The 56,159-nt window shown below is 50.7% G+C and carries 62 protein-coding genes and 4 pseudogenes (1 of these 66 cut by a window edge); 56 read left to right on the forward strand and 10 right to left on the reverse strand.

Annotation, left to right across the window (positions count from 1 at the left end; translation table 11 throughout):
• Positions 1 to 81 precede the first annotated feature (81 nt).
• From HMPREF9166_RS00265 to HMPREF9166_RS00280, 6 genes and pseudogenes are all read left to right on the forward strand, one after another.
• Positions 82 to 591, forward strand: a pseudogene (locus HMPREF9166_RS00265) (hypothetical protein); the annotation flags it as partial.
• A gap of 165 nt (positions 592 to 756) precedes the next feature.
• Complete coding sequence (locus HMPREF9166_RS12800) at positions 757 to 1,005, forward strand: pyridoxamine 5'-phosphate oxidase family protein (RefSeq protein ID WP_371137018.1); 249 nt, start codon at positions 757 to 759, stop codon at positions 1,003 to 1,005.
• The gene (locus HMPREF9166_RS12805; RefSeq protein ID WP_254654992.1) at positions 939 to 1,265 is read left to right on the forward strand and encodes a hypothetical protein; all 327 of its coding nucleotides are present in this window, start codon (positions 939 to 941) and stop codon (positions 1,263 to 1,265) included. Before HMPREF9166_RS12800 ends, HMPREF9166_RS12805 begins: the two co-directional genes overlap by 67 nt.
• Positions 1,202 to 1,366 (forward strand): hypothetical protein, encoded by a 165-nt coding sequence (locus HMPREF9166_RS12810; protein ID WP_254655039.1) that lies wholly within the window; start codon positions 1,202 to 1,204, stop codon positions 1,364 to 1,366. The genes HMPREF9166_RS12805 and HMPREF9166_RS12810 overlap by 64 nt, the downstream gene beginning before the upstream one ends.
• An 89-nt stretch (positions 1,367 to 1,455) precedes the next feature.
• Positions 1,456 to 1,824, forward strand: a complete 369-nt coding sequence (locus tag HMPREF9166_RS00275) for a TIGR02328 family protein (protein WP_037366828.1) — start codon at positions 1,456 to 1,458, stop codon at positions 1,822 to 1,824.
• Positions 1,825 to 1,926: 102 nt separating this feature from the next.
• Positions 1,927 to 2,253 (forward strand): annotated as a pseudogene (locus HMPREF9166_RS00280) (recombinase); the annotation flags it as partial.
• 49 nt (positions 2,254 to 2,302) lie between these two features.
• Here the strand turns inward: HMPREF9166_RS00280 and HMPREF9166_RS00285 are convergent.
• Entirely contained in the window at positions 2,303 to 3,238 is a 936-nt protein-coding gene (locus HMPREF9166_RS00285) for a LysR family transcriptional regulator (RefSeq protein WP_009442026.1), read from the reverse strand.
• 122 nt (positions 3,239 to 3,360) lie between these two features.
• Here HMPREF9166_RS00285 and HMPREF9166_RS00290 point away from each other — a divergent pair, with 122 nt between their 5' ends.
• The 9 genes and pseudogenes from HMPREF9166_RS00290 to HMPREF9166_RS00325 all read left to right on the forward strand — a co-directional run bounded on the left by HMPREF9166_RS00290 (position 3,361) and on the right by HMPREF9166_RS00325 (position 12,394).
• Positions 3,361 to 4,173 carry an MBL fold metallo-hydrolase gene (locus HMPREF9166_RS00290; RefSeq protein ID WP_009442027.1) on the forward strand — a complete coding sequence of 271 codons (813 nt, stop codon included), beginning with the start codon at positions 3,361 to 3,363 and terminating at the stop codon, positions 4,171 to 4,173.
• 430 nt (positions 4,174 to 4,603) lie between these two features.
• Entirely contained in the window at positions 4,604 to 4,711 is a 108-nt protein-coding gene (locus tag HMPREF9166_RS12380; protein ID WP_254654993.1) for a 4Fe-4S binding protein, read from the forward strand.
• Positions 4,712 to 4,809: 98 nt separating this feature from the next.
• Positions 4,810 to 7,299, forward strand: coding sequence for an excinuclease ABC subunit A (locus HMPREF9166_RS12655; protein WP_009442029.1), 2,490 nt, complete (start codon positions 4,810 to 4,812; stop codon positions 7,297 to 7,299).
• A 49-nt stretch (positions 7,300 to 7,348) separates the two neighbouring features.
• Positions 7,349 to 7,786, forward strand: a complete 438-nt coding sequence (locus HMPREF9166_RS00305) for a glycoside hydrolase family 3 N-terminal domain-containing protein (protein ID WP_371137019.1) — start codon at positions 7,349 to 7,351, stop codon at positions 7,784 to 7,786.
• Positions 7,787 to 8,045: 259 nt separating this feature from the next.
• Positions 8,046 to 8,186, forward strand: a pseudogene (locus HMPREF9166_RS00310) (magnesium chelatase domain-containing protein); the annotation flags it as partial.
• A gap of 7 nt (positions 8,187 to 8,193) precedes the next feature.
• Positions 8,194 to 8,344 (forward strand): annotated as a pseudogene (locus tag HMPREF9166_RS13260) (secretion protein HlyD).
• Between the two features lie 19 nt (positions 8,345 to 8,363).
• Positions 8,364 to 9,791, forward strand: coding sequence for a DUF389 domain-containing protein (locus HMPREF9166_RS00315; RefSeq protein WP_009442033.1), 1,428 nt, complete (start codon positions 8,364 to 8,366; stop codon positions 9,789 to 9,791).
• A gap of 243 nt (positions 9,792 to 10,034) precedes the next feature.
• Positions 10,035 to 11,123 (forward strand): YifB family Mg chelatase-like AAA ATPase, encoded by a 1,089-nt coding sequence (locus tag HMPREF9166_RS00320; protein ID WP_083773701.1) that lies wholly within the window; start codon positions 10,035 to 10,037, stop codon positions 11,121 to 11,123.
• A 47-nt stretch (positions 11,124 to 11,170) separates the two neighbouring features.
• Positions 11,171 to 12,394 carry a YhcG family protein gene (locus HMPREF9166_RS00325; protein WP_009442035.1) on the forward strand — a complete coding sequence of 408 codons (1,224 nt, stop codon included), beginning with the start codon at positions 11,171 to 11,173 and terminating at the stop codon, positions 12,392 to 12,394.
• Between the two features lie 173 nt (positions 12,395 to 12,567).
• Here the strand turns inward: HMPREF9166_RS00325 and HMPREF9166_RS00330 are convergent, their stop codons facing one another.
• Genes HMPREF9166_RS00330 through HMPREF9166_RS00350 form a run of 5 tightly spaced genes read right to left on the reverse strand, consistent with a single transcriptional unit; the run spans position 12,568 to position 21,539 of the window.
• Positions 12,568 to 15,168 (reverse strand): DEAD/DEAH box helicase family protein, encoded by a 2,601-nt coding sequence (locus tag HMPREF9166_RS00330; protein WP_009442036.1) that lies wholly within the window; start codon positions 15,166 to 15,168, stop codon positions 12,568 to 12,570.
• Positions 15,169 to 15,171: 3 nt separating this feature from the next.
• Positions 15,172 to 17,145 (reverse strand): site-specific DNA-methyltransferase, encoded by a 1,974-nt coding sequence (locus HMPREF9166_RS00335; RefSeq protein WP_009442037.1) that lies wholly within the window; start codon positions 17,143 to 17,145, stop codon positions 15,172 to 15,174.
• Positions 17,138 to 19,780: a DEAD/DEAH box helicase gene (locus HMPREF9166_RS00340; RefSeq protein WP_009442038.1), complete on the reverse strand. Its 2,643-nt coding sequence runs from the start codon at positions 19,778 to 19,780 to the stop codon at positions 17,138 to 17,140. Before HMPREF9166_RS00340 ends, HMPREF9166_RS00335 begins: the two co-directional genes overlap by 8 nt.
• Positions 19,777 to 21,294 carry a DUF1837 domain-containing protein gene (locus HMPREF9166_RS00345; RefSeq protein WP_039980732.1) on the reverse strand — a complete coding sequence of 506 codons (1,518 nt, stop codon included), beginning with the start codon at positions 21,292 to 21,294 and terminating at the stop codon, positions 19,777 to 19,779. Before HMPREF9166_RS00345 ends, HMPREF9166_RS00340 begins: the two co-directional genes overlap by 4 nt.
• A gap of 38 nt (positions 21,295 to 21,332) precedes the next feature.
• Positions 21,333 to 21,539 (reverse strand): helix-turn-helix transcriptional regulator, encoded by a 207-nt coding sequence (locus HMPREF9166_RS00350; RefSeq protein ID WP_009442040.1) that lies wholly within the window; start codon positions 21,537 to 21,539, stop codon positions 21,333 to 21,335.
• A 548-nt stretch (positions 21,540 to 22,087) separates the two neighbouring features.
• Between HMPREF9166_RS00350 and HMPREF9166_RS00355 the strand changes: the two genes are divergently transcribed.
• The 15 genes from HMPREF9166_RS00355 (at position 22,088) to HMPREF9166_RS00420 (ending at position 33,509) form a co-directional block, all read left to right on the forward strand.
• On the forward strand, positions 22,088 to 22,744 hold the full coding sequence (locus HMPREF9166_RS00355) for an RNA polymerase sigma factor (RefSeq protein WP_009442042.1): 657 nt from the start codon (positions 22,088 to 22,090) through the stop codon (positions 22,742 to 22,744).
• 86 nt (positions 22,745 to 22,830) lie between these two features.
• Positions 22,831 to 23,127 carry a hypothetical protein gene (locus tag HMPREF9166_RS00360; protein WP_009442043.1) on the forward strand — a complete coding sequence of 99 codons (297 nt, stop codon included), beginning with the start codon at positions 22,831 to 22,833 and terminating at the stop codon, positions 23,125 to 23,127.
• The gene (locus HMPREF9166_RS00365) at positions 23,117 to 24,241 is read left to right on the forward strand and encodes a DUF2800 domain-containing protein (RefSeq protein ID WP_009442044.1); all 1,125 of its coding nucleotides are present in this window, start codon (positions 23,117 to 23,119) and stop codon (positions 24,239 to 24,241) included. Before HMPREF9166_RS00360 ends, HMPREF9166_RS00365 begins: the two co-directional genes overlap by 11 nt.
• Before the next feature lie 12 nt (positions 24,242 to 24,253).
• Positions 24,254 to 24,814 carry a DUF2815 family protein gene (locus tag HMPREF9166_RS00370; RefSeq protein ID WP_009442045.1) on the forward strand — a complete coding sequence of 187 codons (561 nt, stop codon included), beginning with the start codon at positions 24,254 to 24,256 and terminating at the stop codon, positions 24,812 to 24,814.
• 68 nt (positions 24,815 to 24,882) lie between these two features.
• Positions 24,883 to 26,808 carry a DNA polymerase gene (locus HMPREF9166_RS00375; RefSeq protein ID WP_009442046.1) on the forward strand — a complete coding sequence of 642 codons (1,926 nt, stop codon included), beginning with the start codon at positions 24,883 to 24,885 and terminating at the stop codon, positions 26,806 to 26,808.
• A gap of 106 nt (positions 26,809 to 26,914) precedes the next feature.
• Positions 26,915 to 27,118 carry a hypothetical protein gene (locus tag HMPREF9166_RS00380; RefSeq protein ID WP_009442047.1) on the forward strand — a complete coding sequence of 68 codons (204 nt, stop codon included), beginning with the start codon at positions 26,915 to 26,917 and terminating at the stop codon, positions 27,116 to 27,118.
• Positions 27,115 to 27,510, forward strand: coding sequence for a DUF4406 domain-containing protein (locus tag HMPREF9166_RS00385; protein ID WP_009442048.1), 396 nt, complete (start codon positions 27,115 to 27,117; stop codon positions 27,508 to 27,510). Before HMPREF9166_RS00380 ends, HMPREF9166_RS00385 begins: the two co-directional genes overlap by 4 nt.
• Entirely contained in the window at positions 27,507 to 28,328 is an 822-nt protein-coding gene (locus tag HMPREF9166_RS12815; RefSeq protein ID WP_009442049.1) for a hypothetical protein, read from the forward strand. The genes HMPREF9166_RS00385 and HMPREF9166_RS12815 overlap by 4 nt, the downstream gene beginning before the upstream one ends.
• Positions 28,306 to 29,835: a virulence-associated E family protein gene (locus tag HMPREF9166_RS00390; RefSeq protein WP_009442050.1), complete on the forward strand. Its 1,530-nt coding sequence runs from the start codon at positions 28,306 to 28,308 to the stop codon at positions 29,833 to 29,835. The genes HMPREF9166_RS12815 and HMPREF9166_RS00390 overlap by 23 nt, the downstream gene beginning before the upstream one ends.
• Positions 29,836 to 30,047: 212 nt before the next feature.
• The gene (locus HMPREF9166_RS00395) at positions 30,048 to 30,329 is read left to right on the forward strand and encodes a VRR-NUC domain-containing protein (RefSeq protein ID WP_009442051.1); all 282 of its coding nucleotides are present in this window, start codon (positions 30,048 to 30,050) and stop codon (positions 30,327 to 30,329) included.
• Complete coding sequence (locus HMPREF9166_RS00400; protein ID WP_009442052.1) at positions 30,322 to 30,999, forward strand: ORF6N domain-containing protein; 678 nt, start codon at positions 30,322 to 30,324, stop codon at positions 30,997 to 30,999. The genes HMPREF9166_RS00395 and HMPREF9166_RS00400 overlap by 8 nt, the downstream gene beginning before the upstream one ends.
• A gap of 31 nt (positions 31,000 to 31,030) precedes the next feature.
• A complete protein-coding gene (locus HMPREF9166_RS00405; RefSeq protein ID WP_009442053.1) occupies positions 31,031 to 32,374 on the forward strand; it encodes a DEAD/DEAH box helicase in 1,344 nt (447 codons plus the stop codon).
• Complete coding sequence (locus tag HMPREF9166_RS00410; RefSeq protein ID WP_009442054.1) at positions 32,371 to 32,583, forward strand: hypothetical protein; 213 nt, start codon at positions 32,371 to 32,373, stop codon at positions 32,581 to 32,583. The genes HMPREF9166_RS00405 and HMPREF9166_RS00410 overlap by 4 nt, the downstream gene beginning before the upstream one ends.
• Positions 32,580 to 33,020: a DUF1492 domain-containing protein gene (locus HMPREF9166_RS00415; RefSeq protein WP_009442055.1), complete on the forward strand. Its 441-nt coding sequence runs from the start codon at positions 32,580 to 32,582 to the stop codon at positions 33,018 to 33,020. The genes HMPREF9166_RS00410 and HMPREF9166_RS00415 overlap by 4 nt, the downstream gene beginning before the upstream one ends.
• A gap of 135 nt (positions 33,021 to 33,155) precedes the next feature.
• Positions 33,156 to 33,509 (forward strand): HNH endonuclease, encoded by a 354-nt coding sequence (locus tag HMPREF9166_RS00420; protein ID WP_009442056.1) that lies wholly within the window; start codon positions 33,156 to 33,158, stop codon positions 33,507 to 33,509.
• A gap of 22 nt (positions 33,510 to 33,531) precedes the next feature.
• On the opposite strand, the gene HMPREF9166_RS00425 is transcribed toward HMPREF9166_RS00420, so the two are convergent.
• The 3 genes from HMPREF9166_RS00425 to HMPREF9166_RS00435 all read right to left on the reverse strand — a co-directional run bounded on the left by HMPREF9166_RS00425 (position 33,532) and on the right by HMPREF9166_RS00435 (position 35,162).
• On the reverse strand, positions 33,532 to 33,804 hold the full coding sequence (locus HMPREF9166_RS00425) for a type II toxin-antitoxin system YafQ family toxin (protein ID WP_009439029.1): 273 nt from the start codon (positions 33,802 to 33,804) through the stop codon (positions 33,532 to 33,534).
• Positions 33,797 to 34,090: a type II toxin-antitoxin system RelB/DinJ family antitoxin gene (locus HMPREF9166_RS00430; protein WP_009442058.1), complete on the reverse strand. Its 294-nt coding sequence runs from the start codon at positions 34,088 to 34,090 to the stop codon at positions 33,797 to 33,799. Before HMPREF9166_RS00430 ends, HMPREF9166_RS00425 begins: the two co-directional genes overlap by 8 nt.
• A 220-nt stretch (positions 34,091 to 34,310) precedes the next feature.
• Complete coding sequence (locus HMPREF9166_RS00435) at positions 34,311 to 35,162, reverse strand: Abi family protein (protein WP_009442059.1); 852 nt, start codon at positions 35,160 to 35,162, stop codon at positions 34,311 to 34,313.
• 162 nt (positions 35,163 to 35,324) lie between these two features.
• Here HMPREF9166_RS00435 and HMPREF9166_RS00440 point away from each other — a divergent pair, with 162 nt between their 5' ends.
• Positions 35,325 to 35,885 carry a P27 family phage terminase small subunit gene (locus tag HMPREF9166_RS00440; protein ID WP_009442060.1) on the forward strand — a complete coding sequence of 187 codons (561 nt, stop codon included), beginning with the start codon at positions 35,325 to 35,327 and terminating at the stop codon, positions 35,883 to 35,885.
• A 42-nt stretch (positions 35,886 to 35,927) separates the two neighbouring features.
• Here HMPREF9166_RS00440 and HMPREF9166_RS00445 read toward each other — a convergent pair whose 3' ends face one another.
• Positions 35,928 to 36,452, reverse strand: coding sequence for a hypothetical protein (locus HMPREF9166_RS00445; RefSeq protein ID WP_009440569.1), 525 nt, complete (start codon positions 36,450 to 36,452; stop codon positions 35,928 to 35,930).
• Between the two features lie 91 nt (positions 36,453 to 36,543).
• Here HMPREF9166_RS00445 and HMPREF9166_RS00450 point away from each other — a divergent pair, with 91 nt between their 5' ends.
• The 25 genes from HMPREF9166_RS00450 to HMPREF9166_RS00565 form a co-directional block, all read left to right on the forward strand.
• A complete protein-coding gene (locus tag HMPREF9166_RS00450; RefSeq protein WP_009442061.1) occupies positions 36,544 to 37,809 on the forward strand; it encodes a site-specific DNA-methyltransferase in 1,266 nt (421 codons plus the stop codon).
• Positions 37,809 to 38,348, forward strand: a complete 540-nt coding sequence (locus HMPREF9166_RS00455; RefSeq protein ID WP_009442062.1) for an N-acetylmuramoyl-L-alanine amidase — start codon at positions 37,809 to 37,811, stop codon at positions 38,346 to 38,348. Before HMPREF9166_RS00450 ends, HMPREF9166_RS00455 begins: the two co-directional genes overlap by 1 nt.
• Positions 38,349 to 38,350: 2 nt before the next feature.
• Positions 38,351 to 38,632 (forward strand): hypothetical protein, encoded by a 282-nt coding sequence (locus HMPREF9166_RS00460; RefSeq protein ID WP_039980737.1) that lies wholly within the window; start codon positions 38,351 to 38,353, stop codon positions 38,630 to 38,632.
• 118 nt (positions 38,633 to 38,750) lie between these two features.
• Entirely contained in the window at positions 38,751 to 39,584 is an 834-nt protein-coding gene (locus tag HMPREF9166_RS00465; protein WP_009442064.1) for a virulence protein, read from the forward strand.
• On the forward strand, positions 39,568 to 39,804 hold the full coding sequence (locus HMPREF9166_RS00470) for a DUF4314 domain-containing protein (protein ID WP_009442065.1): 237 nt from the start codon (positions 39,568 to 39,570) through the stop codon (positions 39,802 to 39,804). Before HMPREF9166_RS00465 ends, HMPREF9166_RS00470 begins: the two co-directional genes overlap by 17 nt.
• Entirely contained in the window at positions 39,801 to 39,977 is a 177-nt protein-coding gene (locus tag HMPREF9166_RS00475) for a DUF5049 domain-containing protein (protein ID WP_009442066.1), read from the forward strand. Before HMPREF9166_RS00470 ends, HMPREF9166_RS00475 begins: the two co-directional genes overlap by 4 nt.
• Before the next feature lie 159 nt (positions 39,978 to 40,136).
• Positions 40,137 to 40,415 carry a hypothetical protein gene (locus HMPREF9166_RS00480; protein WP_009442067.1) on the forward strand — a complete coding sequence of 93 codons (279 nt, stop codon included), beginning with the start codon at positions 40,137 to 40,139 and terminating at the stop codon, positions 40,413 to 40,415.
• Positions 40,416 to 40,510: 95 nt separating this feature from the next.
• A complete protein-coding gene (locus HMPREF9166_RS00485; protein WP_050749683.1) occupies positions 40,511 to 43,132 on the forward strand; it encodes a terminase TerL endonuclease subunit in 2,622 nt (873 codons plus the stop codon).
• A gap of 115 nt (positions 43,133 to 43,247) precedes the next feature.
• A complete protein-coding gene (locus HMPREF9166_RS00490) occupies positions 43,248 to 43,574 on the forward strand; it encodes a hypothetical protein (RefSeq protein ID WP_039980740.1) in 327 nt (108 codons plus the stop codon).
• A 98-nt stretch (positions 43,575 to 43,672) separates the two neighbouring features.
• Complete coding sequence (locus HMPREF9166_RS00495; RefSeq protein ID WP_039980742.1) at positions 43,673 to 44,926, forward strand: phage portal protein; 1,254 nt, start codon at positions 43,673 to 43,675, stop codon at positions 44,924 to 44,926.
• Positions 44,916 to 45,605 (forward strand): head maturation protease, ClpP-related, encoded by a 690-nt coding sequence (locus HMPREF9166_RS00500; RefSeq protein WP_009442071.1) that lies wholly within the window; start codon positions 44,916 to 44,918, stop codon positions 45,603 to 45,605. The genes HMPREF9166_RS00495 and HMPREF9166_RS00500 overlap by 11 nt, the downstream gene beginning before the upstream one ends.
• A gap of 23 nt (positions 45,606 to 45,628) precedes the next feature.
• Positions 45,629 to 46,804 carry a phage major capsid protein gene (locus tag HMPREF9166_RS00505; RefSeq protein WP_009442072.1) on the forward strand — a complete coding sequence of 392 codons (1,176 nt, stop codon included), beginning with the start codon at positions 45,629 to 45,631 and terminating at the stop codon, positions 46,802 to 46,804.
• 74 nt (positions 46,805 to 46,878) lie between these two features.
• Positions 46,879 to 47,154 (forward strand): head-tail connector protein, encoded by a 276-nt coding sequence (locus tag HMPREF9166_RS00510; RefSeq protein WP_039980744.1) that lies wholly within the window; start codon positions 46,879 to 46,881, stop codon positions 47,152 to 47,154.
• Positions 47,155 to 47,493: a phage head closure protein gene (locus tag HMPREF9166_RS00515; RefSeq protein WP_175279218.1), complete on the forward strand. Its 339-nt coding sequence runs from the start codon at positions 47,155 to 47,157 to the stop codon at positions 47,491 to 47,493. It abuts the gene before it with no gap.
• Positions 47,486 to 47,884: an HK97 gp10 family phage protein gene (locus HMPREF9166_RS00520; RefSeq protein WP_009442075.1), complete on the forward strand. Its 399-nt coding sequence runs from the start codon at positions 47,486 to 47,488 to the stop codon at positions 47,882 to 47,884. The genes HMPREF9166_RS00515 and HMPREF9166_RS00520 overlap by 8 nt, the downstream gene beginning before the upstream one ends.
• Positions 47,881 to 48,243, forward strand: coding sequence for a DUF3168 domain-containing protein (locus HMPREF9166_RS00525; RefSeq protein WP_009442076.1), 363 nt, complete (start codon positions 47,881 to 47,883; stop codon positions 48,241 to 48,243). Before HMPREF9166_RS00520 ends, HMPREF9166_RS00525 begins: the two co-directional genes overlap by 4 nt.
• 1 nt (position 48,244) lies before the next feature.
• Entirely contained in the window at positions 48,245 to 48,844 is a 600-nt protein-coding gene (locus HMPREF9166_RS00530; RefSeq protein WP_009442077.1) for a major tail protein, read from the forward strand.
• Positions 48,845 to 48,855: 11 nt separating this feature from the next.
• Positions 48,856 to 49,170, forward strand: coding sequence for a hypothetical protein (locus tag HMPREF9166_RS00535; protein ID WP_009442078.1), 315 nt, complete (start codon positions 48,856 to 48,858; stop codon positions 49,168 to 49,170).
• A 186-nt stretch (positions 49,171 to 49,356) separates the two neighbouring features.
• A complete protein-coding gene (locus HMPREF9166_RS00540; protein ID WP_009442079.1) occupies positions 49,357 to 51,906 on the forward strand; it encodes a hypothetical protein in 2,550 nt (849 codons plus the stop codon).
• Positions 51,878 to 52,219 carry a hypothetical protein gene (locus HMPREF9166_RS00545; RefSeq protein WP_039980746.1) on the forward strand — a complete coding sequence of 114 codons (342 nt, stop codon included), beginning with the start codon at positions 51,878 to 51,880 and terminating at the stop codon, positions 52,217 to 52,219. Before HMPREF9166_RS00540 ends, HMPREF9166_RS00545 begins: the two co-directional genes overlap by 29 nt.
• Positions 52,220 to 52,221: 2 nt before the next feature.
• Positions 52,222 to 52,635 (forward strand): hypothetical protein, encoded by a 414-nt coding sequence (locus HMPREF9166_RS00550; protein ID WP_009442081.1) that lies wholly within the window; start codon positions 52,222 to 52,224, stop codon positions 52,633 to 52,635.
• A 10-nt stretch (positions 52,636 to 52,645) separates the two neighbouring features.
• Positions 52,646 to 53,554: a hypothetical protein gene (locus HMPREF9166_RS00555; protein ID WP_009442082.1), complete on the forward strand. Its 909-nt coding sequence runs from the start codon at positions 52,646 to 52,648 to the stop codon at positions 53,552 to 53,554.
• A complete protein-coding gene (locus HMPREF9166_RS00560; RefSeq protein ID WP_039980748.1) occupies positions 53,551 to 55,242 on the forward strand; it encodes a hypothetical protein in 1,692 nt (563 codons plus the stop codon). Before HMPREF9166_RS00555 ends, HMPREF9166_RS00560 begins: the two co-directional genes overlap by 4 nt.
• Positions 55,239 to 55,460, forward strand: coding sequence for a hypothetical protein (locus HMPREF9166_RS11765; RefSeq protein WP_071586062.1), 222 nt, complete (start codon positions 55,239 to 55,241; stop codon positions 55,458 to 55,460). The genes HMPREF9166_RS00560 and HMPREF9166_RS11765 overlap by 4 nt, the downstream gene beginning before the upstream one ends.
• Positions 55,461 to 55,464: 4 nt before the next feature.
• A protein-coding gene (locus tag HMPREF9166_RS00565; protein WP_039980750.1) for a hypothetical protein crosses the window boundary here: on the forward strand, positions 55,465 to 56,159 show its 5' portion. It continues 379 nt past the right edge of the window; only the first 695 of its 1,074 coding nucleotides appear in the window; its start codon is at positions 55,465 to 55,467; its stop codon lies beyond the right edge, outside the window.

The raw sequence follows: 56,159 nt of genomic DNA on the forward strand, positions 1-56,159 counted from the left end.
GGAGTATAACTAGGGAGAGGCGGTCAAAGGTTTCATTTTTACAAAAGCAGAGAGCTGTGTGGGGGGGAAGCAATAATCTCCAAGCCGTGCACCACACGGCATCTGACGGAGGACGAGATCAAACAGATTTTCGTCAAAGCACTGAACTCCTTGGTGGAAGTCAAAGAGAACGTGATTGCGGAACTATGATTTTTGATTGACAGTGTTTGCCAAACGGGGAAGTTGATGGAGGAACACGATAGAGTAGAGCAAAAACTCGGCGTTTTGGCAGAACGTCTTGAAACGCTGATTCGTGAGAATGCACGGGTGGCACGGGATCAGACGGCGTATCTGAAACAAGAAAATGAGATTCGTGCACGTTATCTGGAAAAGCAGGGGTATTTGGAGACGTTGGACGAGCAACTTGCCGAGAGGGAGAGCAAGAGAAATACCTTGGAGGGGATGATTCAAGTGATATGCGGTATCAACGGGGAACAAGTCGAGTTTGACGAGGAGCTATGGGGCGGGCTTCTTGACCACATTGTGGTCAAGAAGGACGGCGCGGTAGTTGTTGTTTTCAAGGGCGGGATTGAGATTAATGTTGGAGGATAATCTCCAAGGATGCAAAAAGAGATTCCATTCGTCATATTTGGCGCTTGGAATCTCTTTTTGCAAAGAATCATTAGGCAGCATCGCGTATTCTATGTTATGATTATTTTATATTTGATATGAAGGAGAGACCCGTATTATATCAAGAGCTAGGAATGTCTGAAACTGTTGCGCGGCATACGGGCCTGCGCTTTTGCAACGCTTGATAGAAATGGTTTGCCCGCAGTGCGGATCATTGATGTGATGTTGAAGGAGGAGGGGCGTCTCTTTTTTTGCACGGCACGTGGCAAGGATTTCTATAAGGAGCTTCTGGCGAATTCTACCGTTGCTGTAACAGGACTGAATGACAAGTGGCAGACGGTACACACCTTATGGGGCGTGCCGAGCGGCTTGCAGATGCGGAACAACACGCGATGATTGACCGTATTTTTGAAGAGAATCCGTCGATGAATGAGGTCTATCCGGGGGATACGCATTATATCCTCGAGGCCTTTGTTATTGCGGAGGGGAGCATTGAGTTCTTTGATCTTGGGCAAAGTCCCATCTGCTGCGAGAGTCTTGCGCTTGAAAAAGCTTCTGTTACGGAAAAGACTTTTTCATCACGGAGGTCTGTATTGGTTGCGGTACGTGTGCAAGTCTTTGCCCGCAGCAGTGCATCGAGGACGGAGGCTCCCTAAGTGCGCCCTTCTTCCAGAAAATTCCCGATAAAACGGGAAATTCGGGAAGAAACGAAAGAAATAGGGGCATGATTTTGCACTTTTTGCATGGGAAACTGTAGAATTGATGCCTGTGGATAACGCGAGCCTTATTATCCGTGGTTTATCAGAGTTTCCTTAGAAAAATCAACTTTGTTAACAGGAGAACAATATGAGACTATGGCATGAAAAACTTATCCACTTATTGCCCAAAAATCAGCTTCTTGGACAACATAGGGAATGTTGTGCTCTGAGGGGCAATGGATGGAAAAAGAAACATAAAACTGTGGACTATGTGTTTACATATTCCCCGTATCATCTTTTTATTTACCATGTATTGGTTATGGAGGAGATGGAAAAAAGAGGATATAATGTTTCTGCGGAATGGAAAGATAAAAATTATAGAGGAAGGACAGCAGAAAAGTACGATAATCTTAAAGAGGAAATTATAGGCAGTCCAATTTACAAAGAGCATAATATTGAATATCTGGCTGATTGCATAGAAAATTTAAGAGATAAAGGTATACATTTAAAAGTATAGAAGTTGTGGAGGAGTAAATTGATATAAAAATAAAAGAAGTTGAAGATAAACTGGAAAAGGAAGCTGTATCAAGAGAAATATTATATGACTCAAACTTCGCACATCGCAGAACGGCTCGAAATGCTGATTAGAAAGAATGCACGGGTGGCACAGGATCAGACGGCGTATCTGAAACAGGAGAATGAGATTCGCGCACGCTATCTGGAAAAGCAGGGGATTTTGGAGAAGCTAGACGAGCAAATTGCCGCGAGGGAGAGTAAGAGAAACACCTTGGAGGGCATGATTCAAGTGGTATGTGGGATCAATGGAGAGTTAGTTGAGTTCGACGAGGATTTGTGGAGCGGACTGCTTGATCATATCTGTGTAAAGGAGGACGGACAGATAGTTGTTGTTTTCAAAGGCGGGATTGAGATTGGTGTTGATGGATGAAGTATGTCTGCATGTTGCGTAGATTGCATAGAATGATTCTGTTCATCAGTTACCATATGATACGATCCTTTCTTGTTTTTTTCAGCCAATTCAAGAGGAATTGACGGAATGTACGCGCCGCTTCGGTGAGGATGACGGTCTTGTCCTGTATGAGGCATACCTCCTGCCCCACATCTTTTCCGTCGCCAAGTTCTCGCATGACAATGTCCGGCTGTCTGTTCATGACGGCTGCGTAGTCGTAGCCGAGATTGATCGCAGGATTATGACGCAGCAGATCAACAATGAGGGATTCATCGGCAGTTTCGGCTAGAATCTCGATTTTGAGACCTGGCAGGAGGATGTGTTTGTCTATATTATGACGGAAACAGTGATAGGCGCGTCCTTTACTGATGATCATTTGTCCGTCGAGATCTGTGTAGGTGATACGGCTCTTTTCTGCCAAGGGATGATGCGCAGAGAGACGAGCACAGTAGCGGGAGAAAAAGAGTACGTCCCCTTGAAAGCGTGTCTGATCAAAAGGCGCGGTGACAATGGAAAAATGAGATCGTTTTGTTAGAAGTCCCTCCATTGCATCGTCGTCTGTTGTATCGACAATGCTCAGAATAATACTCGGATGAGTAGTATGAAAATCCTGTAGAAATTGCGCTCCGAGATAAGAAAAGACGTGATCCAGTGCAAAAATGGTAACGACACTTTTTGAATGGGTGGCGAGGGATTTCATGCTTTCGATGGATTGATATTCATCCAGCATACGTTGAACGTGGGGCAGTAGCGCTGTTGCATAATCGGTCGGAATGATTCCGCGTGGGGTACGGGTGAAAAGCGGCTGCCCAAGCTCCTCCTCCAATGATCTCATCGCTCTGCTGAGACCTTGTCTTGCAACATAAAGATGATCTGCTGCCGTCTGGATATTGCCGCAGCGATAGATCTCAATAAAATACTCCATCTGTTTTCGATTCATCTTCATACCTCCCAGCTTTTTCATAGTTATCTATTTTACCGCAACAATATTGTTGCGGCAAGTACCGTTGTTTTTCTTGTTATCATTTGGGAAGTTCGATATACTGCTGAAACAGATCAACCAAATGATGAACAGGAGGAACACCTATGAAACTCACACAGATTCGCAATGCAACGAACCGTTTGGACTATGCAGGGAAAGTCTTTCTGATTGACCCGTGGCTTGCACCGAAACATCAGCTGGCGTTTGTTGATATTCCGGACATGCCGTTCCACATCCCCGATCCGATGAAGGAGCATCTTCCGATGCCGTTCTACAATTTGCCGATGGATATGGGGCAGATTTTGAGCGGTGTCGACTACTACATCGTTACGCATCTGCATCCCGATCATATTGATATGGCACCGGACGGGACGGTCGGTGCGCCGCTTGATAAGGCGGTTCCAGTCATCTGTCAGTCGGAGGAGGATGCCTCTGTTCTGCGGAGTTCCGGGTTTTCAGAGGTAATCGTCCTGCCGACAAGCGGTATGGAGTTCGGTGCGGCGAGACTGACCCGCGTCCCTGCCCTGCACGGCACCGTTGTTCCGTGTGGTGACGCGATGGGGATTGTGTTTGAGGCACCGGAGGAGAACACCTTCTATTTGGCAGGGGATACGGTCTGGTATTCCGGCGTAGCTGAGACACTGCGGAACTATCAGCCTGAGGTGATTGCCCTGAACTGTTGTGCCGCAGAGACCGTGGAAAACGGACGCCTCATCATGAACGATGAGGATGTTCACTGCGTTGCAATGACTGCGCCTAACGCCCGTCTTTATCTGACGCACTTGGACAATGTCGCACATGCTGCGCTTACGAGGCATACACTGCGAGGATGTTTGGCACGTCGCGGCGTGGTGAATTATGATATGCCGTCCGATGGTGCGTCGGTTGAATATAAAGCCGCAACAGTCGGAGCTTAATTCCTGTCATACGGTAAATTCCGCACACAACAGAGATTCCAATCGCTCCACTTAGCGGTTGGAATCTCTTTAATTACGTGATTCTATTTGATAGGAGCTTGTATGCCCAAAGTCGCCATGACACCAAAGGAGAATCCGCTTGGTGTCGCACCTGTCGGGGGACTGATTCAGAAAGCCTCTTTATGATCGGATTTGGGTGGGAGATTGAGGGTGCGGCACTCGCCACAGTCGTCATCCAAATTATATCGTTTCTCATCTTGCTTCCTTGTCTCTTTGGTTTGGATGGCGTGCTCTACGCGGGATCCATCGCGGAAATTCTTGCATTTATCCTTGCAATGTCGACAATGTATCGGCATTGGCAGGAGTTGATACATATGGAGCAAGATGTTCCTACTTAGGAGATTCACGGATAAAATAAAGTCTATTAGACTTGGATGTCATCGCCGCAGCGCATTGTCTGCACTGCGACCTGTGCCATGAGAGCTGTCCTGTGGAGGCAATCGAGCGTTTAGGCAACACAGCGTGTTCTGTGTTATGATTTTTTTATTTGAAATGCAGGTGGCTGCTGTTTGAATATGTGCGGCAAGGCGGTATGATGATTTCGGCAGCACAAAGAAAGCGAGGAGGCATGTGGTAATGGAAAAGCAGCCGATGGCGATTGAAGTCCGCGGGGCGCGCGTCCACAATTTGAAAAATATATCTGTCGATATTCCGCTGCATCGGATTGTAGGTATTGCGGGCATCTCCGGCTCGGGAAAGTCCTCGCTCGCACTTGGCGTGCTTTACGCCGAGGGTTCACGCCGCTACCTTGAGGCATTGTCAACGTATACGAGGCGGCGCATGACACAGGCAGAGAAGGCATATGTCGATGAGGTGCGCTATATCCCTGCGGCGCTTGCGCTGCATCAGCGCCCCGGCGTGCCCGGGATGCGCAGCACGTTTGGAACCTCCACGGAGCTGCTGAACATTGTGCGGCTGATGTTCTCTCGTTTGGCAAGCCATCGCTGCCCGAACGGTCACTATGCAGCGCCGACGCGCAAGGTGGCGGCGGAGCAGGAGATCGTCTGCCCGACGTGCGGCGCACATTTCTATGCGCCGGGTGCGGAGGAACTCGCGTTCAACAGCGGCGGTGCCTGTGAGACGTGCGGAGGGACAGGCATTGTGCGCGTCGTTGACGAATCGACGCTCGTGCCCGATGACTCCCTCTCGATCGACGAGGGGGCGGTGCTGCCGTGGCAGACGCTCATGTGGTCTTTGATGAAGGAAATTGCACAAAAACTGGGCGTACGGACGGATGTACCGTTTCGTGAGCTGACTGCACGGGAAAAGGATATTGTCTTTCACGGATCGCCCGACAAGGTGCATATGGTCTATCAGATCCAAAAGACCGGTGCGGCGGGGGAGATGGACTTCACCTACTTCAATGCGATTTATACCGTAGAAAATGCACTTGCGAAAGTCAAGGATGAAAAGGGCATGAAGCGTGTGGAAAAATTCCTGCGCCAAGAAATCTGTCCGTCCTGCCATGGCACGCGCCTCTCGGATGCCGCACGTGCGCCGCGCCTCGCAGAGCGCTCTCTGCCGGATGTCTGTCGCATGACACTGACGGAACTTGCGGCGTGGGTCGCAAATGTTCCAACAGCGATGCCGCAGGATATGGTTCCGATGGCGGAAAGCATCTGCGAAAGTTTCCGGCATACAGCGGCGCGGATCATGGAGCTTGGGCTCGGCTACCTCGCGCTCGACCGTGCGGCATCCACACTCTCGACGGGGGAACGGCAGCGCATGCAGCTCGCCCGTGCTGTGCGCAATCGGACAACAGGCGTGCTCTACGTTCTTGATGAGCCGTCCATCGGTCTTCATCCGTCGAACATCGAGGGGCTGCTGCACGTCATGCGGGAACTTATGTCTGACGGAAACTCCATCGTCCTTGTCGATCATGACGTGCAGATCCTGCGCAGTGCAGATCATTTCATTGAGCTCGGGCCGGAGGCGGGAGCGGGCGGCGGTATGATCATCGCACAGGGAACACTTGCAGAGATAAAAAAGAATACGAATTCACGCATCGGTGGTTTTCTGGCCGGCAGGAAAAAGGTGCAGGTTCATACGCCTGCAGCGGCCGAGGATATGTTCAAGCATGGCAGAATCGTGCTTGAGACGGAGCAGATTCATACGGTGAAGCCGCTCTCTGCCATGTTTCCGCAGAGGCGGCTGAGCGTTGTGACCGGTGTCTCGGGCTCGGGAAAGACGACGCTGATTCTGGAAAGTCTCATTCCGGCACTGGAAGCACAGATCGACAGGACATCGCTGCCCGCACATGTGAAGTCGATTACTGCCGATGGGGTGCTGCAGGTACGCTTGATCGACGCTGTTCCGATTGGTGCCAATGTACGCTCGACCGTTGCTACCTATGCAAACGTGCATGATGAGATGCGAAAGGTTTATGCGCGCACGCCGACGGCAAAGGAGCATGGATATAAGGCGGGAGATTTTTCCTATAATACGGGGAAACTTCGCTGCCCGACATGCGACGGTACAGGCTCAATCAGCCTCGATGTTCAATTCCTGCCCGACGTCACGATCGACTGCCCCGACTGCGGCGGCTCTCGATACCGCAAGGAAGCTGGCGAGATTCTTCGCGTGCCGCGCAAGGGGCAGAAGCCGTGTTCGCTCCCCGCGTTGATGTCCTTGAGCGTTGACGAGGCACTGGAGGTTTGCAGTGATTTGAAAACGGTGCAACGGCGGCTTCAGATCCTGCACGATCTCGGGCTCGGATATCTGACGCTCGGTGAGGCGACGCCCGGTCTCTCAGGCGGCGAGGCCCAGCGTCTGAAGCTCGCGAGCGATATGGGCAGGGGACAGGAGGGCTCTGTATTCGTCTTCGATGAGCCGACAATCGGGCTGCATCCGCTCGATGTAGAGACGCTGCTCGGCGTATTTCAGACCCTCATGGCGAGTGGCGCGACCGTCATTGTCATTGAACATGATCTTGACATCATACGAAATGCCGACTACATTCTCGACATGGGACCCGGCGGCGGTGAAGAAGGCGGCGAGATCGTTGCCTGCGGGAGACATGAGGATATCCGGAAGGAGCCGAAAAGCGTCACAGGGCGCTATCTTTGAATACTATTCGGAGGATCCGCTGCTCAGTGGGCGCATGGGATCGGCACCCGTGTGCGGTGTTCAGAGTCGATCGAACTGCGCCGCAACAATCAAGCATTTTGCCTGCAACAATCAGGAAACGAATCGCTATACCTCGAATAGTGTTTTGAGTCTGCGTGAGATCTATCTGAAACCGTTTGAGATCTGCGTGCGGGAGGCAAAGCCGCGCACCGTAATGATGGCGTACAATCTTATCAACGGGGAGCACCCATCGAGCAGCAGAGAACTTCTGACCGATGTGCTGCGCAATGAATGGGGATTTGACGGCTTTGTCATTATGGTGGTATTGACTTACGAACTCTATGCGGATACCAATTTAATCAATATACGCTACAACTGCGTCGAGGTCTTTCAGAAAGAGGGCAATGAATGGCGCGTGATCCATTCCACATGGTCATTTATCCGCCCTATGGACATGGACTTTGGGTATGTCAAGAATGTTGTGTAGGAATCGATGGCAAGATGACAGCGCTGAATTTGTCAGTGCTTCCTATAGATCGGAAAGAGGGAAGTCTAGCGAGGGAAAAGCAGCCGATTGCAATCTAAGTGTGCAGAGCGCACGTGTACAATCTGAAGGAGAAATTCATCGATATTTCACTGTCCCATTCGGTATTTTGATCACGTTTTCTTTTGCAAAGAATCATTAGCCATCTTGCCCTTTCTTGTGTTATAATTTTCTTATATTTGAAACGTAGGAGGGAATGCCGTTGTTTGCAAAGACCTATGGTGCGACGACCCTCGGGATCGATGGACGGATTATCGACGTTGAAGTGGATGTGTCGCCCGGGCTGCCGGGGTTTGAACTGGTGGGGCTTCCCGATACGTCAGTGAAGGAATTAAGGAATCGCTGATAAAATGAAGTCTGTCAGATTGGTGCAGATTTTTTGTCCTGCCAAGGAGACAAACCGGACGCATAGCAAAGGCTATGTGGAGGATTTGTCGACACAGGCAGGGCGAAAACAGATGAATCAAGATGGCAGTACTGAATTTATCAGTGCTTCCTTAACGATGCTTGTAAGAGCGTAATGATAGAGACCGAAGGAGCTGTTTGTTTGATTTGGGAGAAACTAAAAGATTTTTTTGACTTGCATGGTGACATTGCGTCAATACAGGAGATTACAGAGCGGATCAATGCCGGCGTGCAGTTTCGGGGGACGAATCTCAGTGTCCTGATGCTGGCGATCTTTATCGCCTCCATTGGGCTCAATATGAACAGCACGGCGGTCATCATCGGTGCGATGCTGATCTCTCCGCTGATGGGGTCGATCCTTGGAATTGGCTATGGGCTTGCCCGTTATGACAGCACATACATTCGTTCCAGTGCAGGAAGTCTGCTCGCCCAAGTGATCATTTCGGTTGCCACATCGACGCTTTATTTTTCCCTCACACCGATCGATGGCCCTTCGTCGGAACTGCTTGCACGAACATCGCCGACCATCTGGGACGTTTTGATTGCTGTCTTTGGCGGCTTGGCAGGAATCATCGGCGTAACACGCAAAGAGGGCGGGAATGTCATCCCAGGTGTTGCGATTGCAACAGCTCTGATGCCTCCTCTCTGCACCGCAGGATATGGCATTGCTACGGGCGTTATGGCGTACACCGTGGGTGCACTCTACCTGTTCTTTATCAACAGCTTCTTTATCTGTCTGACGGCGTTCATCGTCCTGAAAATCATTGACATTCCCTCCAAGATAGAGCGCAACTCCGTGGAATTTTCAAGACAGAAACGCTACCTGATGGCCTTTGCAGTGCTTGTCACGCTGCCCAGCTGTTTCTTTGCGTATCAAAGCGTGCAGGAAAATCTGGAGAACGAGCAGGCGAAGATTTATATCGAGGAGAATTTCAAAGCGCCACCTCGTCTGGCAATCTCCTATACTTTGGATAACGAGAAGAAAATGCTGACAGTGTTTACGATTGCCGGAATATCGGAGGATGATTTGACGGTATTGACAGAGAAACTGCATGAAAAGGCACATCTTAGACCGTTCCGGTTGGAGGTGTTTTCTGCGGAAACGGTGGAAGAGAGAGAAAAGATGGAGGCGATGATCGATCAGAGACTCAGCGAGGTCGAAAAAAGTGCCATTCCATCTATGCAGGAGCAGCAGACTGTGACCGCACTCAAGTCAGCCCGCGAGGAAAGCGAGAAGCAGGGAGCTTACATATTGGACTGGAATCGAGAGGCGCGTATTGTATTTCCGCAAATCTCCCGCATCGCTGTCGGGAGTGTACGCGTACCCGCCGGGACTGGGGATAAATCGGCTGCTCTGAGTGAAACGCAAATTGCGTTCATATATCTGCAATCGGATATGGACGAAGCGTCGCGTGCTCGCTTGACCGAATGGATTTCGGACAAAGCAAAGAACCGTGTAGAAGTGCACTTCCTTCCTGAAGTCTCGGCAGCAAATGAAAACAAAGGAGGAACTGTATCTGAGGACGGAGTCCACATATCGTGAAAAAAACATGAGACTACATAATCATTCAGATCGTGTAATTCTGTGCGTTTTTCATTGAGGCTCTTCATGGAGAAGGAGCCCATCTTTTTCCAGATAAGCTCCAAAGTTTATAACACACAAGAGAGATTCCATTCGCCCTACTTAGCGTTTGGAATCTCTTTTTTCTTTGCAAAGAATCATTAGGCAATATACCCTCTCTTGTGTTATAATTTTCTTATATTTGAAACGTGGGAGGGAAGGCAGTTGTTTGCAAAGACCTATGGTGCGACGACCCTCGGGATTGACGGACGGATTATCGACGTGGAGGTGGATGTGTCGCCGGGGCTGCCGGGGTTTGAGCTCGTGGGGCTTCCCGATACGTCGGTGAAGGAGTCGAAGGAGCGGGTACGCACTGCAATTCGCAACTCCGGCATTCAGTTGCGGCAGGAGCGGGTGACGGTGAATCTTGCGCCTGCGGACGTGCGAAAGGACAGTTCGGGGCTTGATCTGCCGATTGCCGTCGGACTCCTTGCATCCTACGGTATGCTTCCCGAGGCGGCGATACAGAGCGCACTTTTCTCAGCGGAGCTTTCTCTCGATGGAAACTGCCGTCCGATCAGCGGCATTCTCCCGATGGCGATTACGGCGCGGGAACATGGTCTCACAGAGTTTTACATTGCGCCGTCCAATGCAGACGAGGCACTCCTTATTGACGGGCTGAAGGTCTATGCGGTCGAGAATCTGGCGCAGCTTGTGCGTCATCTGACGGGCATGGAAACGCTGACCCCCGCCGCACAAAAACAAACCAAAGACACAAAAGACAACGCCTTCACCGATGACTTTGCGGACGTACAGGGGCAGTATCAGGCGAAGCGTGCACTTGAGATTGCAGCGGCGGGAGGTCATAATGTCCTGATGGTCGGCGTGCCCGGTTCAGGCAAGACGATGCTGGCACGTCGGATGCCTTCGATCCTGCCGGAGCTGACGAAGGAAGAGGCCATCGAGATCACGAAGATTTACAGTATCTCGGGACTGCTCGGCAAGGATACGGGACTTGTGACGACGCGTCCATTTCGCAGCCCGCACCACACCTCCTCGACGGTAGCGATGATCGGCGGTGGGAGCATCCCACGTCCGGGCGAGGTGACACTCGCGCATCACGGTGTGCTCTTTCTCGACGAGCTGCCGGAGTTCAGCAAGAAGACGCTTGAGGTACTGCGAGAGCCAATTGAGGATCGTCAGATTACGGTGTCGCGTGCGAACGCAACACTGACGTTTCCCTCTAGTATCATTTTGGTAGCCGCGATGAACGAAGTAACGTCAATAACGATACAATGTAATGATGATCGATAGGCGGCGTGAAAACATTGATAATCCACGCTTTCACTGATTTCCTGTAGGTGAAGGCAGGGGAAAATATAGCATTAACTACTGAAAGGGACTTCTCTCTCAAGCCTCTGGAAGCCGATGTTTTTATGCACACTTGGGGGCGTTTTATTTTTGTAGGTGTGAGCATGAGCAAAGAATTAGCGAATATGGAAAGCAACGATCATTTGGTGGAGCAAATCGCCGCTCTTATTGAAAATGCCAAACAGCATGTTGTCACTGTGGTCAACTCCACAATGATCGTTACTTACTATGAAATTGGGCGCATGATTGTAGAGCATGAGCAAAAGGGGGCGCTGCGGGCGGAGTATGGAAAGAGCGTCTTAAAGGAACTCTCGAAAAATCTTACGAATCGCTTTGGCAGAGGATTCTCGGTAGATAATCTCGAGAATATGCGTCGTTTTTACATTACATATAGCAACGAAGTGATTTCCGAAACACCGTCTCGGGAATTGATCGCGCAGAAATCCGAAACAGCGTCTCGGATTTTTGAACCGCCTCCGACCAATTTGCAGACACTCTCTGCGCAATTCACGTTGAGTTGGTCGCACTATTTGTTCCTCATGCGCATCACAAATGACAAGGAACGTAAATTCTATGAAAATGAGGCTACAAACGAGCGATGGAGTCTGCGTGAGTTGAAGCGACAGTTCAACGCTGCTCTTTATGAGCGGCTGGCACTTTCTCGTGATAAGAAAGCTATCGCCGAGATATCCAAACAGGGCATGACTGTGGAACGTCCCGAGGACATCGTGAAAGATCCATACATCTTGGAGTTCTTAGGAATGCCCGAGGAGAGCCGCTATTCGGAGTCCGATTTGGAGCAGCGCATCATTGATGAATTGCAGCATTTCCTATTGGAGCTTGGCAAGGGCTATACCTTCGTAGGTCGGCAGGAACGACTGACCTTTGATGAACAGCACTTCTATGTGGATCTGGTATTTTTCAATCGTCTGCTTCAATGTTTTGTCCTCATCGATCTCAAGATCGGCAGCATTACACATCAGGATCTGGGGCAAATGCAGATGTATGTGAACTACTATGATCGCAAGGTGAAACTGGCGACAGAGAACCCCACCGTTGGTATTCTGCTCTGCAAGGAGAAAAATAATGCTGTTGTGGAGATGACATTGCCGGAAGATAATAAGCAAATTTTTGCCAGCAAGTACGAGCTTGTCTTACCAGACAAGGCTGCGCTTATGCGGTTCTTGGAAAATAAGTTTAACGATGAGAAATGATCGAGGCGGCAGGGGGAGACAACTTTCCAATAGGGGAGACCGATATTTTGCCTTTGACCTGTTTTTGCTAAATAAATGCTATTTATATTTTTTGTTGTGTCGATAAAAAAATGAGCGTCAAAACTGACGCTCATTTTTCCTTTGATCCATCCACCTCATTAACCAGGAAAAGATTATGTTTGCAACAGCTGCGTAAACTCACCACCGAAGTCTGCTAATCTGTTATCCCGATTGAAGAAATGAAATCCCCATATTTTGTAGCTGTTATCATCAGCAAACATTTTCACAGGAACGGCTTCCTTGCGCAGTTGTAAGAGGAAATCTTCTTTCCATGCATCTTTTTCCAATAAATGTGTTCCCTTCGGTTCAATAAATATTTGCATCTGTTCATAGCCGTCTGTCTTATCCTTTTGTAGAAAAAGAACGTAGTCCGGCTCGAAGCGCTCCCCGTCTTTGAAAGAGTATATATGAAATTCACGCTCGTTGCGGACAAGGAAAATACGGCTGTATATTTTCTTGAGTGCATCTACATATCCGCGAAAGTATGCAACGAATGCCTTTTCCTCGGAGGTTCCAAAATTGTCGGTATAGGCGAACCAATCCTCGGCAGAGAGATCAAATTTCCATTCATCTCGCACTGAAGGATCGTTTTGTGAAACGCCAACACCTCCGTCATGGGGACTCGTGTAGTTAACCGTCTTATTTCGGAACACATGATGAATAGGTCTCGCTCTGAACTCCTTTGTTCCCATATAAGTCGTTTCGATCCTAGAAATAGAATCGACAATTTTTCCGAGTACATTGGAAACTGCAGCAAAGAGAATCTCTATTGACGGTTGATCCTCATTGCTTTGAATATCGATTCGTACACCTCCAAGGTAAGCCCGGTCTGTAATGAACTGCCTCGTAGATGTAACATTTGGGAAATATAAGCGCAACATATTGAACTTGAAAATCGGATATTTCATCAAAGCCTTGTTGACGATAGCATAATTTATTGTAGCGATTTGACCAATCGTCATATGTGCTGTTTTCAGATCTGGATGGGTATCGTGTATTCCCAGTTCCTCTGTCATCACTGTATCAGTGCCAGAGTTTCCTATGGTCGCACGGAAGCGGTATATATTATCTCGGATTGTCGGTGGGAGATCTCTTACTTCACTTCGATCTTTTACCTCTCTATCATTGAGGAAAATGAATCCGTTGGTATATATGGCATCCTTTTTGAACTCCTCTTTGAGGATATATTCACGTTGTACGACGTTATCCGGATCTAGACCGATTTCACGAAGTGCCTTGCGAAGCTCTGTAACGTAGCGATGATCATTCTGGCAGTGATAATAGAGTGTTTCGCAAACACGAAGCTCAGAGGTTATATCTTCATCATATTTTCTCTGAAACTTCGGCTGCTCATCATCCAGTTGAAATGGGCAGTACCTTGCTCCACGACCGATCAGCTGCGCCTCTGCAATCGTTACAGGGGAGATCCTTTTGCTACCGGATTGCCGCGTCTCATATAGACGAACAATATCGAATAGATTTAGGACATCCCATCCCTCGTCTAATTTCTTGACCTCAAATATCGCACGGTAAGGATTATCTGCATCCTCAAGTGAGTTGAGAAGAATCTGCTTCTGTGCGACATCTTTGTCCTCATTCACAGAAACGCAGTGTTCCTCGGAGAAATCATCCCGCAGCTCGGTTGCCAGCATATCGAGAGAAATGTTGTTGTCCTTAAAATAGCCGAACGCTTTCTCTATGATTTCGTTATTTGCTGATGCAGAAAGGTTGCGTAGTAGCGCTCCTGTCAAGTGCTTTGTTGTCTCGATAAAAGCCGCCATAAAATCCTTGCTGTCGGCAACTTTTGCTGCTTTAAACAAGATGACCGGCTTGATGTTGAGACGATGATCCTGAAAGACTTTCAGTCGGTATTGACTGAGAATAAGCGCCATCAAAGCCCGATCCATCAGCGCAAGATCAGAGCGAAATGTAATGATATCCTTAGAATATCTGTCGTTGTAGAACTTCGTCAAAGCATAGTCAAAAATGATCTTATTCTCATATGCTGCACGAATCGCCTGATTTGATAGATCACATGTAGCGGTGAACTCCAATAAAATATTTTCTGTATTTCTACAGAAGATATTTTTCACGGTTTGTTCCCATGAATGATAGAGTTCATCCTCATCTGTCGTTCTATTTCTTTTCGTATCTACGTTCAGGTGATGCGCTTCATCCGAGATCAGAACCACCTTTTGCTCATCAAAGTCATCAAAAGACATCCCGTTTTCTTTTGCCATCCACATATCCGTGTGAAGTCCCTGTGTGGTGGTGAAACAGATGTTAATTGCATCCTTGTCCGTATATTGGAAGTTGTCGACTTGATGAATGCGAATGCGTTCACCGCCCAGAACAATCTCCTCTGCAAACAGGTACTTCGAAGATATCGGATTACAGAAGTTCTCTCTCGTTTTTTCTACAATCGTTGAGAGATTGACAAAGAAGAGGAAGTTGCGATACCCCTGCTGGTAGAGATACAGCATCAGTCCTGCCATGATCAGCGTCTTGCCGCTGCCGGTCGCCATATGGAACAAGACCTGCGCCGGCTTTGGACATTTCGCACTCTCAAAATGTGTAATGAAGTTTTCGAATGCTTGCTTCTGGTATGGACGAAGATCGAATTTTGGGCTTAGGTTTTCTGTGATATATGGTGGTAGTGAGGGAGATCCTCCATACTCGCGGACTGCCTCTATTTTTTCATATAAAAATGCCATCAACTACACCTCTTTGTAAAAACTTCTCGTGAATGCCTTATCCTGTTCGGAAATACCAAATTCAGCATCATCTATATCGCAGTAGTTCACATACAGTAGATTCTTGTCCAAGAGATCCATGAGAAAGCGTTTCTTGTCCTCCATGGAAAGCGCGGCATAATCAGCGGCAGCCGCATCAATATCTGCCGGATTCACCTTATAACTGATAAAGCCGGACTTCATCAACTTGTCCCGTATCTCAGATAGTGCTGCATCGTCTGTCGCTGCCTCGATTTCTTCGACTATTGTCTGATTCAGTTTTGCCAGCTCGTAGTAGATAAAAGACCCACCGCCTTGCCAGCTAACAGCTTTGGAAATGCCTGTTTGATCACCAGAGATAACATTATTTAGACGGACTAGTACGTCGTTTTCACCATAATCCAATTGTTCACACCCAATATATTGAAGGCCCATTTTATGAGCAACGGCACAAGTTGTGCCAGAACCCAAATGGTAATCAAGTACTATGTCGCCCGGATCAGTAGAAATATCAAATATTTGTTTAATTAGACGCTCGGGTTTTTTCCCATTCTTAAGCTTTACGCCTCCCTCACGCGCAATTCCTGCCCATGAAATATGACTCCAGAAATCAGAAAGTAACTCTGTAACGGTCTTTTTACCATCTATTTCTTGCATTTTATTCGAATAAAATGCAAGTGCTCCTCCACGATAAATGTATCCAGATGTTCCATTTTCACGTTTGTACTCAAGAACATGGTTCACCTTTTTTGATTCTTGTAATAACGTTTTTACAGTATCGGTCGGTTTATGTGGATCTCGAATACTAACAACGTCATCGGGGTGGTTGAAGGCATATTCCGCAATTAAATGTTCTAGGATAACTTTCCATGAAGAGCCATATTGTTTCTTTGCTTCTTGTTCAGATTTGAAACCCGCATCGTTAATCACAGCTTTTTTTATAGGAGTGAACGACCAATCTTTTACATTACTAGAACGGGTTATGACAAGATTGTAGTTTTTATTATAGGCTACAGGGACATACCCTTTTTTAAATCTAAACATTTGTTTGTTCTTTGTGTAAAAAAGGATATATTCCGTCACATCAATTGGACCAGGATTCACCGTTTTAAACCCAGCAGGCGATGCAGTTTTTACTGCAATGATTTGCACTTTGTTTTCTACGTCAAAAATCTCGTCCATAAGAACATTTGTATATCCTAATTCGTGATGGTCGACATGTACAAAAATTGCTCCGTCTTCACGAAGCATTTTTCTGGCAAAATCCAGTCTATTTTTCATGAAAGTTAGCCAGGAACTGTGATTGAATTTGTCATTATACGAAAATTCATCTTCACCGGTATTATATGGTGGATCAATATAGATACACTTTACGAGCCCTTCATAGCGTTTAAGGAGCGATGCGAGTGCCAGTAGATTATTTCCCTTTATGATAAGGTTATCGTCACCTGTAAATGTTGTTGCCTCAGAGACTCCATCGACAGAATAGTATTTTGCCTGCGACAGCACCTTCGGATATAAGAGCCGATCAACTTCATCTGGCGCGAGTGTACTGTTGTAGAAGATTTCCTGCCTTTTCTGATCTTCACGTGTTTGTCCACCCTCAAGCACGCAGTCTTTGTACGGAAAAACGAGCTCCACTTTTTCTGACGTTGCAATGAGGCTTCCCTCTGCATCTGTGAGACCTATTTTGTTCTTAAATCGTGTATAGCTGTCAGGCAGAAACTGACGGTTGTTGATTACCCATGCGAAGCCCATCTTATCGAAAACCTTGACTCCGTCGACATTTGTAAAGAAATGAGAGGTGGTTTCGGGATTTGCAAGCAGGAGGCGAAGCAGCGGTGCATCCATCTGCATTGCGGCTTCGTAGACGGCGTTACGAAGGAAGGTGCCGTCCTCGGCAACAAACCTTTTGTCCGATTTTAATACCTGCCGCACCACTTCGTAAAAATTAGACATCGCATTCTTCTCCTTCGTCTAAAAAAAGCTCCGGTACGTTGTACTGGATATATTCAGCGTCCCTCTTCACTAGCTCGTTTGGAGAGTCCAGCAGAGGTTTCTTTAGCAGTTTTGGTCTTTCCAATGATCCTCGGACATATTTATCGGCATGACGCCGTATATATTCTGTTGATTCTCTCTTAAAACCACTGCGTTGCAACAAAATCCGTAAATGGTTGGTTGTGCCATATTCTATAAATTCATACCAGTTGTTCGTGAACGGATCATTGGGATGCTGTCGCCGATATTCCTCTGAGAAGCGCAGAAAATAGCTTGATAATCGAAACAGAAGTACGTTTTCGATTGCTTCAAGTGTGTCAGCAATGATGATATTTTTGTGCTTCTGTGAGCCGTTAAATACCTCTTCTTCTTTATAATCGACACGCACCTCTCGTTTTTTTTCAGCATAATCTGTGATGCTTCTTTCGATGATATAACTTAACCCGTACCCTCGCATCCATTGAAGCAAGAGAACGGTATACCATGTCAGTTTGCTGTAATGCTTTCCTTCGCCGGCACCGAGGGTCTGATGCTCATAGATATGCCACTTAAAAGCAATGGCGAGTTTGTTCAGAAAGGCTAGGGTTTCCTGATAGTCGGCTCCTTGTTTTGAATTATGGATTTTCGGGTAGGAAAGTCCGTTTCGGATGAGGTCTTTGATACCTTGTATTTGGTCATACGACACGTTAATATCATCATCTGGTTTTTTATCGGTTACGGAAAAGACCGCACGTATTTTCTCTTCTGTTTCAGGCGTTAGGTACGGTGCAAATTCCCTCCTGACACGGCTGTTTCGGCCATTTACAATATCACCGACAAGAATCAGCATCGTTTTTCTCATCAGATCGTAGTTGTCCTCACTCTGATTTTTGGGGGTCTTATGTATTTCTACGTTACCCGATAGCAGTGTGTTGACAATAAATTTTTTCTGATTTGAGTTTAGTTCAGCTTCAATGGAGAGTTTTTGTGGGGGAACGTCGGCAATCAATAGATTTTCAAAATTTTTCAAGTCAATCTCTGCTTCATGGGTTTCAAGGCGGACAATAAAGACGTTTCCATATAGATTATATTTTGCACGACCGACGCGCCCGATCAGATTCTTGAAGTCGACTTCTGAGAAACGACTTATGCCCTTCTTATAGCTCGTAATAAATAGATTCTCTGCAGGTAGATTGATTCCTTCAAGCAGGGTGCTTGTGCAAAATATTGTCTTTATGAGACCTTCACGATAGTAATTCTCGAGCTGCATTCTGATATTCGCAGGAAGGTAACCTATGTGATAGGCGACACCTCTTTCGACTAACTCTGCAAGGTAATACTCCTTATGAACATCGCTGCGTATTGCTTTTGCAAAGTCTTGAAGCTTCGTATCACCAATCACAGGCTGCATTTTGGAATAGTTTCGTGCAAACTGGATGGCATCATTTTTTGACTTGCAGTATACAATATTATGCTTTCCGCTACCGATCCAAACAATTAGTTCACTCAATGAATATGATTGGCGCATATCATACAGCTTTATGAATTTTCTTGTGTATGAGTCGAAAATTCGTATGTTTCGTTCCCATAAATCGACGATATACTTCACCTGACTAACAGGAGCATATTTACAAGCTGTACTGCTGATCTCGCCGTTCAAAGTAGTCCTTTTTGAGAGGAGATCGAGAAAAATTTGGGGGTTTGGAATATTTGGCGAGGCGAATATAATATGCGGCGCTGTTTGCCGTTCTTCCAGTTTCCCAATCACTTTATAATAGAATGCGCTTCGTTTGTCACGGGAAGATATTTTATGAGCTTCATCTACGAATAGGTAGTCAATCTTCAGATCAGGCTCATCGATTAGAATGTACAGCATTCGTTCCGGAGTCAGTATGAAAATATAGTTGTGTTCCGTTTCTAGTGCTATTGATCCAGATGAAGATACAATTCGATAATTCGCTTCTTGTAAAAGCGTGGTCAGGTCGTCAATCAATTCATTCGTGACTTCGTTTATTAGAGCCTTAGTAGGAATGAGAAGTGCAAAATTTTTCTTTTCACCTTTCATGATCTGTTGCTTAATAAACACACGTATCATGTAGGATTTACCCATCGAAGTAGGGGCGGAATAGCTAAAATATGGTTTGGACAGGCTGTCGAATATTTCCTTCTGGGCAGGAAAAAAGGAGGCTCCCGTATCCGACGGTACGGAGAGATAGTTCATATTAAAGTGTGTGAGCGTCTGTTCGAGAAGAGAAACACTCTCGAAATGCGGTGTTAAACGCTTCATTCCGAGGAAATTGCACGTAGTCGCAAGAACCGAACCAAGGCAATATAGAATCTCTTCATTCTGGGGATGCATATGGTAGAGGAGAGCAATCATTTCTTGCGCGCGTGTTTTATGTATATCAGATAGACTGGTACCACATGATTTTGAGAGTACATCGATAAACGCGAGGGCGTCTCCGATATTTACAGGCATCTCCTCTTGCTCACTCAAATTGAATAATTTCTTTGAATAATTGATGAGTATGTTCCGATATATTTTCTGTAGATACATATTGCTATCTATTTTTGAAAATAGATATTCACCGAAGGTGACATCTCTGAATGTGTTCATGTCTTACTCTCCTCGGTTTGTAGCAGTTTGTTCATAATATCTTTTTTATCGTTATCGACGTCGGTAAAAGGAAGCAAATAGATATATAGTGAGTATCCGTCGAGACCGTATTGAGCTATTTTGGATTCGATATATGGCACGTTATTCAAGATATCATTCTTAATCTGAGCGATGGCATCGCGCTGATATATATTGATGGACTTGCCGCTCTTTGATATATCGCCCAGAGTATATCCTAAAAACAGACCAAATGCCGTAGCCGGTTTTTTCTCTACGGACTCGGAAGGCAAAATAATAGACTCAAGTTGCTCACATATATCACTTGGAAAAGCTCCATTAAAGATACTAGATTCTACAAAACTGCGCTCATCTTTCTTCCTGCTTTTTAGCTTTTGTGCATCTGCAAAGGCTGCGTCAATAGCCTCCGTCAGACTAGTGTTTAGCATGGATACTCCCAATATAAGCTGACTGAATGTGACATCTGTATTTGCTGTGAGAAGATGAATGCCGGAACTTTCGCTTGAAATTAAATCATTGTGATTCCTCAACTCAACCTTACTCATTAGTTTGGGAGCCTGAAGAACTTGCTCTAAAAAGATATAGAGCAATAATTCTCCAAGGGAGTTTTCGGATTGCAGTTTGTTTTTTTCAATGAATTTCTTGATATGAGCAATTGCATCATAAGCAAGGGACGCAATTTCCTCCTCTATCACATAGCGATTTATTTGCACCCTAGAGTAGACATAATATCCAATATTGTTACGGAGATATCTCCAAAGACCGTGATAATCGAAATCAAAGTCATCAAACTTTAAACAAAATATCTGGAGATCGTGATTAGCAGAGATGGAAAGTGTTTCTCTTGATATGGGGGTAAAAACATGATTGAATGATCCTTTGATGGTTAGAGGAATCGCAGCAACTGCTTTTGGTCTACTCACCTCATAAAATGTGATTGTATCTCTCATTGAACTGTAGACTGCGTAGAAGTTTTTCTTGATGGATTTTGTAAAAGAAGAGTCTGTGGTGTTGTCGGTTTTGGCGACAGCATAGATAAAGATATCTGTCAAAAATTCGGATAGGATAAATTCATTTTTATCCATGAGCTCCTTTTTCGTGAGATTCCTGAGCGTGCCAAGTTGTGTGGTATCTGCTATGTTCTTATCTTTCACTATAATATTTTTCAGAGCAAGAACTGCGTTTTTCTTTCGGGCTTCCTCTAGAGCAGGAATGATTTCAGCGATAAAGTAACGCTCGATATCGTGGGCATCTTTTCGTAAAGCCATTTGCATAATTTCGGTTGGAAGATTCTGCGCTGCACTATGAATCTTACTGAAGTTGGTGGGGGAATAAGTCACTTCAAATCCATCAGCAGCTTTATATGAAAACACTTTTGCTCCCTCATCACATAAAGACAGGAAGATTTTCTCGCAGAAAGGATCAAACTTGCGCTCGGCAGAGATAGCGCATGAGGTCATAACTCTCACATAAGAGCCTATGCAAAGATGCTCCATGGCGCTAACTCCTCCTTGCTATATTTATAACACCCAGATCAATCTTTTTTTGCTACATCAACGATATTGCCAATACTACAGTCTAACGCTATGCATATCTTACCGAGAATTTCCATGCTCACAGCTTTGTTTTTTCCCATTTTAGCGATAGTGGATGAGGTAATACCTGTTTTTGCCATTAGATCTTTCTTTATCATATTTCTATCAATTAATAACTTCCACAACTTGTTGTAATTAAATTCCATCGAGTCCTCTCTTCATTTAATATGTCGATCCCATTAATATAACATTATAGTATAAATCTTCGTTTCTTTCAATTTTAAATTGAAAGAAGTGCCTTTTCTCTTTGCATTCTCGAATGATAAATTTTCCGGGCTCTTCTTGCTTCTTGCAAGAAGAGCCCGGTTTTTTGTTCTGAAAATCTTCTTATCACATTCTTTTTCTATTCGTTTTCTGTAGTCGTTCTTTTGGTTAGACTTTGAAGTAGAAATAGAAAAAAGGGCAGTATACCAGGAAACAAACGGTGACCAAATCGCATGTATGTGTCCGCTTCTATGTAGAGAAAGATTTTTAAGGTGGTGGTAGGAAGAATCACATTCGGTTTCCCTAAGTAAGTCAATCTGTTGTCCAAGATGGCCATAGGACGGCGGGATGCGAATAGGGATACTGACAGGTAACGAGCCTGTCAGCATCTCTATGCTCCCACCGTGCTTCTTTATGCCCATTTTCGGACTGAAGCCCGTGCGTAGTTTTGCATCCTGCCGTTCGGCAAGAACGAAAGGAATGCAAAACTATGAAAATCCAGCTTAACGGTATCATCAAAGACTACTCTGCGCAGGAGGTCAAGGCTCTCCAACAGCAAGGGCATCGTTTTCAGCTCAGTAAGAAGTTGGGCGTGTATGTTCCCGTCCCAATCCAGATTCACGAAAATGGTGGAACCAGAGATACGGGGATGGATGAGCTCGTCCGTCGCAAAGCAACCGGCGAGAAATTCCTCAAGGCATCGGGACAGGCAATCTATGCGCCGGTTGATGGTGAGCAATACTCCGCCGTCATGCGTCCGATCTGGCGGGAGGATAAGCGGGAAAAGCGCGAGCAGCACTGTATGTATGAAGGAAAGCCCTGCTGTGCCGGCTGCAGCTGCGATGGGTGCCCACATCCCGTGTATCGGACAATCTCCTTGGAACGTGCGGTGGAGGTCAATGACCCGACGCTTCCCGTCCATGAGGATGTCGCCGACACTATAGCACGCGAGGAGCGTAGTCGCAGACTGTACGAGGCTCTCGCCAAACTCGATCCCATCGACCATGAAATTCTCGTCCGCAGGGCGGCGGGACAGTCTGAACGTGAGATTGCTGCCGCTGTCAGCTTTAAATCTAAAGAAAGCGTCCGTAAGCGTATGAAGAAATTCATGCCCGGACTGCAAGAGCAGCTCGAAGATATTTTGTAAAATCCGGTGACCAGAATGCGGATACGAGTCCTCTTCTTTATAGGAAGGTGAAAATCCCCGCAGTCAATTGAAAGGAAGTGATCCCTATGCGGGAACAGAATGAAGTCACAGCAGAGCTTGTGGCGGTCTTGCGCCGGCTCGTCGATGTCCTCGAGGAAATCGTACAGAGTTCTCAAGGCGAGGAGCAGCCGAAGGTGTCGGAGTCGGAGGAAGCCGCACCGACACTTGAGGAGGTACGCAGCGTGCTTGCACGGCTCTCCGTCGAAGGTCACAGTGCTGCGGTCAAGTCGCTGATTGCCAAATTCGGCGCGGCAAAACTCAGCGAACTTGCACCGGAGCATTATGTGACCCTCCTGAAGGAGGCTGAGAAGATTGGCTCGTAAACACGCCATCCTCTCGGCATCTTCTGCCGCTCGCTGGATTGCCTGTCCGCCGTCGGCACGGCTCAATGCGTCGCAATCCGACACGCCGAGCGAGTACGCTGCACAGGGAACGGATGCACATACGCTCTGTGAGTACAAACTCCGCAAGGCTCTGGGGGAGCGGGTGCGCGATCCGACCAAGAAGCTGTCCTCCTATGACTGCGAGATGGAAGAGTGTGCGGAATTCTACGTTCAGTTTGTTATGGGGCTTGTGGCTCAGTTTCGCGAGGAGTCGAAGGATACGATGGTGTCCGTGGAGCAGCGCGTGGATTTCTCGGACTTCGTGCCGGATGGTTTCGGTACGGCGGACACGCTCATCATCTCCGGCAAGACCGTCTGCATCGTGGACTACAAGCACGGAAAGGGCATTGAGGTCAGTGCTGAGCGCAATCCGCAGATGATGTGCTACGCTCTCGGCTGCATCCAGATGTTCGACGGACTGTACGACATTGAGTCGATCTGGATGATTATCTTCCAACCGAGACTCAGCAACATCTCGGAGTACACCATCTCGAAAGTAGACCTTCTGACATGGGCGGCAGATACGCTCGTTCCTGCCGCGAAGTTGGCACACGCAGGAGAAGGTGAGTTTTGCGCTGGAGCGCACTGCCAGTTTTGCAGGATTAAGGCAACGTGCCGCAAGCGGGCAGAGTACAATCTGGAACTGGCTCGGTATGACTTTGAGATGCCTCCGACGTTGGAAGATTCGGAAGTAGAAGCGGTGCTTGCAAAAGCCGATATGCTCGCCGCATGGGTCAGCGACATCAAGGAATATGCCCTGCAGCGGGCAATTCAAGGAAAACGGTGGACGGACTGGAAACTGGTGGAAGGCCGCTCGAATCGGAAATACACCGACGAGGCGGCGGTCGCCAAAACAGTCAAAGAAGCGGGCTATGAGCCGTATGAGCAGAAACTGCTCGGGATTACGGCGATGACCGGTCTGCTCGGAAAAAATAAGTTTGAGGAACTGCTCGGCGGTTTCGTTATCAAGCCGCAGGGAAAACCAACCCTCGCTCCGATGAGCGACAAGCGGCCTGTGATGAATACCGCAGCAGAAGATTTTAAGGAAAGTTGAGGAAAACACATCATGGCAAAAATTATGAATCCGACAAAAGTGATCACGGGTGTCAAGACACGTTGGAGCTACGCGAACGTCTGGCAGGCAAAGTCCATCAACGGCAGTGCGCCGAAGTACAGTGTGTCGCTTATCATTCCGAAGAGTGACACCAAAACGGTGACAGCGGTCAAGAATGCCATTCAGGCGGCATATGAGGAAGGGCAGTCAAAGCTCAAGGGAAACAGCAAGTCCGTTCCTGCGCTCACGGCGATTAAGACGCCGCTCCGTGACGGCGATGCGGAACGCCCGGACGATGAGGCATACAAGGACAGCTACTTCATCAACGCAAACTCTGCGACGGCTCCCGGCATCGTGGACACCGCCCGCAATCCGATCATCGAGCATTCGGAGGTCTACTCCGGCGTTTACGGACGCGCAAGCATCAACTTCTACGCATTCAACTCGAACGGCAACAAGGGCATCGCTTGCGGGCTGAACAACCTGCAGAAGGTTTCTGATGGGGAGCCGCTCGGCGGCAAGACACGCGCCGAGGATGACTTCGCCGATGAGGACGAGGACTTTCTCAGCTAAATAAGAGTTGACCGACACGGGCAGCGGGGATTCTTCCTCGCTGCCTGTGTCGCGTGAGGAGAAACAACATGAAATCATTGTCCGTTGATCTTGAAACGCGGAGCAGTGTGGATATTGGGCAAAGCGGCGTATATCGTTACACCGAGGCAGAGGATTTCGCGATCCTGCTCTTTGGATATTCCGTGGACGGAGGCGCGGTGCAGGTCATTGACCTCGTGCGTGGTGAGCGGATTCCGCAGGAAATTCTGGATGCGCTGGCGGATGATAGCGTCATCAAGTGGGCATTCAACGCCAACTTTGAGCGTGTGTGCTTGTCGCGATACTTGTCGGACTTAGGGATGCTTCACACTACCGAGCGCGCTCACTTCCTCAGCCCTCGCAGTTGGCGATGCACAATGGTCTGGTCTGCCTATATGGGGCTGCCGCTCTCACTTGCCGTCGTGGCCAGAGTGTTGGGATTGGAAGAGCAGAAAATGACGGAGGGCAAGGCACTCATCCGTTATTTTTCAACGCCTCCGTTCCACGAACCCACAGGCGAGAAGTGGGAGCTGTTCAAGTCCTATAACCGGCGCGATGTCGAAGTGGAGATGGCGATTCAGCAGCGTCTCTTCAAATATCCTGTTCCGCAGTCGGTGTGGGAGGAGTATGTACTCGACCAGGAGATCAATGACCGTGGGATATGTCTGGATATGCCGTTCGTGGAGAATGCCGTCAAGATTGACGCGCACACCAAAGAAAAAATGACGGACAGGCTGAAAACTCTGACCGGGCTTGAGAATCCGAACAGCGTGGCGCAGATGAAGGCATGGCTCAAGGAGCAGGGCGTTGAAACCGAGTCGCTCGACAAGAAGACTGTGGCTGCCCTTCTTACCAATGTTTCCGCTCTGCTGAAGGAAGTATTGGAACTGCGGCAGCAGCTTGCGAAATCCTCAGTGAAGAAATATCAGGCGATGCAGAATACCGTTTGCGCGGATAATCGTGCGCGGGGAATGTTCCAGTTCTATGGTGCGAACCGTACCGGGCGGTTTTCGGGACGCCACATTCAATTACAAAATCTTCCCCAGAATCATCTCGCCAACCTCGAATACGCCCGCAGCCTCGTGCGGCAGGGAAATTTTGCGGCATTGGAACTGCTCTATGAATCCGTGTCGGATGTCCTGTCACAGCTTATCCGTACTGCTTTTATCCCCAAGGAGGGCAGAAAATTCATTGTCGCGGACTTCTCTGCCATTGAAGCACGGGTACTGTCATGGCTTGCCAAGGAACGATGGCGTATGGACGTTTTTGCAAATGATGGCGACATCTACTGCGCCACGGCAGGCAGGATGTTTCATTGCAACGTGGTCAAGCACGGTGAGAATGGGCATCTCAGGCAGAAGGGGAAGCAGGCAGAACTGGCCTGTGGATATGGAGGATCCGTTGGTGCGCTGAAGGCATTCGGGGCATTGGAGTCCGGGATGAAGGAAGATGAACTGAAGCCGCTCGTGGACGCTTGGCGTACCGCCAATCCGAACATCGTGGATTTCTGGTGGGCGGTGGATCGCGCAGCAAAGGACTGTATCAAGGAACGAAGCATTACAGGGACACACGGTATCAAGTTCATATACCAAAGCGGCATGATGTTCATCGAGCTTCCAAGCGGGCGCAGGCTCGCCTATGTGAAACCGCGCATCGGGGAGAATCAGTTCGGCGGCGAATCCATCACCTACATGGGGCTTGATCTCTCGAAAAAGTGGGCACGGATTGAATCTTATGGTCCGAAGCTCGTGGAGAATATCACGCAGGCCATCAGCCGCGACCTCCTCTGCTATGCCATGCAGACACTGCGAAGCATGGACATTGTCGCCCACGTCCATGATGAACTCATCATCGAATGTGATGAGCGCGTCTCTCTTTCCTCTGCGTGTGAGCAGATGGCGCGGACCCCGCTGTGGGCAGAGGGGCTTCTGCTCCGTGCCGACGGTTTCGAGTGCCAATTCTATCAGAAAGACTAATGTCCATCCTCCCAGAAAATTGGGAGGATTTTTGGTGACCAAAACCTCCCTGTTCGTCCTCTTACTGATGAGAGGAACTAATCCGTTTTCAAAGGGAGGAAATCTTATGTTCTATGTTAAGGAAAACATCAATGACGCTCTGGAGGTCACGGTGGAAATCAACGATGAGAATGTCTTCTGTCACTGTCCGCGCTGCGGAGCGGAAGTGCCTGTTGATCTCAATGAGTTCTTCGGCGATGCGGAGTTCGACCTCTTCGGCACGGCGATCTGCTGCACGGAATGCAGCAGGAAGATGAGGTGCGAGAAATGATTGAGAGAAGAAACCACGAGGGCTACGCTGACCCAACGGCGTATGCCGCTCTTACCAAGGTATTCCGACAAAATCAGTTTACCTATATCTGCTCACCCTATCGGGACAGCCCACGCGTCAACGTCATGCGGGCGCGGCAGTACTGCAAGTTTGCTGTGGGCAGGGGGCGGATACCACTCGCGCCGCATCTGTACTTTCCTCAGTTTCTGTCGGAGGTAGATGAGCGGGAGAAAGCGATGGATATGAATTTCGAGCTTATGAGGCTGTGTGGCGAGGTCTGGGTGTTCGGCGAGAAGATCACCGAGGGCATGGAAACGGAGATTGCTCATGCCGAGAGACTGCGGAAGAGCATCCGCTATTTCACAACGAAGTGCGAGGAGGTATCAGGATGAGAGACTTGGCGATTGCCTACGGAAACACCCGTCAGGCAAAGAATTGGGTGAATAAAACCATTCGGTACGAGGATTTGAAGGAGCGGCTCAAGGTCACCATCCGTACAGCGGAATCTGCGGAAGAATACGCAAAGATGTCAAAGGCACAGAGAGATGTGGCAAAAGACCACGGCGGATTTGTCGGCGGTGCGCTGAAAGGCGGTCGTCGCAAGGTTGATGCCGTGGAACTGCGCTCGATGATCGCTCTGGACGGCGACCGTATTGACAAAGCGTTCCTCGATGACTATGAAACGAATGCGTCGTACACTTCATGCCTTTACACCACGCATTCCAGTACGGAGGCGAATCCTCGCGTAAGACTGGTATTCCCGCTGCTGCGGGATGTCACCTCGGAGGAGTTCGTGGCAGTATCCAGGTATCTGGCGCAGATGCTGGGCATTGACTTTTTCGATGAATGCTCCTATCAGCCGAATCAGCTGATGTACTGGCCGTCGTCTCCGCAGAACGGCGTATTTGTCTTCAAAGAAGTGGAAAAGGAATGGCTCGACCCGGATGCGATCCTGTCGGCGCACCCGGAATGGACGGATCCGACGAGGCTTCCCACATCCTCTCGTGAGAGCAAGGCGAATCAGGTCACGCAGCAGAAGGTGCAGGATCCTCTTGAAAAAGAAGGTACAGTCGGAATCTTCAACCGGGTATTCTTTCCTGTCACCCGTGCTCTTGAAACCTTTCTTGCCGGCGTATACGAGCCGACCGAGAGCGAAAGCCGCTGGCATCTCATCGCTTCCAGCAGCATTGCGGGCGTGGATCAAGGATGAAAAGTTTGTCTATTCCCACCATGCGAAAGACCCGGCATATCTGAAACTCTGTAATGCCTTCGATATCGTCCGCGTCCACAAGTTCGGTGATCTGGATGATAAGGCATCCTTCCGCGCCATGTGCGATTTTGCCATGCGGCAGGATGAGGTCAAGATCGTGGCGGCAAACGAGCGACTGAGTGAGGCAGAAAAAGACTTTGCGGAATCTGTCGATGACGAGTGGAAGAAACGTCTGCAGCGCAATAAGAACGGTGTACTGGAAAACAACCTCCACAATATCCGGCTCATCATGGAGAACGATCCGTACATGAAGAACATCGTGTTCAACCAGCTGGCGGACGGCATGGAGATTCGCGGCGCGGTTCCGTGGAAACATCCTGCGCGGTTCTGGCGGGATGCGGACGATGCACAGCTCATCTGCTATATTGACGCAAGCTACGGATCCTTTTCACAGAGAAATTATGACATTGCCGTGACCAAGGCCGCAGATGACCGCTCCTACCATCCGATCAAGGAGTATTTCGACGGTCTGCCGGTGTGGGACGAGATGCCGAGAGTGGACACCGTCCTGATTGATTATCTGGGGGCGCAGGACAACGCCTACGTCCGCGCTGTGACCAGAAAGGCACTTTGCGCGGCATATATGCGTATCTATCATCCCGGCATCAAATTCGACTACATCACAGTGCTCAACGGAAATCAGGGCATCGGGAAATCCACGCTGATCGCCAAACTCGGCATGGAGTGGTTCGCCGACAGCTTGACGCTTTCCGACATGAACGACAAGACGGCAGCGGAGAAGCTGCAGGGCTACTGGATTCACGAGATCGGTGAGATGGCAGGTATGCGTAAAGCAGAGCTTGAGAAGGTGAAGGCGTTTGTATCGAGGCAGGATGATAAGTACCGCGCCTCTTTCGGCAGACGGGTCACACCTCATCCGAGACAGTGCATCTTTTTCGGCACGACCAACAGCGAGAACGGGTATCTTCGCGACATTACGGGAAACCGCAGGTTCTGGAACGTCAAGGTTACGGGTGACGGCAGAATGAAGCCTTGGGATCTTGGCCAAGAGACGGTGGATCAAATCTGGGCGGAGGTCATCGTTCTTTCCAATGCCGGAGAGGAACTGTTTCTCGACCACACCTTGGAGGACTATGCCAGGAAGGAACAGTCCGAGGCGATGGAGCAGGATGACCGCGAAGGTCTTGTCGCACGTTATCTCGATATGCTTCTGCCGGAAACATGGGACACGATGGACGTGCATCAGAGAAGGGATTATGTGCAAGACCCGGACGGTCTCCTGAATGCCAAAGGAACGATGCACCGGGAGACCGTTTCCAACATCGAGATATGGTGCGAATGCTTCGGCAAAGCGAAGGAGGACATCAAACCTGCGGACAGTTATGCCATATCTGCGATTATGACAAGGCTTCCCGACTGGTCGCGTCCTGAAACGAGGCGGCGCATTCCGATATACGGTCTTCAGCGCCTTTATAAAAAGATGTGACAAGACGGTGTGACAAGGTGGTTCGTGTGACAACGGAGGTAAAAGTTGTCACACTTCTATCGCCGTGTTTCTTGGCAGTTATGACGATTTGTGACGGACAAGACAGTAAATTCTATATAAGAGAAAAACAGTAAATATATACCCATAAGGGGAAAACGCACACATATTCGCGCGTATAGGATTTTTAGTCACTGTCGTCACGGGGGAAAACGATGAGAGAAAAAGACATTGAGAAGGAACTCACAGCAAGAACCAAGGCAATGGGCGGCATCGCACCCAAGTTTACCTCACCGGGATTCGATGGAATGCCCGACCGACTGGTTCTTCTGCCTCGCGGCAGGATGGAATTTGTGGAACTCAAAGCACCGGGCAGAAAGCCAAGACCGCTTCAATTGGCACGGCACAGACTGCTTCGGCGGCTTGGATTCAAGGTGTATGTGATTGACGAGATAAATCAAATTGACGGCGTATTGGAGGACATCAGCCATGAATGAACTTACCGTTTTGGAACATAACAGCATCCGTGTCATGACGACGGAGCAGCTTGCCGAGGCGTATGGATGCGCTCCGAAGCAAATTCAGCAGAACTTCAGCAACAACCGTGCGCGGTTTATTGCGGGAAAGCACTTCTTTGTTCTGGAAGGGCGGGATTTGCAGACCTTCCGTTTGCAGGTCGAAAATATCGAACTGCAAATTTCCCCGAAAACACGTCATCTGAATCTCTGGACAAAGAGAGGTGCGGCTCGCCATAGCAAGATGCTGGGGACGGAGCGGGCATGGGATGTTTTTGATGAACTGGAAGAGAGCTACTTCAATCCCATGAAGAATATGACGCCTGAGGAATTCCTCCTCTACAGTGCACAGCGAATGGTGGAACAGGCAAAAGCAATCAAGGCCGCAAATGCCCGTATCGACAAGGTGGACGAGCGGCTTCTTGAGGTCGAGTCCAAGCAGATGACTATCGATGAGCATCACTACACGATTATCGGCTATGCCAATCTCACGGGAATCCGGGGCGTGAGCCGAGATGCCGCCGCAAGACTCGGACTCAAAGCCTCGGCAATGTCCAGAAAGCAAGGCTACCACATCGGCAAGGAGTACGATGCCAAATACGGCATGGTGAATACCTATCATGTGGATGTGCTGCAGGAAGTGTTTCGGTAATGAATTCCGTTGAGATTGGAGGTGATGCCCCATGAAGTTCATACCGCATGATTACCAGCAGTACGCCATCGACTTTATCGAGAGCCATAAAACTGCCGCCGTACTCCTGGATATGGGACTTGGAAAAACGGTGATTACTCTCACGGCCCTCAACGACCTGCTGTTTGACCGCTTCGAGATTTCCCGTGTCCTCGTCATCGCGCCGCTCCGTGTGGCGCGGAACACATGGCCGCAGGAGATCGGAAAGTGGGAGCATCTGAACCATATCCGTTATTCCGTTGCAGTCGGGACGGAGAAAGAGCGTCGGGATGCGCTTCGCAAGCAAGCCTCCCTCTACATCATCAACCGTGAGAATGTTCCGTGGCTCGTGGAGAAAACCGACTTCACCTACGATGCCATCGTGATTGACGAACTCTCCTCGTTCAAGAATTGGAGCAGCAAACGGTTCAAGGCACTCATGAAGGTTCGCCCATTGGCGAAGAGAGTCATCGGGCTGACGGGTACGCCATCCGGCAACGGTTTGATGGACTTGTTCGCGGAGTTCAAGGTTCTGGATATGGGAGCGCGTCTGGGGAGATTCATCACGAAGTATCGGCAGGATTACTTCAAGCCGGACAAGCGCAACGGGCAGGTGGTGTTCTCCTATGCACCGTTGCCCGGAGCCGAGGAGCGGATTTACGAGAAAATCTCCGACATCACCATCTCCATGAAAGCTGCCGATCACCTCAATATGCCGAAGCTGATCGAGAGCGAATACAGCGTCCGCATGGATGAGGCTGAGAAAAAGATGTACGACTCGATGTGTGAGCAGTTGGTTTTGCAGATGAAGGGCGATGAGGTGACGGCGGCAAATGCCGGTGTCCTGTCCGGGAAACTCGCGCAGATGGCAAATGGCACAGTCTACACTGACGATGGATCTACGTTGCATATACATGACCGCAAGCTCGATGCCTTGGAAGACATCATCGAGAGCATGAACGGAAAGCCGCTCCTCGTGCCGTACTGGTTTCGGCATGATGCAGAGCGCATCGAAAAGCGTCTGCCATGCGTCCGACTGGATACAGATGACGCAATCGCCCGTTGGAATCGCGGCGAAATCTCCGTGGCTCTCATCCATCCTGCAAGTGCAGGACACGGTCTTAACCTTCAGAGTGGCGGTTCGACCTTGGTGTGGTTCGGCATTACATGGAGTTTGGAACTCTACCAACAGACCGTGGCACGGCTCTATCGACAGGGGCAGAACTCAAACACCGTGGTGGTGCAGCACATCATCGCCGAGGGCACGATTGACGAGAGAATCCTCCGTGCCTTGAAACGGAAGGACAAGACACAGACGGCACTGATTGAGGCCGTCAAAGCGGAGGTATCATCATGAACTATGAGATTCTGGCAAACGCCATCGTCGAACAGGCGGCGAAAGACTATCGGTGGGCACGAACGGCTCTTGCCAAAGACGCAGAGAATGTTGCAGCGGCAGCGATGCGCTCTGAGACGGAGCGGTTCTTCCGTTCTGCATGGTTCGGACAGCTGACCAGTCTGGACGGAGAGTGGCTGCTTGAAAAGTTGGAGGGGGAATTTGCATGACAGCGAAAGAGTATCTCAGTCAGGCATGGAACATTGATCGACGCATCAATGATAAGGTCGCCCATGTGTCGCGGCTGCGTGACATGGCAATAAATGTGAGCGCTGTCATCAGCGACATGCCGAGGAATCCGAGTCCGAACAATCAGCGGATGGAAACCATCATCGCTCGTCTGACTGACACGGAAGATGAGATCAATGCAGACATCGACCGTCTGATCAATCTGAAACTCGAGATCATGAATACGATCTGGCAAGTTGAGGATGAAAACTCTCAGATGGTGCTAGAGCGTCGCTACCACAGCTTCAAATCATGGGAAGATATTGCAGCGGATATGAGCGTCAGCATTCGATGGGTGCATAAGATTCATGCCAAGGCACTGGATGAAGTTGAAAAAATTTTGGAAAAAAGACAGCAGAGTTCATCCGAGTTCACATAAGTTCACAAAGGTTCACGTTGCGTTCATAGGGTTGACAGTGATATGATAGACTCAGCAAGAATAGGATATGGAATCAGCCTTCTCGGAGAAGCAATTCTCTGCGAGGGCTTTTTTGATGCCACGAGGAGGTGCGCGATGCCGAGAAAGCCGAAGCGACCCTGCCGCATGACAGGCTGTCCGAACCTTACGGATCGAAAGAGCTGCTACTGCGAGACGCACGAGAAAACGATGCAACGACATTATGACCGCTTCACGCGTGGCTACGATCAGCACGAGAGGTATGGCAGTGCATGGCGCAGGATTCGCGACCGTCACTTGTCAGCGCATCCGCTGTGTGAGAAATGCAAAGAGCAGGGAAGATACATTCTCGCGGCACTCGTGCATCACATCAAGCCGCTCTCAGACGGTGGCACGCATGACGAGAGCAATTTGATGTCGCTCTGCGTATCGTGTCATGAGCGGATTCATCAACGGAAAGCACCAAAATAAAAAGCCGACTCCAATGAATCGGCTAGAAGAGATCGCTATGTGAACCCGTGCGGGAAGCGGTCAGAATCAGTTTTCCTTTGTCGATGGCATATACGAGTAGCCAGTCCGGCATGATGTGGCATTCGCGAAAACCAATGTAATCACCAACGAGTGCGTGATCCCGATACCTTTCGGGCAGTTGTTTTTCTGCGCAGAGCATTTGCAGGACATCATCCAGCTTTTGCATATCTGCTCCACGTTTACGCAGCTTCTTTAAATCCTTGCGGAACTGCGTGGTGGTGACGAGATCAAGCATGAGCATCCTCCGCATCCAGATCATCCATCAGTGCGGACAGCGACGGATAACGCTTCGGCTCGATTTTGCCATCCATAATGTCGCGTGCTTCCTGCATGGCAAGAAGTGTTTCCCTATTATAACGGGGCTGTTTCGGTTGGAAGGGGAAGCCTCCCTCCATGATGGATGCGTGCAGAAAGATGTTAATGGCGTCGGTAACGGAAATACCGAAACTGGAAAAAACACTTTCAGCCTGCGCTTTGATTGTCGGTTCGATGCGCATATTGATTGTTGCAGTCTTGGACATGATGGATAACCTCCTTTTGATTATTGTAACGTGAAAGTGAAGCAAATGCAACACGATATTGCCCCCCAGGGGGCGGTCAAATCTCTAAAACCGCGCTATTACTGGACCGGGGAGGGGGCGTACGCACAAAAACGTCGGTTCAAACGGGGTATTAAAGAATGTGCATAGAAAACGAGCCATCAAGTCGGAGCGGAACCCCACACAAACTTGATGGCTCGTTTTACAGATGTGCTTTCCAGTCACGAGGAAAGCCCAAGTGGTATAACTCAATATCATCTGCATATTTTTGAAAGAGTTTTTCTGCACGCGGGACAAATTCTTCACTCCATTTTTGAGGGGAAGGATAGAGTGCTTTTATGACAAGCATAACAGCCCACATGCGCCAACGAACGCCGGCAGAGAGGTTAAATCCGGCAGGAGCTGCAGAAAACACACGATAGTACAAACGACCATAATGCGCACAGATATTTCGCGCATCTGTACAACAGCGCAGCCAGCTTTTTAAGACCGTATGGCTTGTGTTATATTGCCGCGCTATGGCTTTTTGATCTTGTGTGAGTAAGTCGCTATAAAAATATGACAGCATACCGAATGTGAATAACTCGGTAATTACCCATACTGGAAAATAACCGTGATATTTCTGTTGATGATGCTGTACAAAAGGGACGTTCCGATTACTGGTAATCTCTCTTTGTATATTTTCTAAAAATCGATCCGTGTTATGTCGCGCGTTAAAATTTGCAGAGTCGAGATATCCAAGGGCACCGTAACGTAGCCCGTGCAGATATGAAAGACGTGCCCGCAAAGCGATTTCAATGGACTCTATCGCACTGAAAAGGAGCGACCGCAACTCCCGATCAAACTCGTAAATACGATAAATTTTTTCAAAGGTTGTGTCCGAAAGAAAACTTCTGTCCTCATTTCTAAAGGGGAGGAAATAAGCAGACAGGCGGTAATAGTTGATGGTTGATAAAATTTCCTCTGCAAAAGTGGAATCGGAAATGATACAGCCATGATCTTTTAGAATGGCAATTTGTTCAGCAATGGTCGTAGGACGTTTTGTTTCTGTCATGATACATCATCCGTTTTTATAAAAAAATGTCTCCCCTGGGACACATCGTTGAGAGGTGCGGGGAGTCCTGTTACTTTGTATTATACACGAATTTGGCAATAAATCAAGGCAGCAGAATACCAAAAAAGTTCGTGTCTATAGTTTTGGAAAGGGGGCGAGAAGATGGCGCGTGACGGTACAAATCGCGGAGGACGGCGCATCCGCGCGGGAGACAAACCCGAACCACTCGCAGATAAGATTGCGGGCGGGCGAACGGCGCACATCATGGAGTTCCCCATGACGGAGTTGGACGGCACAGACCTTGTGGATGCCGCCGACCTCTATGGGGAGGAAATGCCAACACCGAGCGAGTTCCTATCTGCAAGGCAGCGCAACGGAAAGCCGCTCGGCGCGGATGAGATTTTCCGCGAAACATGGCTGTGGCTGAAGGAGCGCGGCTGTGAGCGGCTTGTGAATCCTCGCCTCATCGAAAGCTATGCGCAGGCATTTGCCCGCTTCATTCAGTGTGAGGAGGCGATGAGTCAATACGGGCTCATCGGCAAGCATCCGACCACAGGCGGCGCGATTGCAAGCCCCTTTGTCCAGATGGGACAGGCGTTCCAGAAACAGTCCAATCTGCTCTGGTATGAGATTTTCGACATCGTCAAGCAGAACTGCACCACGACCTTCAACGGCTCTCCGCAGGAGGATCGGATGGAACAGCTGCTGAGGTCAAGAAAATAAAAGAAGCATCCATAGATAGATGCTCCGTATTTTTAGTTTAGGTTAATCGAGATACTGGCTCAGATCAAGGACTCCGGCACAATACCAAAACAGACCATTCAAAAAGCCGTTGTCAGATCGGTATGTGCTTTCGGTATCATTCTTTCCGGTATTTGGAGAAACAGAACTCAAGAATTTTATGACCCGTTTATCTGTCTTGTAAGTGCTGAACCGAATGATCGTCGGAGAATGTTTCGCGGCATTTCCGTTACCGTCAGCACCTCCGCTGCCATAATAAACAAGGCAAGAAATAATTGCTACACCATCTGCAATCTCGTACTTGCAACTTGTCTTATCAAGAAAGATAGCGCCATATGTAGTGAGTCCAACAAGAGGATAGTTTGTGTCCCCATACATATAATTCTGCTTTGGAGGTTTGTTGGGCTTTGGCAATGCGGCAACAGTGCGTACGTCATCACCATATTGTTCGACTTTGTTTGTAATGTCATAGCCGTCATATGGACTAGCATATGCTGTTGCAATAAAAAGAATCCAACCGGCAATCAAAGAAAGTACTATCTTTTTCATCACATAATCCCTCTCTTTCCAAACTCTCAACTCTATTTAGTTGATTCGGTAAAACAAATAAAAAATCCTGCTTAGTTGAGGAGGTTAAACATTGAATAAAACAACATCAGAGATGAAGCTCGTTCCGATTGCCAAACTCGTGCCGTATGCCAACAATGCGAGGACGCATTCGCCCGAGCAGATTAATAAGCTGCGCGGAAGTCTGCGCGAGTTTGGGTTCGTCAGTCCAGTCATTATCGACAAGGAGTATGGCATTCTCGCAGGACACGGACGTGTTGCGGCAGCACGGGCGGAGGGGATGGAGAGCGTACCGTGCGTCTTTGTGGATCATCTGACGGAGGCACAGAAGAAGGCATACATCCTCGCGGACAACCGTTTCGCACTTGACGCAGGGTGGGACGAAGATATGCTGCGCGTTGAGATGGAAGCCCTGCAAGGCATGGACTTCGACATCTCGCTCACAGGCTTCGACGAAGCCGAGATTGCCAACCTGCTCTCCTTGGATGACGGTGAAGCACAGGAAGATGACTTTGATGTGGATGCAGAACTCGCAAAGCCTTGTGCCGCTCGGTCGGGCGATGTATGGCATCTCGGCAAGCACCGTGTCATCTGCGGAGATTCCACTCTGCCGGAGACATACGAGCGTCTGCTTGGCGGCGAGAAGGTCAACCTCGTGTGTACAGACCCGCCGTATTTTGTGGCTCTGGAAAGTTCCTCAGGGAAAATCAAGAACGATGATCTGAATGACAAGGACGCCTACGAGTTCCTCAAATCTGCCTTTACCGCCTTCCACTCGGTGATGGCAGCGGACGCTTCCATCTACGTTTTCTACGCAACAGCAAAAGCCCGCATCTTTCATGACGCTTATGAGGATGCGGGCTTTAAAGTTGGTGCGGGCTTGGTGTGGAAGAAAGACCGCCTCGTGCTCACACGGACGGATTGGAAGTACATTCACGAGCCGATCATCTGGGGATGGAGGAAGGATGGACGGCACAGATGGTATGGCGATCAGAAGCAGACCACCGTCTTTGCTTTCGACCGCATCAAAGACTCGAAGAAGGACGGCTGCGGACATCCATCCTCGAAGCCCGTGCCGCTTATCGCGTACCTTGTCAAGCAGTGTACGCAGACAAACGGTGTCGTACTTGACGGCTTCCTCGGCTCGGCATCAACGCTCATCGCCTGTGAGCAGTTGGGGCGTATCTGTTACGGTGTGGAACTTGAGCCGAAGTTCGTGGATGTAGCGGTCGAACGCTACATTCAGAGCAAAGACGGGAATGCCGAAGATGTGTTTTTGGAACGTGACGGTGAGCGCATTCCGTATGCGGATGTGTTAAAAGCGAAGGAGGAATTGTGATGCGTGTGTTTTTGAATCCAGGTCATGCCCCGGACGGGAATCCAGACCCAGGAGCGTGCGGATATGGGCTGCGGGAATGCGATGTGGCAAAGAACGTCGCAGACCTTGTGGCGGGTTATCTCGCTGCCGCAGGTGTTGAGGTGGTCGGAAATTTGCAATCCGACAGCCTACACGAAGTGGTCTCGGCTTCCAACTGCAGCGGTGCGGACGTATTCATCTCCATCCACTGTAATGCTTGTAATGGAGTGGCGCAGGGGACTGAGACGTGGCACTTCTACGGAAGCGGCGCAGGGGAGACACTGGCAAGCTGCATTCAGAACCAGATTGTCACATCATTGGGGACTACGGATCGCGGAACAAAGGGAGCGAAGCCCGGTGTCAACGGTCTGTATGTTCTGAGCAACACTGATGCGGTCGCTGTGCTCGTGGAGCTTGCGTTTATTGACCATGTGGGTGACGCAGAGCTTCTACGGTCGCAGCAGGATGAATTTGCCCGCGCCATTGCGCGTGGGGTAACGGATTATGAAGGAGCGTGTTGAAGATGAAACTGGAACACATTCAAAATGAACTGAAGAATCATGTAGGGGACTTCGTACGGACGGAGGCAAAGGAAGCGACCGTCCTCTGGCTGCATGAGAAGGGGCTTCCTGCGGTGCGTGAAGTGTCGGCGGCGTATACGGCGGCACTGAAAGAGAGTGCCGAGAAGGAGTCAGGATGGTGCAGATTCCGCGACCGCATCTTCCTGCCGCTTGTCATTGACGGGGCGATCTGGATGACGGGCAAGATGCTCGAGCGCATGACCACTCCTCATTCTGTGAAATGATAATACTCTGTGGTTTATCTCACTGAGGCTATGGGTGTATACAACACAATTTGCTTGCTAATTATCCCGGCTAGAGTGATGAATGTAATGACCAAAGTTCATAAAGGAGGTTTTCAAAATGAAGGTCAATTACAACATCCAGAAGGAAGAGCGCAAGGCGATGGTCGGGATCGTCGGCAAGGTGCTTGAGACGAAGCCCGTCTACTGCGGCGCACCGAGTTTTTCCTACAAGGTCGGCGCATTCGAGATCACGAAGGACGGCAGCCTTTGCTTCGACGATGCCGCAGACGAAGCGACTGTTACGCGTGTGCGCACGGCACTACGCGAGGCAGGTTTCACGTCCAAGGACGGCGAGAACGAGGCTTTCTGCGGGGACACAGGGGCGAATGAGCCGAGCCGACCGGAAGCGGCGGTGGAAGAGCCTAGCGAAGTTGATCCGGCAGAGGATAAGCTGACACCAACAGAAACGCCGGCAGAAGTTACTGCGATGGAGGAAGCTGTCGTCGCAGCAACCGATGAGGACAACCTTTCCATCAGTCTCCCACGCAGCCTTTTCACCGAGACGGCACTGCAGAATCTCGATGCACTCCTCCTGAGCAAGGGACGCCTGATTCGGCACGCCTTCGACATCCGGGAGGCAACCTACACGCTGACGGATGACCGCATCACCTTTGCATGGCTGCACGGCACGGTCACCGACGAGACGGCAAAGGCATACGCCGAGTTCATCAGCAAACTCTGCCAGATGGCACGGACGCAAAAGCGCGTCACGGCAAAGGAGAAGATTGTGGACAACGAGAAATACGCATTCCGCTGCTTCCTCCTGCGCCTCGGCATGATTGGCAATGCCTACAAAGAGTCGCGCAAGATTCTCCTGCAGAATCTTACGGGCAGCAGCGCGTTCAAGAGCGGACATCGGAAAGGAGATGAGCGTAATGAGGTTTCCGAGTAGAGAGCAGATCGCCGCACTTCGTGAGCAGTACCCGCGCGGGACGAAGGTGGAACTCCTCGGAATGGACGATCCGCAAGCCCCGCCGATGGGAACGAGGGGCGAGGTCATGGGTGTTGATGACGCGGGGCAGCTTCTCGTCCGATGGGAGACAGGATCCTCGCTCAGTTTGATCCCCGGCGTGGACTCCTTCCGCATCGTGCAGAAAGACGGTCAATCATGAACGAGAAGGTTGTTTCCCAAATCATGGATATCCGTGATTCGGGGCAGGTGAATATGTTCGATGTTCCTGCGGTTCAGCGGATAGCGTTTGAGAAGGGATTCTACGAGCTGGTCTGTTTCATCGAGGAAGACCGTGCGGCGTATGTACGCTTCATCCTCACGGGTGAACAATAGGCGATAGTTTCAGCGATTCAGCACAGCCTTTCGGGGCTGTGTTTCTCTCGAAAAATAAGTGTGGTTTATCCGAAATATGACTTGCTATATTCCTCGTTTAGAGTGATATATACACATGGAAAAGGGAACAACCTACACACAGAAAGCGAGGAACACAAAATGAAGAACGCAGAAGCAAGATGGCCGAAGACCACCACGATGGAGCACCTCGATGAGTTGCGGTTCGGGACGAGCGGCGCGATCCTGCGCTACGGCGAGCAGATCCTTGTCGTCGGGATGGAATGTTGGGGTTTCCACGCAGCCGTCTACGAGATGGTTGAAACGCCGGAGGAGACGGGACTGGCAGACATTGAATGCCGCCTGAACCTCGTCGAAGCCGCCACGGAGCTTTTTGAGGACGGCGGGCACGCGATGGCATGGTGCATGAAGCGCATCTAAGCCACGCCGAACAACAAAACAGCCCTTCGGGGCTGCTTCTCGTTTCTGCGTTTTTGAGTCGCTGACGGCGGCTCTTTTTTGATGGGGGTGATTGCTTGCGGAAACTGACGGATTACAAGCCGACGAGGTTCATGGCAGAGGACGCACACTATGACAAAGCCGCTGCGGACTATGCCGTCGGCTTCATCGAGTGCCTGTGCCATACGAAGGGGACGTGGGCAGGAAAGCCCTTCGAACTCATCGACTGGCAGGAGCGCATTATCCGAGACATTTTCGGAATTCTGAAGCCGAACGGCTATCGGCAGTTCAACACGGCGTATGTGGAGATTCCCAAGAAACAGGGAAAACAGTTGGCACTCGATACGAAAATCCCGACACCGAGCGGGTTTACCACGATGGGCGATATTCGCGTGGGAGATACCGTTTTTGATGAAAACGGACAGGCCTGCCGTGTTGTCGCCAGAAGTGATGTGGATGATACGGAGCAAGCCTATCGGCTGACTTTTCGTGACGGCTCGTCCATCGTGGCAGGGGAACGGCATCTCTGGAATGTGGATTACATCATCGGGAAGCCGCAATCTGTGCTTTGGACAACAGGTGATATTTATCGCCGAACGATGAAATATCGGGCGCGGTACGCAGACAACGATAAAGAGGCACGCCGTTCCATTATCCGTATTCCCGTGGCAAAGCCGCTGAATCTCGCAGAGTGCGATCTTCCTGTTGACCCGTATCTTTACGGATATTGGCTCGGCAACGGATGCGCCACAAAGCCTGAAATCACCATCTGCGACAAGGATGTACAAGCGGTCACTCAGAATGTGCCATATGCTCCATACAACAGCATTCCTCAGCCGGGAAGTGTGCGCGTGTACTATGAGGAACTAAAGAGCATTCTCGTGTCGACATTCCGCGATAAGGTGATCCCAGTCGCATATCTTAGAGCCTCGGAGCGACAGCGATGGGAACTCCTGCAGGGGTTGATGGATTCTGACGGATGTATCGGCAGTCGGAAAGCGCAGAGCGTCTACGTCAGCACCATCAAGCAGCTTGCCGAATCAGTACGCGAACTCTTGTGGAGTCTCGGCATCAAGAATGCCATGACGGAAGCACCGTCTACGCGATGCGGAAAGCCGACGGGGGAGACATTATACATCATACGATTCACCACATTTGACGATCAACCGACATCAAAACTGCATCGGAAAATCTGCCGGAAACGGGAGCGGGTTAAGGAAACTCGCTCCTGTTTTCATTATCTGGCAGATGTTGCGCCGCTCAAAGAGCATGTCCCCATGCAGTGTATTCAAGTGGACAGCAGAAGCCATTGTTATCTTGTAGGGGAATCCTTCGTTCCGACGCACAACAGTGAGCTTGCCGCTGCCGTCGCGCTTCTCCTTTGCTGCGGCGACGGAGAGGAGCGTGCCGAGGTTTACGGCTGCGCCGCTGACCGTCAACAGGCGAGCATCGTATTCGAGGTCGCAGCCGACATGGTGCGTATGTGTCCCGCACTCGGCAAGCGAGTGAAGATCCTTGCCTCCCAGAAGCGGATGGTGTATCTGCCGACGAACAGCTTCTATCAGGTGCTTTCGGCAGAGGCGTACTCAAAGCATGGCTTCAATATCCACGGTGTTGTATTCGACGAGCTGCACACGCAGCCGAACCGCAAGCTCTTTGACGTTATGACGAAAGGCTCCGGCGATGCGCGTATGCAGCCGCTCTACTTCCTTATCACCACAGCGGGGACGGATACGCAGTCCATCTGCTACGAGACGCACCAGAAAGCAAAGGATATTCTCGAAGGGCGAAAGATCGACCCGACCTTCTATCCCGTGATCTATGGAGCGAAGGAAGATGAGGACTGGACAGACCCGGAGGTCTGGAAACGGTCGAATCCGTCGCTCGGTATCACGGTCGGTATCGATAAGGTACAGGCAGCCTGTGATTCCGCACGGCAGAATCCAGCCGAGGAGAACAGCTTCCGACAGCTGCGGTTGAATCAGTGGGTGAAGCAGTCCGTACGATGGATGCCGATGGACAAGTGGGATGCGTGTGCTATGCCTGTGGATGCAGAGTCCTTGGAGGGGCGCGTCTGCTACGGCGGGCTTGACCTTTCCTCCACGATGGATATTACGGCATTTGTGCTCGTATTCCCGCCAACCGAGGAAGATGAGCCGTTTGCCGTGCTTCCGTACTTCTGGATTCCCGAGGAGAACATCGACCTGCGCGTGCGGCGTGACCATGTTCCGTATGACGTGTGGGAGAGACAGGGATTTCTTATGACCACCGAGGGGAATGTTGTGCATTACGGATTCATCGAGACGTTCATTGAGAAACTGGGCGAAAAGTACAACATCCGCGAGATTGCCTTTGATCGATGGGGTGCGGTGCAGATGGTGCAGAACCTTGAGGGGATGGGCTTTACCGTTGTTCCGTTCGGGCAAGGCTTCAAGGATATGAGCCCGCCGACCAAGGAGCTGATGAAGCTCACTCTGGAAAAGAAAATAGCGCACGGCGGGCATCCCGTCATGCGCTGGATGGCAGACAACATCTTTATTCGCACCGATCCTGCGGGGAATATCAAGGCAGATAAGGAAAAATCCACCGAGAAGATCGACGGCGTGATCGCCCTTATCATGGCACTGGATCGTGCGATCCGTTGCGGGAATGATACCTCGGAATCCGTGTATGAGAGCCGTGGTGTGTGGGTGTTTTAGGGCGATCGTATACACGCTTTATCTTCACATATGGCCTTGCTATTTTGCCGATAGTACGGGAATATACACATACCGAAAGGGAAAACCGAAGGAACCAGAAACGGAGGAAAAGAAAATGAACAAGCAGGAAATCGCCAAGATCATCGAGAGCAAGGCTGCCGAGTACGGACTCAAGCTGCAGGAAAACACGATGGGCTGGGCAAACGAGAGCAACCACGACAGCTACATCCGCATCGAGATTCGCAAAGAAACGGATTACGAGAAGACGGATTGGGAAGCCCGCGAGGTTTTCCGAGACATCAAAGCCAATGCCAGCATTTGCCAGATGGGCGGAAATCCCACGCCGGAGGAGCTTTTGAAAGCCGCCGACGAGATTGCGCGGGGCGCGAAATTCACAGCCGACATCAACAGCATGGAGCTTTCCTGCATCGAAATCTTCTAAGCTGAAACGACGGAGCACCGCTCGAAAGGGCGGTGCTCTTGCTCTCATCATCTTCTGTGTTAAGGCTTTTTCATACCGTTTTGGAAATGGAGGTTTCCATGAGCTTCTTCACAAAACTCTTTCGTTCGCGGGACAAGCCCAGAGATTATCTTGGCGGCTTGTCCTTTTTGTTTGGGCAGACAGCGGCGGGCAAGGCGGTCAACGAACGGACGGCAATGCAGACGACGGCGGTCTATGCCTGTGTCCGTATTCTCGCGGAGTCCATCGCAGGGCTGCCGCTTCACGTCTACGTCTACAAAGGACAGGGCAAGGAGCGCGTGCCGGAGCATCCGCTGTACTTCCTACTCCACGATGCGCCGAATTCCGAGATGACGAGTTTCGTCTTTCGTGAGACGCTTATGGCGCATCTCCTCCTGTGGGGAAATGCTTATGCCCAGATACTTCGGGATGGCAGGGGGCGTGTCCTTGGACTCTATCCGCTGCTCCCGGACAAGATGGATGTGAGCCGCGACAGCCGTACGGGGGAACTCTACTACACCTATATGCGAAGCACGGAGGAGAATCCGAATTTTGCAGACAAGGGGCAGATTCGTCTGCGCCATGAGGATGTTCTGCATATCCCGGGACTCGGCTTCGATGGTCTTGTCGGATATTCTCCTATCGCTATGGCGAAGAACGCCATCGGGATTGCGCTTGCCACAGAGGAATATGGTGCCGCCTTCTTCAAGAATGGGGCGCGTCCGGGCGGTGTTCTGGAACATCCGGGGGTTCTCAAGGACCCGTCGAAGCTCCGTGAGAGTTGGCACGCCGTTTACGGTGGAACGATGAACACGGGCAGGATCGCCGTCCTTGAGGAGGGCGTAAAGTATCAGCAGATAGCCATACCGCCCGAGGAGGCGCAATTTCTTGAAACGAGGAAGTTCCAGATTGACGAGATCGCACGTCTCTACCGTGTGCCGCCGCATATGGTCGGTGATCTGGAAAAGTCGAGTTTCTCGAACATCGAGCAGCAGTCCTTGGAGTTCGTGAAGTACACACTGAACCCGTGGGTCGTGCGGTGGGAGCAGTCGCTTCAAAAGGCGTTGCTGACGGAGAAGGAGCGGAAGGATTACTTCATTCGTTTCAACGTCGATGGGTTGCTGCGTGGGGATTACAAGAGCCGTATGGAGGGATATGCCATCGGGCGGCAGAACGGATGGCTCTCCGCGAATGACATCCGCAGTCTTGAGGACATGAATCCCATCGAAGCGGAGGAGGGCGGCGATCTATACCTTATCAACGGGAATATGACGAAGCTAAAGGATGCGGGGCTGTTTGCCGGTAGGCAGAAGGGAGTAAGTGATGAAACGTAAATTTTGGAACTGGGTACGGAACGAGGGAGAGAAGCGTGTCTTGCTCCTCGACGGTGAAATCTCAGACGAAACGTGGTGGGGCGATGAGGTCACACCTCAGATGTTCCGCTCTGAGCTGAACGCCGCTGAGGGAGATATTGACCTCTGGATCAACTCACCTGGCGGCGACTGTTATGCAGCGGCACAGATCTACAATATGCTGATGGAATATCCCGGCGAGGTCACGGTCAAGATTGACGGGATTGCCGCTTCCGCCGCATCCGTCGTTGCGATGGCAGGATCGACCGTCGAGATTTCTCCTCTAGGTTTGTTGATGCTGCATAATCCGATGACCGTTTCTATCGGAGACACGCACGAGATGGAGCGGACAATTACGTTCCTCTCTGAAATCAAGGAGAGCATTATCAACGCCTACGAACTCAAGACGGGACTTTCCCGTGCGAAGATTTCACGTCTCATGGATGCCGAGACATGGATGAATGCAAAGAAAGCAGTGGAACTTGGGTTTGCGGATTCCGTTCTCTATGAGAATAGGGAACATCTCACAAGTGCTGCGGCAGACGGGCTGATCTTCTCCCGCGCCGCCGTCACAAACTCTCTGCTCTCGAAATTCGGGCAGGGGACACACAATGTCGATGCAGAGCCTCTGAAAAGACGGCTCTTTTCTATTTCACACTAAGGAACTAACGGAGGGACAAACACATGGATAAGATCATGGCAATGCGCGAGAAGCGTGCAGAAATGTGGGAACAGGCAAAGCAGTTTCTGGATTCTCACGAAAAGGACGGTCGTCTTACGGCAGAGGATGCCAAGGCGTATGAGCAGATGGAGAACGAGGTACTCGCGCTTGGCAAGGACATCGAGCGCATAGAGCGTCAGGCGATTCTTGACGCGCAGCTTGCAAAGCCTGTAACGGCAGCAATCACCAACACTCCGGGGGCTGCGTTCAATGCAGAAAAGACGGGGCGTGCAAGCGAGGCATACCGCTCTGCGATGCTCAAAGCTCTCCGTACGAACTTTCGGCAGGTGGAGAACGTCCTGCAGGAGGGGACGGATGCCAGCGGAGGCTATCTCGTTCCCGAGGAATATGACAAACGTCTCATCGACGTACTCAGCGAAGAGAATGTCCTGCGTCCGCTTGCGACGGTTATCACCACGAGCGGCGAACACAAGATCAACATTGCCGCCACCAAACCTGCGGCATCGTGGATCGAGGAGGGCGCTGCGCTTACCTTCGGCGACGCGACCTTTGACCAGATTGTTCTCGACGCACACAAGCTCCACGTCGCGGTCAAGGTGACGGAAGAGCTTCTCTACGACAACGCCTTCAACATTGAGAGCTATCTCATCGAGCAGTTCGGCAAGGCTCTCGGCAACGCAGAGGAGGATGCGTTCCTCAATGGCGACGGCACGCACAAGCCGAAGGGACTTCTCACCTCGGCAAAGACATCCGTCACCACGGCGGCGGCAGACATCAAGGCGGACGAACTCGTGACGCTCGTCTACAGTCTCAAGCGTCCCTACCGCAAGAATGCGGCGTTCATCGTCAACGACCAGACGCTTGCAAGCATCCGAAAGCTCAAGGATGCCAACGGTGCATATTTTTGGCAGCCATCGTACCAGATGGGTGAACCAGACCGTCTGCTCGGCTACCCCGTCTACTCTTCGGCGTATATGCCCGCTGTCGAGGCGGGAAAGATCGTCATCGCATTCGGCGATTACTCCTACTACAACATCGGCGACCGTGGGACACGTTCCCTGCAGGAACTCAAGGAGCTGTTTGCAGGCAACGGCATGGTCGGCTACGTCATGAAGGAGCGTGTAGACGGCAAACTCGTCCTCGAGGAAGCCGTGCAGACGCTCAAGATGAAGGGCTGATGTATGGAAGCGCTGATAAATTCAGCACCAATTTGATGGACTTTAGTTTTGCGGCAAAGAGGGGAGGTGGTTCTATGCTTGTGCCACTTGCAGCAGTCAAGCAGTATCTGCGTGTAGATACCGACGATGAGGACGATCTCCTCATGCACTTTACGGAAACGGCAGAACAGATTTGTACGGCTCTCCTGCGTGTGAAGAAGCTGTCCAAGGTCGAAGATCAGGCAATCGTGCGTGTCGCGGTGCTCTATGCCGTGTCCTATCTCTATGAACATCGGGAGGAAGCGGATCACAGAGGGCTTGCGCTGACGCTTCGCTCCTTGCTTTTCGGTGTACGGAAGGAGGACTTTTAGGTGAGAGTGTCCATGAGCGAACTGCGTCATCGAATCACTTTCCTGCGTCCCGTCACGGATACGGACGATGAGGGAAATATCCTCGCGCAAACAACACAGGAAGTCGGGAAAGCATGGGCACTCGTTCTGCCCTTTGCGGCAAAAATCTCCGACGGATATGCGGAGAAGGTGCAGGAGGTGGATTACCGCATCGTCATTCGTTATTGCAAAGATGTAAAAGTGACGGATCGTATCCGTTGGGTCGATAAAACCCTCACACCGATTGTGCCGCCGTATCCGCTTGGCGGGAAGAAGCGATGGCTCGTGATGGAATGCAGGGAGTTGGTGGAAGATGGCTAGATATAGAGGTTTCGTCTCTGCCGAGAAGATCCTTTCGGAACTCGGCGCGGAGGCAACGACTGCGGCAAAGGAAGCCCTTGCGCATGGCGCGGACGATGTGGTCGCAGAGGCAAAGAACCGCTGTCCTGTCTATACGGGAACAGATAAGCGCGTGGTAAAGGGCGCACTCCGTGACTCGATCCATAACCGACTGCGCAGGAAGGACGGTTCTGTTTGGCGCATAGCGGCAGATGCAGCGTCTCAGGATGGCGTATTCTACGGCGTGCTCGTTGAGTTCAGCCCACGTATTAACAAGCCGTTCCTCTATCCCGCGCTCGATGCCAAGAAGGACGGTATTCGTTCTGCCATCGTCGATGCTGTGCGTACGGCGATTCGGAGGAGGGGAAAATGAGTGTTGCCAAGATGGTGTATCAGGCACTTGTGCGCTCCAAGGAGCTGACGCAGCTTCTCGCGCATGGAAAGAAGAGCATCTACCACGGGCGCAGTCCCAATGCGGGGACGTATCCGATTCTCGTTTACTCCGTCATTTCCGACGTTCCCGCGCTCTCGGCAGACGGTGCGGAGTTGGAACGCCGAATCACGGTGCGTATCCATATTCTGACGAAGGATGGTAGATTCGGAGAGATTCATCACGCCGTGCAGAACGCGCTTTTGCCACTCGGCTTTGTCCGTGCGCAGACGCAGGAACTGACAGAGAAAGATATTTTCGTGGAAATCACAGATTACAGAACAGCAGTGGAGGGAGAATAAAATGCCAAGTCCAACACCGGCAACAAAGCCCGCAGGGAATCTTACGAGCGGGCAGTTCATCAACATCCAGAAACTTCATATCGCCAAGATGCTCACCGATGCGGCAGGAGGGGCGGCGACCTACGAAGCTCCGATTCCGCTAGGAAAGCTCCTGCGCAAAGTGGACATCAAGCCGCAGACGAATCAGGCGGAACTTTTCGCGGATGGGCAGTCCGTGGATACGGCATCTAATACCGCATCCTACGATTTGACCTTCGATACTGCCGCGCTTCCTTTGGAATACACGGCTTACCTTCTGGGACACAGTATCGAAAACGGCGTAATGAAGGCGGGCAAGGACGATGTCGCTCCGTACTTCGCCGTGCTCTTTCAGTCGGATAAGCGCAACGGCAAGAAGAGATACACCAAATTCTACAAAGTCCAATTCACGGAACCCTCCGAGAGCGGCAACTCAAAGCAGGAGAGCATTCAGTTCGACACACCGACGCTGACGGCAAAGGCGATCTACCGTCTCTCGGACGGTCTCTCTTACGCCAAGGCAGATGAGGAGGCAGCGGGCTTTGCCGCAGAGACGGGGACGAAGTGGTACGAGCAGGTCTGAGGGAGGAAGCTATGGAAACACCGAAACTGCATATTGCGGGCAGGGAGATCACGCCGAACCCTCCGAAGATGAAGGTCTGGCGTGCGTTCCTTGCCTTTTTTGATGCCGACAAGGAAGATTTGAGCCTTGAAGATTTTCTGGACGAGCATGTCCGTCTGATCGTTCTCGGCTTCGGCAGGGAGGAAGTGACAAGGGAATCCGTGGAGGAGAATGTAGACGTTGCGGACATTGTGCCGCTGACGCGCTTCCTTTTCCGTTGGATTCAGTCACTGACCTTCTCCAAACTGGTGAACCTCCCAAACGGGGAGACGGGGAAAGAGGCGTAGTTCTTTCTCCGTACCAGAATTTACTGCGTTACTACGAGCGACTGCAGTCCGCCTACGGGTGGACAATGCACGAGATTGATTCACATGAGATTGGATTCCTGCTCGATCAGCTTGTGGTAACGGCACTGTGCGAACAGCAGCAATGTGAACGCTTTATTGACGATGTGATGTAGGGAGTGAGATGGAGTGGCAAAGCGCGGACAGAAGATCGATGAACTCTATCTCGACATCGGTCTCAACATCGCACAGCTGCAGCTGGACTTCGATACGGCGGGCAAGACCGTCTCGGATTCCATCGCACGTCTCAACAGCAAGGCAAACAACATCCATCTGAAACTGGATGCCGACCTTGCCAAACTCGACGGCGTGGGGACGGAACTGGACAAGATCAAGGTGCGCTATCAGGCGATCAACCGAGAACTCGACATTCAGCGGCAGAAAGAACAGATTCTTGCCGCTGTCCTCCAATCCGCAAAGAAAAACGATGGCGCGGACAGCGCCGCCTATCGCCGTGTGGAGAGCAATCTCCTGCGACAACAGCGCGCTGTCGCACAGACCGAAGCAGAGGTGCGAAAGCTGAATAACCGCCTAAAAGAAAGTGCGGTACTCTCCGGCACGCTCGGCGGACGTATCTCAGCGGGCATGACGGCGGCACAGGCGGGTGTCAAGAATCTAACGAGCGGATTCAATGTCCTCTCCACAAAGATGGCTGCCGTTATGGCAGTCGCTGCAACAGGCGCGGGACTGTTCAACATCACAAAGGACGCGATGCTTGCGGGCGAGAACGTCTATAAGCTGACGCAGCGACTTCATGTCTCTGCGAGTGAGGCGGCGGCGCTCAATCGGGTGTTCCAACTTGCGGATACGGACATCAAGAGCGTCATTCCTCTGATTGCACGTCTCGACAAGCAGGTATCTGCAGCGGGCAATTCCGGCAATGACACGTCTCGCGCACTCTCGCGCTTTGGCATCGCACTCAAAGACCAGCAGGGGAATCTCCTGCCGCTGAATGAGCAGCTCGCCCAACTCGCGAAGGGATATAAGACCGCAAGCGAGGCCGGGATGGAGGAAGCATATACCGCCGAGGTGCTCGGTGCGCGTGGTACGGCGCTCATTCCGATTCTCGAACAGTATGACGATCTGATGACCATTTCCTCGCGCGTCAAGACCACGGGACTGCTCGACCCGGAACAGGCGCATGAGACCTATCTCAAGTGGCGCGAAATGGAGATGGAAGCGGGACAGCTGAAACTTGCACTTGGTGCGGCACTGCTTCCTGTCGCCGAGGAACTCATGCCGGAGATCAATGACGGCTTTGAATCTCTCGTTGAAACGATTCGGGATAACAAGGACGAAATCAAGGATGCCGTCCTCGGATGGGGTGAAGCACTCAAGACCGTCGCGGAGCTTGCGGGCTTTGTCGGCGAGCAGATTCATAAGGTCAATGAACACGCCGAGGCGAATGCGTGGCTCATGAAGAATCATCCTGTGGCATCTCCGCTGATTGCTGTTCCGTTCCTCGGCGGTACGGTTCTTGACGCACTCTATGGCGATGAGTACAAGAAATACCAAGAACAGCAGAAGATTGCCAAAGAGAAAGCGGCGGCAGAGGAGAAGGCACGTGCCGAAGCGGAGAAGAATGCCAAGGCGCAGGAGCAGAATGCAAAGGCGGCGAAAATCCGTGCGGCAGCCGAGAAAGATGCTGCAAAGACGGTCAGCGAGTCTGCAAAGGCGACCGCACAGCTGACGGACAATTTATATACACTGACACACACGGATGTTCAGAACAGCTTTCACAGTCTGGATCGCGAATCCTTCGATTTCTTCCGGAAGGGCGCAGATCCGCACCTCATTGACGAATACCGTTTGGCAAAAGAAGCGAAGATTTACGCTGACTTTCAGCGGGACGTTGTGGACAAGGCGAATGCGCTCTACAAGACGGATCTGCAGAACAAGCTGGATTCCATCGCCCGTGAAGCCGATGCCTTTCGTCAGAAGGGCTTGGACGAAGTCCAAACGCAGAACTGGCTCAGTGAGAGCAAGGCGCGTGTCATGGAGCAGTGGGAGCGTGATGTCGCTTCCAATATTGACTCGATCTGGAAAACGGAACTCGAAAATCGCCTTGCGGAGATCGAGCGCGAGAAGGATGCGTGGGTGCAGAAAGGTCTGGACGAGGTCGAGGCGACACGCTGGGCAGAGAAGGAAAAACTCGATGCCAAGCGTAATGCCGCCTTGGAAGTCCTGCGCTCCCAGAAAGAGGAACTGAAGGTATTCAAGCAGTCCGGGCAGGTCGGGCTGATGGAGTACCTGCGCAAAAAGAACAAGTTTACGGCAGAGGATCTGAGGCTGACGCCGGAACTCCTGCAGCAGTTCCAGTCCGGGCGCAAATGGGCGATGGAGAATCTCCTGCCGAATTTTGCCCCCGAGAAGCGTGAAGACAGTTCCCGCATCCGTGTCAATGGGCAGGAGTTCTCGTATGCACAGATGATGGCAGGATTGGGGAAACAGGTGCAGATCGTGCAGGGAGGGGGACAAAATGTCCCGTCCTCTCGTGAAGCACAAGGTTCTCCCTCCATGACGGACAATCGCCAGATTCACATACAGGTGCAAATCGAGAACGCCGTCACGGAGGATAACGAGGGAATGCGTATGCTCGCCGATCATGTCGCCGACCGCATCCGTCCTGCCGTTGAAAATGCCCTAGGGGGTGATTCCAATTCATATTCACATTGGTGAGGTACGGACATTATCCGTTGAAAACTGGCAGACCATTCCCGACGACCGTCAACAGCTTTTGGAAATTGTCGGCGGAGCGGTCGTGCAGGATTTCGGACACATCACGGAGGGCGACCGTATTTCCTGTTCGGTCACGGTCACTGCTGCCGATTGGGAGAAAATCAAGGCATATTGGGATAGCCGCACGATGGTATCCGTAACGGATGAGGGCGGGAACATCCTGCCCTCTATGCGTGTTGTGGTGAAGTCCTACGAGTATGTGGCTCATTTTCCGAAAGTATATAAACTGTCTCTGGAATTTTGGAGGGTGTGACAATGGCAGAACTCCTGCATATCTATATGAACAATCCGACGGAGGGTAGCAAGGATGGGACGGAGGTCAGCTCCGGCACGGAACTTGCGCCCATCTCCGTCCTCCTCGATGCGGGCAAGGGCGAGCAGAAAGCTGTCAAATGCGCCGTGCGGTGTGAGAGCGGCTTCCATATTGACGGAGCCTTGACGATCAAATTCATTGGCGATCATGCGGATAAGTGGAAAGCGGCAATCAATAACGGATACACTGCCGAAACGGTATTGGAGTCCGCCGAGTGGAAAGACAGTATCGCATTATCCAATGTCGGCGACACGAATACCGTCTTCTGGGTCAAGGCACTCAGCAGTGCAGATGAGCCACCGCAGCAGGATGTGAGCGTGGACATTCAGGCAGAGGGACTCCTAGTCTCGAATTGAGGAGGTTTGTATGGCGTTCAAATACATCAATCCGGGCTATGCGGAGCTGCTCTCGGCTCGTGGAGGCACGACGGTAACAGGGGAGCAGTACAGCAAGACGGGCGTATCCTTTTGGCAGCCGACCAGTGACAAAGGGCTGACGATTTCAGAATTCCCCACAGAGCTTTACGGGAAACTGGATCTGTACTTCAAAGCACCGGAGAATGCAGACCGTGCCAAACTTACCCTTGCGATTGGAGGCTACATCATCGTTAGCGCGGAAACGTCCTGGAGCAGGTGGCGCATGAAGGGAAACAACAATAACGATACCATTGCCACTTCCGACAGCATTCGCGTAAATGCAGTCAATACCTTGTGGTTCCACGTCAAACCGGGGCAGAACAATGACGGTATCTTTCGGGCACTCCTGAACGAACGCGAGGTTTATAACAAGCAGGACTGCTCTTTTTGGTACGCCTACAGTTCCAGTGAAAAGACCATTACGGTTTACAGTAGAACCGAGGACATTCTCGTCTCGAACCTCATCCTCTCGGATGAGGAGATCAGTCCGAGAGAGCAGGTCATTATGCTGCCCGTCCAATCGACGCAGACAAATATGACCGACTGCGGTGATGGAAGCTATGAGGCGACAGCGGCGAATCAGGAGATTCTGCAAACGGTGGATGTTGCCGCCCTGTCCGCGCAGTATGGCGCGGACTCGCGTGTGACGGGGATTTCCCTTCTCGGCAATCCCGCCTATCGCACGGCAGAGGGACTGTGTGCCTTGACAGCACATGAAAAGAGCGGCGGGAATATCACGGAATACGGAAGGCACATTGTAGAGCAGAATCCGACGTCCGTTGTTGCGGATGCACGATCCGTCTCCATGACGATTGCAGAACTCACGGGGCGGCAGTTCGGATGGAGAGCGGGAACATGAGCATCAAGCTGAAACCTGGCATTTGTATTGCGTGGCTGCCGTTCGGGCGCATTCACATCAAGTCTGTTATATATGCCACGGTGATTCCCGTATTTCGTCAGCCCGTGCAGGTCAGCGGAGATACGTCGCGCCGTCTCAACACGTCCATCGCCATGCGTGCAGATACCTTGCGCGATATTCGGATCGTCAAGAAAATCACGGTAACGGGCGACACGCAGCGTCGTATCGGTCATTGTGAAGCAGCGTTGGTAGATATGAAACGGACTCTTGTCAAACAGTCACGCATCGTTGCAGACACGAAAATCGAGATTCCACATACGCTTACCTACGCAGAGTTTAGAGAGCGCGGGATTCGCTCGTTCTCCGTGACGCTCGGCGAACTCAGTCTCTCGGATAACATTCAACTCGAAACCGTGAATCCTCTCCCCATCGGCTCGAACGTCCAAGGTCGGGTGCTGGACTATGCCTTCCGTTTTCTCGTCGAGGAAACAAGTCAGCGCGGCATCGTGCAGTCCGTCAAGGGGACGTACAGTAAAGACACACTCCTCTACACGCCCATCCATATCTACGTCGAGCGGGCGAAGGTCTCGCGCTATGCGGCGGAGATTGCGGCGGCACTGAGGATTCGGCTGCATCGCCTGACCGATGATTTCACGCCGTCGCAGAACTTTGAGGGCAGCGGTATGACGTACCATGACTTCATCTCCGCACTCTTCGGATGGACGGCAAAACTGCCGCAACGTCAGATCAACGTCTTTATTCGCGGTGATACGCTCCACATCATTCAGCGCGGCATGGAGGAGTCTGTCATTGACATTACGAACTGGCCGCACGCACAGCCGACCGTAGAGCGGAAGCTCCTGCGCTCCGTCTGGCACAGCTCTCACAACGATTCCACCGGAGCGCACAACGAGGAGGACACGTCTCCCGTTCCTTTTACGGGCACGATTTCCTTCAAAGAGATCAGCAGAACCTACTCCAACGGTTTTCTTGTCCGTGAGACGAACGAAAACGGCTACAGTACCTATTCCTATGACGGGGAGTATCTCGCCGAAAAGCGCACGCACAATGTGGACGGTTCGACAAGCCGTACGGATTATGCTTATGCCTCTACAGGGCGTGACGTGTATCTCTTCAAGGAGTGGGAGCGTACAACAGAGGCGGTCAATGACGGGAAGAAGCATACGGAATATGACTGGGAGGATTGGAGCCGTGAGAAGGGGACGGAGCGCATTACCTACCATGCGCCGCTCGGCTATGGATGGTATGCGACCACGGTCTATGTGGACGGTGTGCTTGAAGGAAGTTCGCTCTCACAGGGAAAGCCCGGCGGTAAGGCGAGTCAGTTCACCGTCGAGCAGTCGAATCTGAGCCTTGGTGCTCATTACGCCAGTGACGATACACTGCCGTATTCCTCGCTCATCGACACCGAATTTCCCGTTGTGGGGGCAGAATATTTACGGATGCTGACAAAGGAAATCGAATGGCTCAATCGCAAAACGCAGGAGACAGTTACAGTGGAGATTCGCGCACGGATTCGTAGCGGCGTTCCTGACATTGACCACATCGTCGATTTTACCGAGCGCATCCGCTTCGAGGGGTACGAGTATTTCTTGCAGTCTAATACGGTGGAACTCACGCCGCGCCTCCTGCGGCAGACAATCAAGATGGTGAGGTGGTACGGATGAACGGCGTTCTTGGACTTGCGGCGGCAATACGAGCAGGACTGCAAAATGGACAATCTCAGGAATCTCGCGCACAGAGGGGAATCATCCGTAACGGGCGTGTTCATATCGGCGAGCGATCCTATCCTTTCCGTGCGGCAGTGGACTGCAATACGTCAGACGGCAGTTTGGTGTGGGTACAGATTTCAAAGGGCGGCACTGCCGTTATCGTGGGAGCGTGAGACGATGCACAGGGCGAGAGTGAGAGAGGTGCGCGGGAATCGGGTGCTTGCGGATGGTGTGTGGCTTACCTGCATAGGAAATCGCACCGTCTATCCGGGCGAATGGATCTGGACGGACGGTCGCTGCGTCTACGGGCATGAATCCAATGGGGGCAGCAGTTATGTTCCGACGAATGTTCTTTCCGGCATACCGCTCCTCCAGATAAAGTGGAAGGATCAAAAAAACCAGATGCTCCATTCGTACTATGCAAAAGGAAAGATTCATCCGCTCGGTTTTTCCCAAGAGGATATATGGATGGTCAACAGCAGTCGCCACTTCGCGTATGTTACAGGCTATGGAATGCTTGATGCCGAAATGGATGAGCGGGGAAATCTCTATACCCTCGAAGCTGTCAATGCTCTCGTGTTCCCGCTCATCGGGGCAGATCAGCGTGACAGTATCCTCGCTGTTAAATGCAACGGAGAGATTATTGCCTCATACGATCTTGTGCCGATGTTTGGTGCTCCCGCCGTATCCGGTCCCACTGACCTCTATAGCTGCCAAACAGAAGGCGGGCGGGTGGATAAAGCAGGGAACTTCAAAGTGATGATATGGCACTCCATATCAGAGCATGGGGAAAACGGAAGCCATGTCAGCACAGACCGTTATGTGTTCTTCGATGGCAGCAATCTTGAGCCTTGGATGGAGAAAACCAAAAC

The organism is Selenomonas sp. oral taxon 149 str. 67H29BP (assembly GCF_000146365.1).
Classification (GTDB): domain Bacteria; phylum Bacillota; class Negativicutes; order Selenomonadales; family Selenomonadaceae; genus Centipeda; species Centipeda felix.

Coding starts and splice junctions, on each gene's coding strand:
- HMPREF9166_RS00275 (WP_037366828.1), top strand. CDS start 1,456: ATGAGACTATGGCATGAAAAACTTATCCACTTATTGCCCAAAAATCAG.
- HMPREF9166_RS00285 (WP_009442026.1), bottom strand. CDS start 3,238: ATGAAAAAGCTGGGAGGTATGAAGATGAATCGAAAACAGATGGAGTAT.
- HMPREF9166_RS00290 (WP_009442027.1), top strand. CDS start 3,361: ATGAAACTCACACAGATTCGCAATGCAACGAACCGTTTGGACTATGCA.
- HMPREF9166_RS12655 (WP_009442029.1), top strand. CDS start 4,810: ATGGAAAAGCAGCCGATGGCGATTGAAGTCCGCGGGGCGCGCGTCCAC.
- HMPREF9166_RS00315 (WP_009442033.1), top strand. CDS start 8,364: ATGATAGAGACCGAAGGAGCTGTTTGTTTGATTTGGGAGAAACTAAAA.
- HMPREF9166_RS00330 (WP_009442036.1), bottom strand. CDS start 15,168: ATGGCATTTTTATATGAAAAAATAGAGGCAGTCCGCGAGTATGGAGGA.
- HMPREF9166_RS00335 (WP_009442037.1), bottom strand. CDS start 17,145: ATGTCTAATTTTTACGAAGTGGTGCGGCAGGTATTAAAATCGGACAAA.
- HMPREF9166_RS00340 (WP_009442038.1), bottom strand. CDS start 19,780: ATGAACACATTCAGAGATGTCACCTTCGGTGAATATCTATTTTCAAAA.
- HMPREF9166_RS00345 (WP_039980732.1), bottom strand. CDS start 21,294: ATGGAGCATCTTTGCATAGGCTCTTATGTGAGAGTTATGACCTCATGC.
- HMPREF9166_RS00350 (WP_009442040.1), bottom strand. CDS start 21,539: ATGGAATTTAATTACAACAAGTTGTGGAAGTTATTAATTGATAGAAAT.
- HMPREF9166_RS00355 (WP_009442042.1), top strand. CDS start 22,088: ATGAAAATCCAGCTTAACGGTATCATCAAAGACTACTCTGCGCAGGAG.
- HMPREF9166_RS00360 (WP_009442043.1), top strand. CDS start 22,831: ATGCGGGAACAGAATGAAGTCACAGCAGAGCTTGTGGCGGTCTTGCGC.
- HMPREF9166_RS00370 (WP_009442045.1), top strand. CDS start 24,254: ATGGCAAAAATTATGAATCCGACAAAAGTGATCACGGGTGTCAAGACA.
- HMPREF9166_RS00375 (WP_009442046.1), top strand. CDS start 24,883: ATGAAATCATTGTCCGTTGATCTTGAAACGCGGAGCAGTGTGGATATT.
- HMPREF9166_RS00380 (WP_009442047.1), top strand. CDS start 26,915: ATGTTCTATGTTAAGGAAAACATCAATGACGCTCTGGAGGTCACGGTG.
- HMPREF9166_RS00385 (WP_009442048.1), top strand. CDS start 27,115: ATGATTGAGAGAAGAAACCACGAGGGCTACGCTGACCCAACGGCGTAT.
- HMPREF9166_RS12815 (WP_009442049.1), top strand. CDS start 27,507: ATGAGAGACTTGGCGATTGCCTACGGAAACACCCGTCAGGCAAAGAAT.
- HMPREF9166_RS00395 (WP_009442051.1), top strand. CDS start 30,048: ATGAGAGAAAAAGACATTGAGAAGGAACTCACAGCAAGAACCAAGGCA.
- HMPREF9166_RS00400 (WP_009442052.1), top strand. CDS start 30,322: ATGAATGAACTTACCGTTTTGGAACATAACAGCATCCGTGTCATGACG.
- HMPREF9166_RS00405 (WP_009442053.1), top strand. CDS start 31,031: ATGAAGTTCATACCGCATGATTACCAGCAGTACGCCATCGACTTTATC.
- HMPREF9166_RS00410 (WP_009442054.1), top strand. CDS start 32,371: ATGAACTATGAGATTCTGGCAAACGCCATCGTCGAACAGGCGGCGAAA.
- HMPREF9166_RS00415 (WP_009442055.1), top strand. CDS start 32,580: ATGACAGCGAAAGAGTATCTCAGTCAGGCATGGAACATTGATCGACGC.
- HMPREF9166_RS00420 (WP_009442056.1), top strand. CDS start 33,156: ATGCCGAGAAAGCCGAAGCGACCCTGCCGCATGACAGGCTGTCCGAAC.
- HMPREF9166_RS00425 (WP_009439029.1), bottom strand. CDS start 33,804: ATGCTTGATCTCGTCACCACCACGCAGTTCCGCAAGGATTTAAAGAAG.
- HMPREF9166_RS00430 (WP_009442058.1), bottom strand. CDS start 34,090: ATGTCCAAGACTGCAACAATCAATATGCGCATCGAACCGACAATCAAA.
- HMPREF9166_RS00435 (WP_009442059.1), bottom strand. CDS start 35,162: ATGACAGAAACAAAACGTCCTACGACCATTGCTGAACAAATTGCCATT.
- HMPREF9166_RS00440 (WP_009442060.1), top strand. CDS start 35,325: ATGGCGCGTGACGGTACAAATCGCGGAGGACGGCGCATCCGCGCGGGA.
- HMPREF9166_RS00445 (WP_009440569.1), bottom strand. CDS start 36,452: ATGAAAAAGATAGTACTTTCTTTGATTGCCGGTTGGATTCTTTTTATT.
- HMPREF9166_RS00455 (WP_009442062.1), top strand. CDS start 37,809: ATGCGTGTGTTTTTGAATCCAGGTCATGCCCCGGACGGGAATCCAGAC.
- HMPREF9166_RS00460 (WP_039980737.1), top strand. CDS start 38,351: ATGAAACTGGAACACATTCAAAATGAACTGAAGAATCATGTAGGGGAC.
- HMPREF9166_RS00465 (WP_009442064.1), top strand. CDS start 38,751: ATGAAGGTCAATTACAACATCCAGAAGGAAGAGCGCAAGGCGATGGTC.
- HMPREF9166_RS00470 (WP_009442065.1), top strand. CDS start 39,568: ATGAGGTTTCCGAGTAGAGAGCAGATCGCCGCACTTCGTGAGCAGTAC.
- HMPREF9166_RS00475 (WP_009442066.1), top strand. CDS start 39,801: ATGAACGAGAAGGTTGTTTCCCAAATCATGGATATCCGTGATTCGGGG.
- HMPREF9166_RS00480 (WP_009442067.1), top strand. CDS start 40,137: ATGAAGAACGCAGAAGCAAGATGGCCGAAGACCACCACGATGGAGCAC.
- HMPREF9166_RS00490 (WP_039980740.1), top strand. CDS start 43,248: ATGAACAAGCAGGAAATCGCCAAGATCATCGAGAGCAAGGCTGCCGAG.
- HMPREF9166_RS00495 (WP_039980742.1), top strand. CDS start 43,673: ATGAGCTTCTTCACAAAACTCTTTCGTTCGCGGGACAAGCCCAGAGAT.
- HMPREF9166_RS00500 (WP_009442071.1), top strand. CDS start 44,916: ATGAAACGTAAATTTTGGAACTGGGTACGGAACGAGGGAGAGAAGCGT.
- HMPREF9166_RS00505 (WP_009442072.1), top strand. CDS start 45,629: ATGGATAAGATCATGGCAATGCGCGAGAAGCGTGCAGAAATGTGGGAA.
- HMPREF9166_RS00510 (WP_039980744.1), top strand. CDS start 46,879: ATGCTTGTGCCACTTGCAGCAGTCAAGCAGTATCTGCGTGTAGATACC.
- HMPREF9166_RS00520 (WP_009442075.1), top strand. CDS start 47,486: ATGGCTAGATATAGAGGTTTCGTCTCTGCCGAGAAGATCCTTTCGGAA.
- HMPREF9166_RS00525 (WP_009442076.1), top strand. CDS start 47,881: ATGAGTGTTGCCAAGATGGTGTATCAGGCACTTGTGCGCTCCAAGGAG.
- HMPREF9166_RS00530 (WP_009442077.1), top strand. CDS start 48,245: ATGCCAAGTCCAACACCGGCAACAAAGCCCGCAGGGAATCTTACGAGC.
- HMPREF9166_RS00535 (WP_009442078.1), top strand. CDS start 48,856: ATGGAAACACCGAAACTGCATATTGCGGGCAGGGAGATCACGCCGAAC.
- HMPREF9166_RS00550 (WP_009442081.1), top strand. CDS start 52,222: ATGGCAGAACTCCTGCATATCTATATGAACAATCCGACGGAGGGTAGC.
- HMPREF9166_RS00555 (WP_009442082.1), top strand. CDS start 52,646: ATGGCGTTCAAATACATCAATCCGGGCTATGCGGAGCTGCTCTCGGCT.
- HMPREF9166_RS00560 (WP_039980748.1), top strand. CDS start 53,551: ATGAGCATCAAGCTGAAACCTGGCATTTGTATTGCGTGGCTGCCGTTC.
- HMPREF9166_RS11765 (WP_071586062.1), top strand. CDS start 55,239: ATGAACGGCGTTCTTGGACTTGCGGCGGCAATACGAGCAGGACTGCAA.